Annotated in this window: 43 protein-coding genes and 1 pseudogene; 20 read left to right on the top strand and 24 right to left on the bottom strand. The window is 67.4% G+C overall.

What is annotated here, in order from left to right:
- A partial coding sequence (locus A5711_RS04115) for a type I polyketide synthase (protein WP_067944279.1) occupies positions 1 to 7882 on the bottom strand: 7882 nt, incomplete at its 3' end.
- Positions 7883 to 8212: 330 nt separating this feature from the next.
- Between A5711_RS04115 and A5711_RS04110 the strand changes: the two genes are divergently transcribed.
- The 6 genes from A5711_RS04110 (at position 8213) to A5711_RS04085 (ending at position 18553) form a co-directional block, all read left to right on the top strand.
- Complete coding sequence (locus A5711_RS04110; protein WP_067944278.1) at positions 8213 to 9634, top strand: condensation domain-containing protein; 1422 nt, start codon at positions 8213 to 8215, stop codon at positions 9632 to 9634.
- Positions 9635 to 9710: 76 nt separating this feature from the next.
- Entirely contained in the window at positions 9711 to 12710 is a 3000-nt protein-coding gene (locus A5711_RS04105) for an RND family transporter (RefSeq protein WP_067944276.1), read from the top strand.
- A gap of 72 nt (positions 12711 to 12782) precedes the next feature.
- Positions 12783 to 13883, top strand: a complete 1101-nt coding sequence (pe, locus tag A5711_RS04100; RefSeq protein ID WP_067944290.1) for an acyltransferase PE — start codon at positions 12783 to 12785, stop codon at positions 13881 to 13883.
- 75 nt (positions 13884 to 13958) lie between these two features.
- The gene (locus tag A5711_RS04095; RefSeq protein ID WP_067944274.1) at positions 13959 to 15017 is read left to right on the top strand and encodes a dihydrodipicolinate reductase; all 1059 of its coding nucleotides are present in this window, start codon (positions 13959 to 13961) and stop codon (positions 15015 to 15017) included.
- A gap of 171 nt (positions 15018 to 15188) precedes the next feature.
- Entirely contained in the window at positions 15189 to 15656 is a 468-nt protein-coding gene (locus A5711_RS04090; protein WP_197501034.1) for an MmpS family transport accessory protein, read from the top strand.
- The gene (locus tag A5711_RS04085) at positions 15653 to 18553 is read left to right on the top strand and encodes an RND family transporter (protein WP_067944272.1); all 2901 of its coding nucleotides are present in this window, start codon (positions 15653 to 15655) and stop codon (positions 18551 to 18553) included. The genes A5711_RS04090 and A5711_RS04085 overlap by 4 nt, the downstream gene beginning before the upstream one ends.
- On the opposite strand, the gene A5711_RS04080 is transcribed toward A5711_RS04085, so the two are convergent.
- The 10 genes from A5711_RS04080 to A5711_RS04035 all read right to left on the bottom strand — a co-directional run bounded on the left by A5711_RS04080 (position 18550) and on the right by A5711_RS04035 (position 29381).
- Positions 18550 to 19380, bottom strand: coding sequence for a DegV family protein (locus A5711_RS04080; protein WP_067944270.1), 831 nt, complete (start codon positions 19378 to 19380; stop codon positions 18550 to 18552). The two genes, A5711_RS04085 and A5711_RS04080, sit on opposite strands and share 4 nt — an antisense overlap.
- Positions 19377 to 20114, bottom strand: coding sequence for a diglucosylglycerate octanoyltransferase (gene octT / locus A5711_RS04075; RefSeq protein WP_067944267.1), 738 nt, complete (start codon positions 20112 to 20114; stop codon positions 19377 to 19379). Before octT ends, A5711_RS04080 begins: the two co-directional genes overlap by 4 nt.
- Entirely contained in the window at positions 20104 to 20778 is a 675-nt protein-coding gene (gpgP, locus tag A5711_RS04070) for a glucosyl-3-phosphoglycerate phosphatase (RefSeq protein ID WP_067944265.1), read from the bottom strand. The genes octT and gpgP overlap by 11 nt, the downstream gene beginning before the upstream one ends.
- Positions 20775 to 21164 (bottom strand): ribosome silencing factor, encoded by a 390-nt coding sequence (gene rsfS / locus A5711_RS04065; RefSeq protein ID WP_067944263.1) that lies wholly within the window; start codon positions 21162 to 21164, stop codon positions 20775 to 20777. The genes gpgP and rsfS overlap by 4 nt, the downstream gene beginning before the upstream one ends.
- Positions 21161 to 21814 carry a nicotinate-nucleotide adenylyltransferase gene (nadD, locus tag A5711_RS04060; protein WP_255395923.1) on the bottom strand — a complete coding sequence of 218 codons (654 nt, stop codon included), beginning with the start codon at positions 21812 to 21814 and terminating at the stop codon, positions 21161 to 21163. The genes rsfS and nadD overlap by 4 nt, the downstream gene beginning before the upstream one ends.
- A gap of 138 nt (positions 21815 to 21952) precedes the next feature.
- A complete protein-coding gene (locus A5711_RS04055) occupies positions 21953 to 23398 on the bottom strand; it encodes a VWA domain-containing protein (RefSeq protein ID WP_067944260.1) in 1446 nt (481 codons plus the stop codon).
- A gap of 10 nt (positions 23399 to 23408) precedes the next feature.
- Positions 23409 to 24284 (bottom strand): MoxR family ATPase, encoded by an 876-nt coding sequence (locus tag A5711_RS04050; RefSeq protein ID WP_067203379.1) that lies wholly within the window; start codon positions 24282 to 24284, stop codon positions 23409 to 23411.
- Positions 24285 to 24318: 34 nt separating this feature from the next.
- Positions 24319 to 25602, bottom strand: coding sequence for a glutamate-5-semialdehyde dehydrogenase (locus A5711_RS04045; RefSeq protein WP_067944259.1), 1284 nt, complete (start codon positions 25600 to 25602; stop codon positions 24319 to 24321).
- Between the two features lie 105 nt (positions 25603 to 25707).
- Entirely contained in the window at positions 25708 to 27153 is a 1446-nt protein-coding gene (locus A5711_RS04040; protein ID WP_067944258.1) for a mechanosensitive ion channel domain-containing protein, read from the bottom strand.
- Positions 27150 to 29381 (bottom strand): adenylate/guanylate cyclase domain-containing protein, encoded by a 2232-nt coding sequence (locus A5711_RS04035; protein ID WP_067944256.1) that lies wholly within the window; start codon positions 29379 to 29381, stop codon positions 27150 to 27152. The genes A5711_RS04040 and A5711_RS04035 overlap by 4 nt, the downstream gene beginning before the upstream one ends.
- A 149-nt stretch (positions 29382 to 29530) precedes the next feature.
- Here A5711_RS04035 and A5711_RS04030 point away from each other — a divergent pair, with 149 nt between their 5' ends.
- Together A5711_RS04030 and A5711_RS04025 are read left to right on the top strand one after the other, a co-directional pair.
- Positions 29531 to 30208, top strand: coding sequence for a cation transporter (locus A5711_RS04030; RefSeq protein WP_082973761.1), 678 nt, complete (start codon positions 29531 to 29533; stop codon positions 30206 to 30208).
- 64 nt (positions 30209 to 30272) lie between these two features.
- A complete protein-coding gene (locus A5711_RS04025; protein ID WP_067944254.1) occupies positions 30273 to 31151 on the top strand; it encodes a PfkB family carbohydrate kinase in 879 nt (292 codons plus the stop codon).
- Here A5711_RS04025 and A5711_RS04020 read toward each other — a convergent pair.
- Positions 31148 to 31957 carry a GntR family transcriptional regulator gene (locus tag A5711_RS04020; RefSeq protein ID WP_067944283.1) on the bottom strand — a complete coding sequence of 270 codons (810 nt, stop codon included), beginning with the start codon at positions 31955 to 31957 and terminating at the stop codon, positions 31148 to 31150. The genes A5711_RS04025 and A5711_RS04020 overlap by 4 nt on opposite strands.
- Before the next feature lie 89 nt (positions 31958 to 32046).
- Here A5711_RS04020 and A5711_RS04015 point away from each other — a divergent pair, with 89 nt between their 5' ends.
- The 6 genes from A5711_RS04015 (at position 32047) to A5711_RS03990 (ending at position 37238) form a co-directional block, all read left to right on the top strand.
- Entirely contained in the window at positions 32047 to 33468 is a 1422-nt protein-coding gene (locus tag A5711_RS04015; RefSeq protein WP_067944252.1) for an MmgE/PrpD family protein, read from the top strand.
- 11 nt (positions 33469 to 33479) lie between these two features.
- Positions 33480 to 34364, top strand: coding sequence for an oxaloacetate decarboxylase (locus A5711_RS04010; RefSeq protein ID WP_067944250.1), 885 nt, complete (start codon positions 33480 to 33482; stop codon positions 34362 to 34364).
- Positions 34355 to 35602, top strand: coding sequence for an aconitase/3-isopropylmalate dehydratase large subunit family protein (locus tag A5711_RS04005; RefSeq protein ID WP_067944248.1), 1248 nt, complete (start codon positions 34355 to 34357; stop codon positions 35600 to 35602). Before A5711_RS04010 ends, A5711_RS04005 begins: the two co-directional genes overlap by 10 nt.
- Entirely contained in the window at positions 35599 to 36159 is a 561-nt protein-coding gene (locus A5711_RS04000) for a 3-isopropylmalate dehydratase (protein ID WP_067944246.1), read from the top strand. The genes A5711_RS04005 and A5711_RS04000 overlap by 4 nt, the downstream gene beginning before the upstream one ends.
- Positions 36156 to 36704 (top strand): YbhB/YbcL family Raf kinase inhibitor-like protein, encoded by a 549-nt coding sequence (locus A5711_RS03995; protein ID WP_067944244.1) that lies wholly within the window; start codon positions 36156 to 36158, stop codon positions 36702 to 36704. The genes A5711_RS04000 and A5711_RS03995 overlap by 4 nt, the downstream gene beginning before the upstream one ends.
- A 126-nt stretch (positions 36705 to 36830) precedes the next feature.
- Entirely contained in the window at positions 36831 to 37238 is a 408-nt protein-coding gene (locus A5711_RS03990; protein WP_067944242.1) for a hypothetical protein, read from the top strand.
- Positions 37239 to 37286: 48 nt separating this feature from the next.
- On the opposite strand, the gene A5711_RS03985 is transcribed toward A5711_RS03990, so the two are convergent.
- Positions 37287 to 39329, bottom strand: a complete 2043-nt coding sequence (locus A5711_RS03985; protein ID WP_067944240.1) for an NAD(+) synthase — start codon at positions 39327 to 39329, stop codon at positions 37287 to 37289.
- A 59-nt stretch (positions 39330 to 39388) separates the two neighbouring features.
- Here A5711_RS03985 and A5711_RS03980 point away from each other — a divergent pair, with 59 nt between their 5' ends.
- Together A5711_RS03980 and A5711_RS03975 are read left to right on the top strand one after the other, a co-directional pair.
- A complete protein-coding gene (locus A5711_RS03980; protein WP_067944238.1) occupies positions 39389 to 39928 on the top strand; it encodes a cysteine hydrolase family protein in 540 nt (179 codons plus the stop codon).
- Positions 39929 to 39955: 27 nt separating this feature from the next.
- On the top strand, positions 39956 to 40804 hold the full coding sequence (locus A5711_RS03975) for an NAD-dependent protein deacetylase (protein WP_067944236.1): 849 nt from the start codon (positions 39956 to 39958) through the stop codon (positions 40802 to 40804).
- Here A5711_RS03975 and A5711_RS03970 read toward each other — a convergent pair.
- Positions 40801 to 42078 carry a cytochrome P450 gene (locus A5711_RS03970; RefSeq protein WP_067944234.1) on the bottom strand — a complete coding sequence of 426 codons (1278 nt, stop codon included), beginning with the start codon at positions 42076 to 42078 and terminating at the stop codon, positions 40801 to 40803. The genes A5711_RS03975 and A5711_RS03970 overlap by 4 nt on opposite strands.
- 105 nt (positions 42079 to 42183) lie before the next feature.
- Between A5711_RS03970 and A5711_RS03965 the strand changes: the two genes are divergently transcribed.
- The 3 genes from A5711_RS03965 (at position 42184) to A5711_RS03955 (ending at position 43848) form a co-directional block, all read left to right on the top strand.
- Entirely contained in the window at positions 42184 to 42834 is a 651-nt protein-coding gene (locus A5711_RS03965) for a TetR/AcrR family transcriptional regulator (RefSeq protein ID WP_067944231.1), read from the top strand.
- Between the two features lie 67 nt (positions 42835 to 42901).
- Positions 42902 to 43393, top strand: a complete 492-nt coding sequence (locus tag A5711_RS03960) for a MarR family winged helix-turn-helix transcriptional regulator (RefSeq protein ID WP_067944229.1) — start codon at positions 42902 to 42904, stop codon at positions 43391 to 43393.
- A gap of 23 nt (positions 43394 to 43416) precedes the next feature.
- Positions 43417 to 43848, top strand: a complete 432-nt coding sequence (locus tag A5711_RS03955) for a DUF5313 domain-containing protein (RefSeq protein ID WP_067944227.1) — start codon at positions 43417 to 43419, stop codon at positions 43846 to 43848.
- Between the two features lie 5 nt (positions 43849 to 43853).
- Here the strand turns inward: A5711_RS03955 and proB are convergent, their stop codons facing one another.
- The 10 genes from proB to A5711_RS03905 all read right to left on the bottom strand — a co-directional run bounded on the left by proB (position 43854) and on the right by A5711_RS03905 (position 56780).
- A complete protein-coding gene (gene proB / locus A5711_RS03950) occupies positions 43854 to 44957 on the bottom strand; it encodes a glutamate 5-kinase (protein WP_067944225.1) in 1104 nt (367 codons plus the stop codon).
- A gap of 71 nt (positions 44958 to 45028) precedes the next feature.
- The gene (gene obgE, locus A5711_RS03945) at positions 45029 to 46483 is read right to left on the bottom strand and encodes a GTPase ObgE (RefSeq protein ID WP_067944223.1); all 1455 of its coding nucleotides are present in this window, start codon (positions 46481 to 46483) and stop codon (positions 45029 to 45031) included.
- A gap of 97 nt (positions 46484 to 46580) precedes the next feature.
- Complete coding sequence (rpmA, locus tag A5711_RS03940) at positions 46581 to 46835, bottom strand: 50S ribosomal protein L27 (RefSeq protein ID WP_046186480.1); 255 nt, start codon at positions 46833 to 46835, stop codon at positions 46581 to 46583.
- A gap of 15 nt (positions 46836 to 46850) precedes the next feature.
- Positions 46851 to 47162, bottom strand: a complete 312-nt coding sequence (rplU, locus tag A5711_RS03935) for a 50S ribosomal protein L21 (RefSeq protein ID WP_007169506.1) — start codon at positions 47160 to 47162, stop codon at positions 46851 to 46853.
- A gap of 213 nt (positions 47163 to 47375) precedes the next feature.
- Complete coding sequence (locus A5711_RS03930; RefSeq protein ID WP_067944222.1) at positions 47376 to 50198, bottom strand: Rne/Rng family ribonuclease; 2823 nt, start codon at positions 50196 to 50198, stop codon at positions 47376 to 47378.
- A gap of 331 nt (positions 50199 to 50529) precedes the next feature.
- Complete coding sequence (gene ndk, locus A5711_RS03925; RefSeq protein ID WP_067944220.1) at positions 50530 to 50940, bottom strand: nucleoside-diphosphate kinase; 411 nt, start codon at positions 50938 to 50940, stop codon at positions 50530 to 50532.
- A gap of 71 nt (positions 50941 to 51011) precedes the next feature.
- Positions 51012 to 51362 carry a DUF4233 domain-containing protein gene (locus A5711_RS03920; RefSeq protein ID WP_067944218.1) on the bottom strand — a complete coding sequence of 117 codons (351 nt, stop codon included), beginning with the start codon at positions 51360 to 51362 and terminating at the stop codon, positions 51012 to 51014.
- Positions 51359 to 52804, bottom strand: a complete 1446-nt coding sequence (locus A5711_RS03915; protein ID WP_067944216.1) for a folylpolyglutamate synthase/dihydrofolate synthase family protein — start codon at positions 52802 to 52804, stop codon at positions 51359 to 51361. Before A5711_RS03915 ends, A5711_RS03920 begins: the two co-directional genes overlap by 4 nt.
- Positions 52801 to 55458, bottom strand: a complete 2658-nt coding sequence (locus A5711_RS03910; protein WP_067944215.1) for a valine--tRNA ligase — start codon at positions 55456 to 55458, stop codon at positions 52801 to 52803. Before A5711_RS03910 ends, A5711_RS03915 begins: the two co-directional genes overlap by 4 nt.
- Before the next feature lie 65 nt (positions 55459 to 55523).
- Positions 55524 to 56780: a trans-acting enoyl reductase family protein gene (locus tag A5711_RS03905; RefSeq protein ID WP_067944214.1), complete on the bottom strand. Its 1257-nt coding sequence runs from the start codon at positions 56778 to 56780 to the stop codon at positions 55524 to 55526.
- Between the two features lie 6 nt (positions 56781 to 56786).
- On the opposite strand from A5711_RS03905, the pseudogene A5711_RS03900 reads away from it, so the two are divergent.
- A pseudogene (locus A5711_RS03900) lies at positions 56787 to 57107 on the top strand (transglycosylase family protein); the annotation flags it as partial.
- Between the last annotated feature and the right edge of the window lie 138 nt (positions 57108 to 57245).

Here is a 57245-nt window from a genome sequence, read left to right as displayed (position 1 = left end):
CCTCACCTTCGCCCACCCAAAGCGATTTCAGGGATGTCGACCAGGTGGGTCCCCACGCCAGCTCCATGTCGGCGAAGGTGTCGAACAGCTGCTGCGGACGGGTGCGGTTCAACCGCTCGATCGCCGCCTCGACAGGTTCCGCCGAGTCAACGTCCGGCTCTTCGCCGACACCGGGGAGGACGGCGCCGTCGGCGTTCAGCGCCCACTCGGCATCGCGGACGCCGAAGGGGCGACTGTGCACTTGGAAGGTCCAGCCACCGCGGTCCTCGGAGGGATGCAATGTCAGCTGCACCTCACGAGATTGCTTGTCGGGCAGAATGATCGGCTCGTAGAAGAAGACGTCTCGCACGTGAGCCGGGGTTCCAACCGCCGCGAGGGCCATCGCCGCATACGTCGCGCCCGGAACGACGACGGTGCCATAAATGACGTGATGGGACAGCCACGGCTGCGACTTGACGGACAACCGGCTGGTATAGACGACGTCACCCGAGGCGAGGTCCTTTTCCGCGCCCAAGATGGCGGATACCGCGCCGCCCTGAGCCTCGTTGCCCGCCACCCCGGACACTTTGGGCCAGAAGTGACGGCGCTGGAACGGATAGGTGGGCAGGTCGAGCCTGCGGCGTGGGAGTCGGTCCAGGGCGGCGAACTCGGGCCGATGCCCGGCGACATACGCGGCGGCGAGCGCTTCGGCCATCTGGCGCCGGGCGTCAGCGCCCTTACGGAGGGAAACGATCGCCCGCGGTGCCGGCATGTGTTCCGGCCAGACCTGCACCGCGGCTGCGGTCAGAATCGGCTGCGGTCCGATCTCCATCAACACCGAGCATCCCAGCGCCGCCAGCGTGCGGACGCTTTCCGTGAACTGCACCGGTTGGCGAGAATGCCGCCGCCAGTATTGCGCGTCCAGCGCGGTTTCCGCCGTGAGCACGGCGCCGGTGCGGTTGCAAACCAGCGGCCGTGTCGGGATGGCGAACTGCAGCCGCGCCGCATACGACTCGAATTCGTCGAGCGCCGGCTCCAGCAGCTCCGAGTGGAATGCGTGGCTGGTGTCCAGCCAGGTGCAGCGGATCCCGTCATCGCTGAAGACCGCGACGATCCTTTCCAGATCGGCGCCCGGGCCCGACAGCACGGTGTTGCGGCCGTTGTAGGCGGCGACCGAAACGCCGGCGGACTGCTTGGCGGCGCTCTCCACCTCCTCGGCGTCGGCAAACACCGCCACCATTCGGCCGCCCTCGGGCAGACTGCCGAAGAGCCGGCCGCGTTCGGCCATCAACCGTGCCCCGTCCTCGAGACTGAACACCTCGGCCACGCACGCCGCCGCGTACTGGCCGACGCTGTGCCCAAGCACCACATCGGGTTCGATGCCCCACGACTGCCACAACCGGGCCAGGCCCATCTCGACGGCGAAGAGCGCCGGCTGAGCAAAGGAGGTGTGCCGCAACGCGTCTCCCCCGCTGCCCCGGTCGGCATCGAACACCACCTCCAGCAGCGGGCGCGGCAGTAGACCGTCGACCGCCTCCGCGCACCTCGTCACCGTTTCGGCGAATACCGGCTCCGCGTCGAACAATTCGCGAGCCATCCCCGGGTACTGGCTGCCCTGCCCCGTGAAGAGCCACGCCGACTTCGGCGGGTCGGCACACTCGCCGCGCAGCACACCCGGTCGCACCCGGCTCTCGGCCAATTCGGCCAATACGTCACGGGCTCCCTTGACGGAATCGACGACCAGCGCGGCGCGGTGTTCGAAATGCGAACGGCCCACCCCGGCCGTGAAGCACACGTCGGCGATGTCGACCTCGGGATGTGCGTCCAGCCACGTGCCGTAGCGCTGCGCCAACGCCGCCAACGCCTGCGGCGAGCGTGCCGACAAGGGAAGCACGCCGATCCGGTCATCCGAGGCGCCCGGCTCCGCCATCGCATCACCGTCCGGCGGGTCGCCGGCCACCGCTTGCGCAGGTGCCTCCTCGATCAGCACATGGGCGTTCGTGCCGGTGAACCCGAACGAGCTCACTCCCGCCCGGCGGGGCCTGCCGTTGGCCTGCCAGGGGATCGCCCTGTCGACGACCCGCACCGGCAAGGAGTCCCACGGAATATGCGGCGACGGATTCTGGAAATGCAGGTTCTGCGGCAATAGCTCGTGCTGCAGAGACAACACCACCTTGATCAAACCCGCGACCCCCGCGGCCGACTCGAGGTGACCGAGGTTCGTCTTCGCCGATCCAATGAGCAAGGGCCGGTTCGGGTCACGGCCGTCGCCGTAGACGGCCGCGGCGGCCTGCACCTCGATCGGGTCACCCAGCGAGGTACCCGTCCCGTGCGCCTCGAGGTAGTCGATGTCTTTACCGGCAACACCGGCACGACTGAGGGCCGCGGCGATAAGCCGTTGCTGCGCACCCCCGTTCGGTACCGTCAAACCGCTGGAGGCGCCGTCCTGATTGACCGCGCTGCCCCGGATGACCGCGCAGATGCGGTCGCCGCTGCGCTGCGCATCGCTCAGCCTCTTGAGCACCAGAACGCCGCAACCTTCACTGCGCACATAGCCGTCGGCGGCGGCGTCGAAGGTCTTGCACCTTCCGTCCGGTGACAGCATCCGGGCGCGGGAGGCGGCGACGATCGAGGCGGGGCTCAGCAAGACGTTCACCCCGCCGGCCAGCGCGAGATCGCAGTCACCGGAGTGCAACGCCTGGCAGGCCTGATGGACGGCCACCAGCGAGGAGCTGCACGCGGTGTCCACCGCCACGGCCGGTCCTTCCAGCCCGAGCACGAAGGCCACCCGACCCGCGATGGCATTGAGCGCGTTGCCGGTAATGAAGTGAGCTTCGATGCTCTCGACGGAGTCCCGCGACAGCAGGTGGGAATATTCGTTGGCGGCCACGCCCACGAAGATGCCGCTTCGGCTACCACGCAGGGCGGCAGGGGAATACCCCGCGCGTTCGAGGCCTTCCCAAGCGATCTCGAGCATCAACCGTTGCTGCGGGTCCATCCACAACGCCTCGCGCGGCGAGATACCGAAGAACTCCGGATCGAATTCGCCGATCCCGTCCAGGAATCCGCCGTTGCGGCTGTAGATCTTGCCCGGTGTCTCAGGATCCGGGTCGTAGTACTCGTCGATCTCGAAGCGGTCATCCGGGATCTCCCGGATCGCATCGACGGCACCGGACAGGACGTCCCAATACGTTTCGGGATCGGGCGAGGCCGGAAAGCGGCACGCCACCGCGACGATCGCGATCGGCTCGTCCGCGGACCCGGTCGACACCGCCGGCGGCTGGGCGGCCGCCTTGGCGGCCGCCTGCGCGGTGAGGCCGAGGACATCGGCGAGCAGATATTCCGCCACGTCGCTGACGCGCGGATAGTCCATCGCCAGGGTTGCCGGCAGTTCCTTGCCCACCGCATGTTCCACGCGGCGCCGCAATTCGACCGCCATCAGCGAATCCATGCCGAGGTCGAAGAATCCGGCCTCCTCGCGAATCTCCGCCGCGTCGATCCGCGTCACCTCGGCGACCACCTCGCGCAGGTAATCGACCAGAAGCTTCTTCCGCTGCTGCGCGGGGGCAACGGTGAGCTGCTCCACGAACCGCGTGGGCCCTGACGAAGGTTCCGGTGCCGTCACCGACTCGGGCACTTCGCGTCCGAGCTCCTCGAGGAAGGACCGCTTGCCCGCCTGCTGATAGAGCGGCAGGAAACGGGACCAGTCGATGCGAGCCACCACCCCTTGTGTCGCAGAAGCGACCATGAGCTCGGCCATTCCGGCCAGAGCGTCCGCGGGCGGCAATGTGCGGACCCCGCGTTGCTCGAGTCGCGCACGCGCGTCTTCGTCGGCCATGCCGGCCGTCCACGGACCGAAGTTGACGCTCACCGCAGCGACACCCTGCTCGCGGAGCCGCCACGACAATCCGTCCAGGAAGGCGTTGGCCGCGCCATAGGCGGTCTGGCCGAAGCTGCCCCACACCGAGGCGATCGAGGACGTGCTGAGGAAGAAGTCGAGCGGCAGGTCCGCAGCGGCTTCGCTCAAATGCCAAGCGCCCCAGACCTTTCCCGCGAACACGCGATCCACTTCGGCATCGTCCAACTGGCGCAGCGGCGTGTTTCCGATCTCCCCGGCGGCATGGACGATCCCGGCGAGCGGCGGTAGTTCTGCCTCCACGGTGGCCAGCAGGCGGGCAACGTCGTGCGGATCGGCGACATCGGCTGTGATGACCCGCGTTTGGCATCCGTACAGTTCGCGCACGGCATCGATGCGCCGTTGCACTGCATCGCTGGGCGAGCGCCGGCCCGTCAATACCAGATGCCCGGCACCGTGCGCGGCCAGGTATCCGGCGATTTCGAGTCCCACCGCGCCCAATCCACCGGTGACCAAATAGGTGGCGTCGGCACGCAACTCGAGCGGGGCCGCGATCGGCCGCCCTTCGCGCCGGCTCAGCCGGGCAACAAAGACACCTTCGCCCCGCAGCGCGACTTGGTCTTCGCCCCGCGGCGCCGCGGCCACCTGGGCGATCAACCGGGTCCACTCATCGGCAGTACCTTCGGACAGATCAGCCAGGCCGCCCCACAACTGCGGATGCTCCAGGGAAGCGGCGCGGCCGAACCCCCACAGACAGGACTGCGCGGGCCGTACGCTGTCGGCCGCGGTGACGCGTTGCGCGCCACGGGTTATCAGCCAGATGGGTGCGCGGATTTCGGCGGCGGCCGCGGCGCGGAAGAGGCGCCGCGTTCCACCCAGAACATGGTGTTGCATCCGCAACAAGGAGCGCATCGATGGCGCATTGCCCCGATCGAGGCCTGCGCAGTGCAGGATGCGTAGCGCCGATTGCTCTGCCGCAGCGGCGCGCAGCGTCGATTCGAGCCGTTCCTCGTCGGCGTCGGATACCGGGAGCCCGACGATCCGGAACGGCTGACCCTGCGCGGTCAGCGAGTCGACCAGCGGTGCGACCGCTTCGGCGTCATCGCCGATCAACAGCCAGGAGACGGTGCCGGCGCGCGCGGCCACGGCAACCGACTTCTCCCAACGGATCTCGTACCGAGCGTCCCCGATGGACTCGGTTTCCCGCTGTTGATTGTGTTGTTGCGCAAGCCTGGTCAACACCTCGGTGGTCTGCCGGCTGGCGTTCGCACCGTCGATCAGCGCGGCAAGTTCCTCGATCCGGCCGTCCTCGAGGAGCTGGACGGCTTCGGTGCGCGTGGCATCGGTTTTCCCGGACGCCTGGCTGGGCGCAACGTCGGTGTCCCGGAACCAGTACCGGCGATGCTGGAACGGATACGTGGGCAGATCGAGCTTGCGCGTCGGCCCCTGCTGCAGAGCGCCGAAGTCGGGCAGGTGACCGCCGGTGTAGGCGGTGGCGAGGGCCTCGATGATCTGGCGGTGGTCGCCGCCGTTTCGGCGCAATGACGCGATCGCCCGCGGCGCCGCCGCCGGGTCGGGCCACGCCCGCACCGCCGCGGCGGTGAGCACCGGTTGCGGACCCACCTCCAGCAGCATGGCGCAGCTGAGATCGGCCAGGGTGGCCACACTCTTGGCGAATTCGATCGGCTGGCGCGCATGGCGGCGCCAATACGGGCCATCGAGTTTCGCGTTCCGGCCGAGGGCGGCGCCCGTGCGGTTGCACACCAGAGTCCGTTGTGGTGAGCGGAATTCGAATCGGCCGGCATACGACTCGAATTCATCGAGGGCCGGGTCCAGCAGCGCCGAATGGAACGCGTGGCTGGTGTCCAGCACCTCGCAGCGAACATTATCGGCGGTCAAGGTGGCCACCGCCCGGTCCAGATCCTCCGCGGGTCCCGACAGCACGGTATTGGCACCGTTGTAGGCGGCCACCGAGAGCCGCGGGAACTCGTCGGTGAAGCCCTCGACACGCTCCGCGTCGGCGAAAACCGCGACCATCCGACCGCCCGGCGGCAAACCGCCGAAGAGGCGGCCGCGTTCGGCGAGCAACAACGCTCCGTCCTCGAGGCTGAACACGCCGGCGACGCATGCGGCGGCATACTGGCCGACGCTGTGACCAAGCACCACGTCGGGTTCCAGGCCCCACGACTGCCAGAGCCTCGCCAGGCCCATCTCCACGGCGAACAACGCGGGCTGGGCGTAGTTCGTCTGCCGGAGATCTTCCGAACCGGAGTCGAAAATGACGTCCAGCATTGGCTTTTCGAGCACGCTATCGACAACCTGCGCGCATCGGTTCATCGTTTCGGCGAACACCGGCTCGGTCTCGAACAACTCCCGGGCCATGCCGGCGAACTGGCTGCCCTGACCCGGGAACAACCACGCCGTCTTCGGCCTGTCATCGGACGTTCCCCGCACCAAGCCCGGCGCGGGACGGTCGTCGGCGAGCGCCCCGAGCAGTTCGGCGGCGGACTCCGTCGAATTGACCACCAACGCGGCGCGGTGCTCGAAGTGGGCTCGTCCGACGCCCGCGGTGAAGCACAGTTCCGACAGGCTGGTTTCCGGGTGCGCGCTCAACCAACTGCGGTATCGCTCGGCGAGCTGCGCCAAGGCCGCGGGCGTGCGCGCCGACAGCGGCAGCACGCCGAACCTTCGGTCCTCGGTCGCGACGGGTCCCGCGGACACAGCGAGCTGGGGCGCTTCCTCGAGGATGACGTGCGCGTTGGTCCCGGAGAATCCGAACGAACTGACCCCCGCAACGCGGGGCCGCCCGTTGCGCTCCCAGCTGGTGGCCTCGTCCACCACCCGCACCGCAAGCCGATCCCACGGAATGTAGGGCGATGGATTCTCGAAGTTGAGGTGCTTCGGCAAGACCTGGTGCTCGAGCGACAGGACGACCTTGATGATCCCGGCGATCCCCGCGGCGGCTTCCAGATGCCCGATATTGGTTTTCACCGATCCGATCAGCAGCGGGCGAGCCGCATCGCGGCCCTCGCCGAGTACCGCGGCCGCGGCCTGGACTTCGATCGGGTCGCCCAGCGACGTCCCGGTGCCGTGCGCCTCCAGATATCCGACGTCGCAGGCTGAGACGCCGGACCGCTTCAACGCCTCGGCGATGACGCGCTGCTGGGCCACACCGTTCGGGACGGTCAATCCGCCCGACGCGCCGTCCTGATTCACCGCGCTGCCGCGGATCACGGCCCGAATCCGGTCACCGTCGCGGATCGCGTCGTCGAGCCGTTTCAGGACGACGACACCGCAACCCTCACCGCGCACGTAGCCGTCCGCGGCCGCGTCGAATGTCTTGCAGCGGCCATCCGGCGCGAGCATGTGCGCCCGCGAAAAGGTCATCATGGTGGCCGGGCTGAGCAGGACATTCGCACCGCCGGCCAGTGCGAGGTCACATTCCCCCAGCCGCAGCGCTTGGCAAGCCTGATGGACCGCCACCAACGACGAACTGCACGCGGTGTCGACCGTGACGGCCGGGCCCTGCAGCCCCAACCGGTAACTGATCCGGCCGGCCGCCGCGGCAGCCGCCGTCCCGATCGCCATGTAAGCGTCGATCGCGTCGTAGTTCAGCTCGTCCGAGACCATCGCCAGGTAGTCATGGGTGGATAGACCGATGAAAACCCCGGTGTTGGTATTCGCCAAAGCCGTTGGGGCCGTGCCCGAATGCTCCACCGCCTGCCAAGCCGTCTCCAGCAACAGCCGATGCTGCGGGTCCATTAGCATGACCTCACGCGCCGACACCCCGAAGAACGGCGCGTCGAACCCCACTACGTCGTCGACGAAGCCCGCCCGGCGGCTCACAATCTTTCCGGGCGCGTCGGCATCGGGGTCGAAGAATTCCTCGACACCCCAGCGGTCCCTGGGCACCTCTGACACCGCATCACGCCCGTGCCGCAGCACGTCCCAGAATTCCGACGCGTCGGCAGCACCCGGAACACGTGCTGCGTAGCCGACTATTGCGAAACCCGATGCCTTCTCTGCTGAAGCTTCGGCGGTTCCCATGCATCTGTCCTCTCGCATCGACCCGCGTAGGTAGATCCCCGGGGCCGGCCTCCGGCGACGGGTCCGTAGCTCCGGACCAAACCGAGTGACCCGACCACTGCACCACATGCCGACCCGATACGCAGGAGAATCGTTCCCCCCGCGGCGAGTAGTGTCGCCGGATGCCAGACTGCGTCCCACGCCGGGCCGCCCAACACCCTAGTCGGTAGCCCCACCCGTCGCTGAGCACCTCCGGCCCGGCATGTCGGGGACGGTGGGTGCCAGAGAAGCTATCTTGGTCTCGCCACCGGCCGGCCGGAACTGCAGGCCCTCCGGAACGAGGAGAAAACATTGCGCATCGGGAAAATCACCATCGGCTCAATCCGTGATTGGAGGCCGAGCCCAGGCGTTGTCATCTCCTGGCACCCGACGCCCGCCGCCCGCGAAAGGGCCCGGCTAGCGCCGGTCAGCCCGGTGCCCGTCAGCTACATGCAGAGCCAGCATCTTCGGGGTTATCACCGGCAAACGACCTCGGGTCTGGACTATTCACGGCAAATCATCGCGACCTGCGAAGTCCCCGGGCGGTGCGACATCTCCGCCATGAATGACGCGCTCAACGCTTATTTGCGCCGGCATGACACGTACCGCAGCTGGTTTGAACACACCGACGCCGGAGACATCATTCGGCATACCATCGACGATCCCGCCGATATCGAATTCGCGCCCACCGACCACGGCGAAATGGCCGTTGACGACTTGCACGACCATGTGGTGGCCACGCCCGATCCGCTGCAATGGGAGTGCTTCAGCTTCGGGATTATCCAAAACGAGAATCACTTCACCTTCTACGCGAGCATCGACCACGTCCACGGGGACGCGGCGCTGATCGGCATCACGATGGTGGAGTCGCACGCGATGTACATGGCGTTGACGGGTGGCGCCGGGCCCCTTGCGCTGCCCGCCGCCGGCAGCTTTGACGATTTCTGCGCCGAAGAGCGCCGGTACACGTCAGAATTGACCCTGGATTCCCCGCAGGTACGCGCGTGGATCGACTTCGCCGAGAATAACGATGGAAGCCTGCCGGAGTTCCCTTTGCCACTGGGTAATCCGTTGGAGCCCACCAAGAGTGAGATGATCACGGACACCCTGATGGACGCGCAACAAACCGCGAGATTCGAAGCGGCGTGCTCGGCGGCGGGTGCGCGCTTCGTCGGCGGCTTGTTCGCCTGCCTCGCCCAGGTGGAGCACGAATTCACGGGTGCTACCACGTATTACGGACTCACCCCCAGAGATACACGAAAGACTTCAGACAACTTCATGACCCAGGGTTGGTTTACCGGCCTGGTTCCGATCACCGTGCCGATTGCCGCCGCGTCCTTTAGTGACGCCGCCTGGGCGGCGCAGAGTTCTTTTGACTCGGGACTGAACATGGCGAAAGTCCCGTACTACCGCGTGCTGGAATTGGCACCGTGGCTCAGCAGGCCCCGCCCTAACTTTCCCGTGACAAATTTCTTGCATGGGGATGCCGCTCCGATGAACGCAGTGCTCGCGGCAGCGGAGATGGGCTACACCAACAACATTGGGATCTACTCCGACGGAAGATATTCGTATCAGCTAACGATCTATACCTTCCGCTACGAGGAAGGCACCGTCATGGCGATAATGTTTCCAGACAACGCGGTTGCCCGAAAATCAGTCGCCCGGTATGTCGCAGCGATGAAGTCCGTATGCATGCGGGTCGCCGATAGCGGGCATTGGGGGCGCGTTGCCTAGCCGGGAGCAGTACGGTGGCTACTGATTTTCTCCGGGCTCGGCCTGCGCACGCGGCCGGGTGCGCAGAGAGGTCGATGTGCGACGGCTAGCTGATCTTGTGGTGCGTTGGCCCGGGGTCGTCATAGGGCTCTGGGTCCTGATCGCGGTCGCACTACCGCTGACGTTCCCGCCCCTGAACCAGATGGCGCAGAAGCACCCGCTCGCGATGCTGCCGAGCGGCGCGCCCTCGAGCGTGGCCGCCCGGAAGATGACCGAGGCGTTTCACGAGTCGGGCGCCGAAAACCTGCTGCTGGTGGTCCTCGCCGATGAAAAAGGTCTTGGGCCGGCCGACGAAGCCACCTACCACAGGCTGGTGACCGCCCTGCACGACGACCGGCGAGACGTGCTGATGTTGCAGGATTTCGTCAGCACGCCGCCCCTGCGTCCGGTGTTGACCAGTAAGGACCGCAAATCCTGGGTGCTGCCGGTCGGCCTCGCGGGCGAATTGGGCACGCCAAAGTCCTATGCCGCTTACCTCCGCGTTGCGGACATCGTCAAACACAATGTGGCCGGATCCCCGTTGACCGCGAATCTGACCGGACCCGCGGCCACCGTCAGCGACCTCACCGTTGCGGGCGAGCGGGATCGCCTTCCGATCGAACTTGCGATCGCCGCCCTGGTGCTGGTCGTCCTGCTGGTGGTCTACCGCAACCCACTCACCATGCTGCTGCCGCTCCTCGCCATCGGGGCGTCGATGGTGATCGCGCAGGCCGTCGTCGCCGGCATCTCGGAAATCGGCGGCCTGGGCGTTTCGAACCAGTCCATCGTCTTCTTGAGCGCGATCATCGCCGGCGCGGGAACCGACTACGCGGTCTTCCTCATCAGCCGCTACCACGACTATCTGCGGCGTGGGGCGGACTTCGACGAAGCCGTGCGGCGAGCGCTCAGCTCGATCGGAAAAGTGATCGCCGCATCCGCGGCCACGGTCGGAATCACCTTTCTCGGAATAAGTTTCGCCCGGATGGGCGTGTTCTCCACGGTGGGTGTCTCGTCGGCCATCGGGATCGGTGTCGCCTTCCTCGCGGCGATGACCTTGCTGCCCGCCATCCTGGTGGTGGCCGGGCCACGCGGCTGGGTCAAGCCCCCACGCGAACTGACCGCCCGGTTCTGGCGACGTTCGGGGATACGCATCGTGCGCCGGCCCAGGGTTCATCTGGTGGCCAGCGTGCTGGTGCTGATCATCCTCGCCAGCTGTGCGGGCCTGGTGCGCTACAACTACGACGACCGCAAGGCCCTGCCATCGTCGGCACCGAGTTCGATCGGATATGCCGCGCTGGATCGCCACTTCCCGGTCAATCAGTCCATTCCCGAATACATCCTTATCCAGTCACCGCATGACCTGCGCACGCCGCGGGCGCTTGCGGATCTGGAGCAGATGGCCGACCGAGTTAGCCAACTGCCGAACATCGCCGCGGTCAGCGGCGTGACCCGCCCGGCGGGCACGGTGCCGGAGCAGTTCAGGGCCACCTACCAGGCCGGCGCTATCGGCGCTCGCCTGGGTGCCGGTTCGGCTCTGATCAGCGATCACGCCGATGATCTCAACCGACTGCTCGCCGGGGCCAACACGCTGGCCGACAACCTCGGCGATGTGCGAGGCCAGGTCAACCAGATGGTCGCCGGGATGCAAGGCCTGACAGAGGCTTTCACTTCGATGAGGAGCCAATACGGCGGCGACAAGTTGGTCAAGGAGGTCGTCACCGCCGCCAAGCTCGTCAGCAGCATCAATTCCCTCGGCCATACCATCGGCGTCAACTTCGCCGCCGTCAAGGACATGTTCGCCTGGGTGGCTCCGGTGCTGGCGGCGCTCGAGGGCAATCAGGTTTGCGATGCCGATCCCTCCTGCAGCGCCACCCGAGCCCAATTCGAGCGCGTGGTCAATGCGCGTGGCGACGGAAGCCTCGACCAGATCAATGATCTGGCGGGACAACTCCAGGCGTTCCAAGACCGGCAGACCCTCAACGCGTCGGTGGATCACCTTCGCGGCGCGCTCGCCAACTTCGTCAAGGCGCTGCATGCCATGGGTCTGGACCAGCCCGGTGGCCTGCAGGCCGACCTGAACCACCTGCAACAAGGCGCTGACCGGTTCGCCAGCGGAAGCCGGCAAGTGGCTGACGGGGTGGACCATCTCGTCGACCAGATCAAACAGATGGGCACGGGGCTAGGCGAGGCGTCGGCGTTCCTCCTCACGCTGAAACGCGACGCGGCCGAACCGTCGATGGCGGGGTTCAACGTTCCGGCGCAGCTGCTGCACATGGAAGAGTTCAAGAAGGCCGCCAAGGCGTTCATTTCGCCCGACGGGCATTCGGTGCGGTATTTGGTGCAGACCAAACTCAACCCGTTCAGCGCCGAGGCGATGGATCAGGTCAGTGCGATCAGCGATACCGCCCGCGGAGCCCAACCGAATACGTCATTGGCGGATGCGTCGATATCGATGGCCGGATATCCGGTCACGCTGCGGGACACCCGAGACTTTTATGAACACGACATCAAGTTCATCATTGTCGTCACCATCATCGTCGTGCTGATGACGCTGGTCGCGCTGCTGCGTGCGGTCGTCGCGCCGCTGTATCTGGTCGCTTCCGTCGTTATTTCTTACTTGTCGGCGGTGGGTATCGGCGTCCTGACGTTTCAATTCCTACTGGGCCAGCAATTGCATTGGAGCGTCCCGCCATTGGCCTTCGTGGTATTGGTCGCCGTCGGAGCCGATTACAATATGCTTTTCGTCTCGCGAATGCGTGACGAATCCCCGCACAGCATGCGTTACGGCGTCATTCGCGCGTTGAGTTCGACCGGCGGCGTGATCACCGCGGCGGGTTTGATCTTCGCCGCCTCGATGTGGGGCCTGGTGTTTTCCAGCATCGGCACCGTCGTCCAAGGTGGCTTCGTGATCGGGATCGGAATCTTGCTCGACACCTTTCTGGTCCGCACCATAACGGTTCCCGCGTTGGCTACGCTGGTCGGGCGGGCCAGCTGGTGGCCGTCACGACCGGGAGCGCAGCGGTCGCGATCCCGCTCACCGGCCGGAAGCGCGGACTAATACCCGTCAGCCGCGAGGCCGACGAGCGATATGCGACACTACGAGACCAAGTCGGGCAGGCGGGACGTGGCGATGCAGAAACTACTCGCAGGGGCTACCGCTGTGGTAACCCTCGGCGTCACAGGATATTTCGGCCTCGGGATGGCGGCGGCCGATGACGCGCCAGGCGACCGTACGCCCGGTGACGGCACCGCGTACGCCCTGGGCGGCGCTCACGTTCCGGGCATTCCCTACGACGAGTACGGCAGGCGCCTGGGTGCCGGCTGGTTTCCCAGCCTGAAGCGAGAAATCGTGGCCTACCCGGCCGGGCAGGTCCAGGGCCACGTGCTCGAACGGCTCTTTCCGGGGATTGGCCGGCTGGATGAAGCCTTCCCGGGGCTAGGCGTGGACGGCCCCAGCGTCGGCGAGTCGGTCGCCGTCGGGACCGAAAACCTGGATGCGGCGATCCGCAGGGGTGGGCCCGGAGCCGCCATCGGCCTGTCCGAGGGTTCGCTCGTGGTTGACGCCGAGCAGGCCAGGCTCGCGAACGATCCGACCGCTCCCCCACCAAACCAATTGGTGTTCAGCACATTTGGCAACCCGGTCGGGCATCACGCCTTCGGCGAGAGCTTCCTGACCTCCTTCTTTCCGGTCGGCGCCGTCGTTCCCGCAATGGACTACCGCATACCGCCCCCCGTGGAAAGCCAATACGACACCAAGGCCTTCGTCGCCGCATACGACATGATCGCCGACTTTCCGGACCGGCCGGACAACCTGTTAGCGCTGGCCAACACGCTGGTGGGCGAAGCAACCGGTCATACCGCCGTCGCGTTCACCGACCCGAGCATGGTGCCGCCGCAGAACATCAGGACGACCGTCAACTCCAGGGGCGCGAAGACAACGACGTATCTGATCCCCGAAAGGCACCTCCCGCTGGTACTGCCCCTGGGCTACCTGGGCGTGCCGGAAGACGTGCTGAACCAACTCGACGCGGAGTTGACCCCGATGGTGAACGCGGGCTACTCGCGCAACGACGACCCGCTCACCGCTCCGCTTCAAGTGGATCCGGTGCGGGGCTTCGACCCCGCGGCCGTGATCGCACCGGCCAGTCAGGCCACCTTCGGCGGGGGCGGCGATCCCTTTTCGCAGCTGATGTCCAGCGCCATGGCCGCGCTGAACCCCGGCAACCGCTGACCTTCAAGGGTGTAGACACGCCCGGGCGCACGGCGGCGATAATGACCCAAATCCGCCCACGTCAAAGGAGACGCGATGAGCAAGCCCCCGACGGACCGCCCCCTGCGCGTCATCCAGTGGACGACCGGAAACATCGGGCGGCGTTCGCTGCATGCCATCATCGGCAGGCCGGACATGGAATTGGTCGGGGTGTACGCGCACGGGGCGGACAAGGTCGGCGTGGATGCCGCCGAACTGGCCGGGTGGCCGGAACCGACCGGCGTGCGCGCGACGAACGACATCGACGCGCTCCTCGCCCTGGGCGCCGACGCGTGCTGCTATAACCCGTTGTGGCCCAACATCGATGAGCTGGTGCGCTTGCTGGAAGCGGGCGTCAACGTGTGTTCCAGCGCGGCCTGGATTACCGGCGGCAAGCAGACGCCCGCGGACCGCGAACGCATCGCGGATGCGTGCAAACGAGGCGGTTCGACGATCTTCGGCAGCGGCGCGCACCCGGGCATGACGAACATGGTGGGCATGGTGCTCAGCGGCGCGTGCGAACGCGTCGACGAAATCCGGATCACCGAGTCGGTGGATTGCTCCACCTACGAATCAGCGGAAACGCAGACGGCGATGGGCTTCTCGCAGGATCCCGAAACTCCGGGGCTGGCGGAAAGCGTGCGGCGCGAAAGCGAGGTCTTCGCCGAATCGGCCGCCATGATGGCCGACGCGATCGGGGCGAAGCTGGACCGGATGACCTTCGACGTGACCTTCACCGCGGCCACCGGGGATTCGGATCTGGGCTTCATGACAATCCCCGCGGGAACGGTCGGCGGTGTCTATGGATACCACCGCGGCTGGCAGGGCGACCGCAACGTGGTCAGCGTGGGGTTCAACTGGACCATGGGCAATCATGTGGTGCCGCCCAAGCCGCTGGAGCACGGCCACGTCATCCAGGTGTACGGGCTGCCCAACATGCGGACCGTGCTGCACTGCCTGCCGCCGAAGGATTGGACGGAACCCGGCTTCATGGGGTTGGGAATGATCTACACGGCGATGCCGGTGACCAATGCGGTCCCGGCTGTGGTCGCGGCCGAGCCCGGGATCGTGACGCTTGCCGATTTGCCGCCGGTCACCGGCCGGGTGGCCCGGTAAGGGCCCGAACCATATGCGGTTCGCCACATCGGAGGCACCCGGAGGAACGCTTGCGTGCACTAAGGTTTAGAGTGCTTAGCTGAGCAAATTGTCGAGGGACATCGGTGTCGTCGGCGACGTAGGTGAGCTTTGCGGCAGCGCCGGGGTGGCGGTAATGCGGAAGGCGGTCAGGTGGTGGCTAGTCCAGAATCGGGTCCACGTACCGGCACCGTAACCCGCGTCCTGAAACGGGTGTGGATACCGCTGCTTTTGGTGGTGGTCTTGGCCCTTTCGGCGTTGATCGTGTCGCGGCTCCACAAGATTTTCGGCTCGCAGGATCTCAACGCGAACGCCGGCAAGGGGATCGAAATCGTGCAGTTCAACCCGAAGGTCGTGGTGTACGACATCACGGGGCCGCCCGGGGCCACCGCCAACATCAACTACTGGGACGAGAACGCCAACACCCATCAGGTCAACGCGGCGCCGCTGCCGTGGTCGACCACCATCTCGACCACCTTGCCCTCGGTGAGCGCCAACATCATGGCGCAGAGCGACAGCGGTGAGATCAGCTGCAAGATCACCGTCGACGGCGTCGTGCGCGAACAGCGGAGTTCCGACGGCCACAACGCGCAGACCTTCTGCCTGGTGAAGTCCGCATGAGCAACGCGAGCAACGAGACCCAGCGCGACGTGAGCGCGGCCGACACCGGCCCCATCAACGTCAAGGGCCTGTCCAAGGCCGAGCGGGGCCACCGCCCGTACCTGCCGCATGCGATCCGGATCTTTGCGGTGCCGATCATTTTGGTTTGGTTGTTCGTCACGGTCCTGGTGAATGTCATCGTTCCGACACTGGAAAAAGTTGGTGAGGCTCACTCGGCGCCGATGACCCCGCTGGATGCGCCGTCGATGAAGGCGATGATGCGCCTGGGCCACAACTTCCACGAATTCGATTCCAACAGCACGGTAATGATCGTGCTGGAGGGCCAGCAACCGCTCGGCCCCGACGCGCACCAGTACTACGACAAGCTGATTCGGCAACTCCGCCAGGATCCCAAGCACATTCAGCACATTCAGGACTTCTGGGGCGACCGGCTGACGGCCGCGGGCGCGCAGAGCGCCGACGCCAAGAGCGCCTACGTGCAGGTGAACCTCGCCGGTAACCAGGGCACGACGCTGGCCAACGAATCGGTGGACTCGGTGCGCAAGGTGATCGAGGAGAACAAGGCGCCACCCGGCGTGAAGGCCTACGTCACGGGCCCCGCCGCGCTGTCCGACGATATGCACATCATCGGTAACGCCAGCCTGGCCAAGATCACGCTGTTCACCCTGGGCGCCATCGCGATCATGTTGCTGCTGGTCTACCGGTCGATCGTCACCACGCTGGTCCAGCTGTTCATGACCTTTGTCGCCCTGGCGTGTTCGCGGGGGGTGGTCGCGGTTCTCGCGTACCACAACGCATTCGGGCTCACCACCTTCGCCGCCAACATCCTCACCATGTTGGCGATCGCCGCGGGGACGGACTACGGCATCTTCCTGATCGGCCGCTATCAGGAGGCGCTGGCCGCGGGCGAGGACCGAGAAACCGCGTACTACACCACATTCAAGGGCGTCGCCCCGGTCGTGTTGGGGTCGGGCCTGACGATCGCGGGCGCGACCTATTGCCTCAGTTTCTCGCGGCTACCGTGGTTCAACACCATGGGGGCGCCCGTGGCGATCGGCATGATTGTCGTGGTGCTGGCCGGCGTCACGCTGGGGCCCGCGGTGGTCTTCGTCGGCAGCCGCTTCCACCTGTTCGAGCGGCAGGCCAAGCGTGGCCGGCTGTGGCGCCGGGTGGGTACCGCCGTAGTACGTTGGCCGGCAGCGGTTTTGGCCGTGAGCGCCGCGGTCGTGCTGGTCGGCATGATCGCCCTGCCGAGCTTCCACACGAGCTACAACGACCGCCATTACCTGCCGTTGTCGGCCCCGTCCAACCAAGGACAAGAGGCCGCGAACCGGCATTTCTCCGAGGCACGGATGAACCCCGACCTGTTGATGGTCGAATCCGACCACGACATGCGAAACCCGGCCGACATGCTGGTGCTGGACCGGGTGGCGAAAAACGAGATGCGCACGCTGGGCATCGCCATGGTCCAGGACATCACCCGGCCGCTGGGCATTCCGATCCAGCACAGCTCGATACCGTTTCAGAACAGCGTCCAGAGTCAGACGACGATGCAGAACATGAGCTTCCTCAAGGAGCGCATCGCCGACATCCTCCGGATGGCCGACGATCTGCAGACCCAGATCGACACCACGCAACGCCAATACGAGGTGTCACAGGACCTGGCCAACGCCGCGGACGACAGCGCGAAGACCACGGCGGTGACGTCGCAGATCACCGATTCCCTGCGTGATCACATCGCGGATTTCGACGACACCTTCCGGCCGGTACGCTCCTACTTCTACTGGGAGCGGCACTGCTACGACATTCCCGTGTGCATCGGGTTGCGGTCCCTGTTCGACACGTTCGACGGGTTCGACCAGCTCGCCGAGCAGTTCCATTACCTGACGACCGATATCGCCCACACCGCCAAAGCCTCACGCGACCTGACCGCGCTCTTTCCCACGCTGATCACCACGCTGAAGACCACCAGGGGCATCACGCTCACCCTGTATCAGACGTTCAAGGCGATGATCGACCAGATGGAGGCGATGAGCAACACCGCGATCGTGATGGGTCAAAGCTTCGACGCATCGAAGAACGACGACTTCTTCTACCTGCCGCCCGAGGCCTTCGACAACCCGGATTTCCAGACCGGCCTTCGGATGTTCTTGTCGCCGGATGGAAAGTCGGCGCGGTTCTTCATCACGCATCAAGGCGATCCGATGTCGCCGGAGGGCATCGCGCAAGTCGACGCCGAACGCACCGCCGCGCAGGAGGGTCTCAAGCAATCGTCGCTGTCCGACGCCCGGGTCTACCTGGGCGGAACCGCCGCGACGTTCAAGGACATGGCCGACGGCGAGAAATACGACTTGATGATCGCCGTGGTGTCCGCCCTGACGTTGATCTTCATGATCATGCTGATACTTACCCGCAGCGTGGTGGCCGCGCTGGTGATCGTGGGCACCGCGGCCAGCTCGATCGCGGCGTCGTTCGGCCTCTCGGTGCTGATTTGGCAGGACCTGTTCGGCATCAGGATCCACTGGATCGTGATGGCGCTGTCGGTCATCATCCTGCTGGCCGTCGGGTCCGACTACAACCTGTTGCTGGTCTCCCGGTTCAAAGAAGAGATCCATGCCGGCCTCAAGACGGGAATCATCCGGTCGATGGCGGGTACCGGCGGCGTCGTGACGGCGGCGGGTCTGGTGTTCGCGTTCACCATGGCGGCCATGTTGGGCAGCGACTTGCGGGTGCTGGGTCAGTTCGGTTCGACGGTGTGCATCGGTCTGCTGCTCGACACGCTGGTGGTGCGCACGTTGCTGATGCCGTCCATCGCGACGCTGCTGGGACGGTGGTTCTGGTGGCCGCAGGTGGTACACCCTCGCGGCGACAACGCCCGGCGCCCGGTGCCCGCTTAAGTCGGCAGCTGCACGACGACCGCGACGGCTCCGGCACCGACGTGCAACGCCAGCACCGGCCCCAGCGGGGTGATGATCGCCGGCTCGCAGGCCGGTAGTCTGCGCGCCAGCTCGGCCGCCACTTCCTTGGCGCCGTCCGGGTTGGCGACGTGATGCACCGCCAGCGCGGCCGGACTGTCGCCGACGACCCCGCAGACCCGGTCGATCATCGCCTCCGTCGCGTGGGTGACGGTGCGTACCCGTTGGGCCAGAACGAGTTTGCCGTCGTCGATGCGCAGCAGCGGCTTGAGTGCCAGCGCGGTGCCCAGCCATGCCTTGGCGCCGCCGATCCGCCCACTGCGGCGCAGGTTGTCCAGCCGGTGCACCACCATGAACGCGTGGCTTTGTCGTACGGCCGCGGTCGCCGCGGCGGCGACGGCGTCGAGGTCACCGCCGGCGGCAGCGGCCCGCGCGGCGGCCAACGCGATGAAGCCCGTGCCCATGGCGGTCGACTTCGAGTCGACGACCCGTACGTGGGCGTCCAGGTCGGCCGCGGTCCGCTCCGCCGCGCCGCAGGTGCCCGACAGTGCGGACGAAATGTGCACCGCCACCACGCCGTCCCCGCCGCTGTCGGCCAGCGCCTGCTGGTAGGCGTCGGCCAGTTCGGCCGGCGTGGCCGCCGCGGTGGTCGCGTGACGCTTGTAGATGTCTTCGGGGATCTGGTCCACACCGTCGCGCAAATCGACGCCGTCGAGCAGAATGTGCAGCGGCACAACCCGCATCGCCCACTGCTCCAGCAAATCGGCCGGCAAGCGCGCCGACGCGTCGGTCACCACCATGACGGTCACGGGCGTGGCTTCTCTGTCACTACGCCGGCTTCGGCGAGCGCCTTCAGCATCAGCTCGGCAACCGCCTGGTGCGCTTCGAAATTCCAGTGAATGCCGTCGGGATTTCCTCGTCCACTCATGATGTGCTCGGCGACAGCCGCTTTGAGGTCGACTAGGGGAACGTCATGGGTTTGCGCCCACTCGGTGATCGCCGCGGCGGTCGCCGGGCGGCCATGGTGGGCCCTGCCGTAGGTGTCGGCGATGTGCACCGACGGCAGCGAGGCCACGACCGGGATGCCCGGGCGGTTGAAATCGATTGCGCTGCGAGTCTGTTCGAGATAGTCGGCGCTCAGGCGCGCAGGCAGCGCGGACCGGGCCACCGGCGAGAGCCTGGGCTGCAGCCAGCCGTATCCGTCACGTACCCAGCGCCGCACTCGCGGCGGGCGGACGTAGCGGATCAGTTCGCGCAGCGCGGTCGGCAGCACCGACGGCAGCGAATCCATGCCGCCGGTCGCGAAAATGACGGCGCCGGCCCTGGGCAGCGCTGCCCAGGCACGCGGGTCTTGGGTCGCCGCCCACCAGATGTCGCGGCAGGTCCAGCCGATGCGACCAATGAGTTCCACATCCCAACCCAATTGCGCGGCAACGATATTGGGCCAGATGCGCGGATCGTCGGCGGGCAGGCCGCCGGTCGGCCCGTAGTAGGCCAGCGAGTCGGCGAAGATCAGCAGGGTGGGCCGTGCATCAGAGGACATCGTTGGACACCTGCGCCGAAGCGTTCCACACATCGAGGCGCCAGCGGATGCTCTCGAAAGCCGCCCCCGAGTCGTCCGAATGGCCGGAAAGCTGCACCCAGCTGGCATTGCCCATGCCGCCCAGCGTCGGCCAGTTGGCGACCGGAAGCCTCAGCAGCGCGGCAGACAGCGCGGCGATCAGCCCGCCGTGGGCCACCAGCACCACCGGCCGATCGGCGTGCTGGGGTCCACCCCATTCCGGCTCACCGCAGACCAGTTCGGTAACCAACGGCACGCTGCGGGCGGCGACGTCGACCCGGCTTTCGCCACCATGGGGCGCCCAGGTGGCGTCTTCGCGCCAGGCCAGCCGGGCACCAGGGGCCTGCATGTCGACCTCGGTGTGCGTCAATCCCTGCCAGTCGCCGAGGTGGGTTTCCCTCAACCGCGGATCCACCCGGATCGGCAGGCCGGTCCGCTCCCCGAGCCGGATCGCCGTGTCGTACGCGCGATGCAGATCCGACGACACGATAAGCAATGGCTGTAGCTTGCCGAGCACCTCGGCGGCGGCGATCGCTTGCGCCCGACCGAGCTCACTGAGTTGGGAATCCAGTTGCCCCTGCATGCGGCTGCCTGCGTTGAACTCAGTTTGCCCGTGCCGCAACATGATCAGGCGGCGAATCGTCATTGCGTGCCCGCCGAGTCGTCGGGAACCGCGGCCAGATCCACCGGCACGACCGGGCAGTCACCCCACAACCGGTCCAGGGCATAGAAGTCGCGGTCGTCCTGGTGCTGGATGTGCACGACGATGTCGCGGTAGTCCAGCAGCGTCCAGCGGCCCTCCCGGGTGCCCTCCCGGCGCGCCGGCTTGTAGCCCGCCCTGCGCATCTTCTCCTCGACCTCGTCGACGATGGCATTGACCTGCCGCTCGTTGGACGCCGAGGCGATGACGAAGCAGTCGGTGATCACCAGTTGGCCGGACACGTCGATCACGACGACATCGTCGGCCAGTTTCGAGGCGGCCGCGCCGGCGGCCACGGTCGCCATGTCGATCGCCTCCTGCGTGGCGGTCATGTGTTCTTCCCGGCGGGCAGGGTCGATCGGCTCACGGTGTCCTTCGATTGTTCGCCGCGATAGAGCCGGCGCTTGGAGACGTACTGCACGACGCCGTCGGGCATCAGGTACCACAGGGGCCGATGTTGTTCGGCGCGCAAACGGCAGTCGGTCGACGAGATCGCCAGCGCCGGGATCTCAACGAGCGTCAGCACGTCCTCCGCCAGCTCGCCCAGCACGCCGGTGATGTGTTCGCGGCGCAGCTCGTAGCCGGGCCGGCTGACGCCGACGAACCGCGCCAGCTCGAAGAGCTCCTCCCAGCCCTGCCAGGACAGGATCGAAGCGAGCGCGTCGGCCCCGGTGATGAAGTACAGCTGCGAATCGGGGTTGAGGGCGTGCAGGTCCCGCAGCGTGTCCTTGGTGTAGGTGGGCCCGGCACGGTCGACGTCGACCCGGCTCACCGAGAAGCGCGGGTTGGACGCGGTGGCGATCACCGTCATCAGGTATCGGTCCTCGGCAGCGGAGACGTGGCGGTCCTTCTGCCAGGGCTGACCGCTGGGCACGAACACCACTTCGTCGAGGTCGAACAGGTCGGCGACCTCACTCGCGGCAACCAGGTGTCCGTAATGGATGGGATCAAACGTCCCGCCCATCACTCCCAGCCTGCGCAGCTGCTTTTGCACGATTTGCCAGCTTACTTGAGGCGGCGATCCGGCCTGATTCCTCAGTCCGCGGGCCGGCCCGCATCCCGGGACCTCCGGCGAGCGTCACACCGGCGCCCGAGCGTGACGCAGGGACGAAGAACGTCCTCAGACCGGCAGCAGCTGGTCGATCACGGCGGCGAGCTGCTTGGCCGACCGGCATTCATGCATCGTGATGACTTCTTGGTAGCGCGGCACCGCCGAGTCGCCGCTGCCCCACAGGTGCTTGGGCTCGGGATTCAGCCAGTGCGCGTGCCGGCTGGCGGTCACCATGTGGGCCAGCAGCTCGGTCTCCGGATTGCGGTAGTTGGTGCGGCCGTCACCGAGCACCAGCAGCGAGCTGCGCGGGGAAAGGACGTTGGGGAACGCCTGCACGAACGACGCGAAGGCGTTGCCGTAGTCGGAATGTCCGTCGCGGCTGTACACGCCGGCCTCCCGCGTGATCCGCTGGATCGCCACGGCCAGGTCGGCTTCGGGCCCGAACATGTGGGTCACCTCGTCGGTGGTGTCGATGAACGCGAACACCCTGACCCGCGAGAACTGTTGGCGCAGCGCGTGTACCAGCAGCAGGGTGAAGTGGCTGAACCCGGCGACGGAACCGGACACGTCACACAGCACCACCAGCTCCGGTCGCGCCGGACGGGGTTTGGCCAGCACCACGTCGATCGGCACGCCGCCGGTGGACATCGACTTGCGCAGCGTCTTGCGCAGGTCGATCACGCCGGCGCGGCTGCGCCGCCGCCGGGCCGCGAGCCGGGTGGCCAGGGTCCGGGCCAGCGGCGCCACCACCCGTTGCATCTGGCGCAGCTGTTCGCCGGAGGCGCGCAGAAACTCGACGTTCTCGGAAAGCTGTGGGATGCCGTACATCTGGACGTGGTCACGGCCCAGCTGCTCGGCGGTCCGTCGCTTGGTCTCGGCGTCGACCATCTTGCGCAGTTGCGTGATCCGCTGCGCCGCCATGGCTTTGGCGATCTGTTCCTGGGTGGGCGTGGGTTCGTCGCCGTACGGGGCGAGTAGCCCTGCCAGCAGCTTGCCCTCCAATTCGTCCAGGGCCATCGCCTTGAGCGCCTGGTACGACGAGAACGACGGGCCGCGGCTGGAACTGTATTTGCCGTAGGCCTCCACGATGCGCGCGATCATCGCGACCAGCCGCTCGTCCATGCCGGCAAGGTCGGGGTTCTCGGTGAGCAGATCCAGCAGCATCTGGCGCATCGCCTCGACGTCGTCGGGCGGCAAGGAGTCGCCCGACGTCGCGTCGGCCTCCTCGTCGGTCACCACCGCGCGTGTGCCCAGCGCCGCGGGGAACCACAGGTCGAACATGGCGTCGTAGGTCTCGCGGTGTTCGGGACGCCGCAGCACGGCGCAGGCGATGCCCTCGCGTAACACCTCACGGTCGCCCAAACCCAGCGTGGCCATCACCCGGCCGGCGTCCACCGTCTCGGATGGGCCAACCGAAATGCCAACTCCGCGAAGTGCTTCCACGAAACCCACCAGGTGCCCGGGCAGCCCGTGCGGGGCGAGCGGCCGGGTGGGGCGGATGCGGCGGGGGGCCATCGGTGCGTCCCTAGTTCAACCGGAGCTCGCCGGTTGCGCGCTGCTGGTCGGACTGATGCTTGAGGACCACGCCCAGGGTGGCGGCGACGACGGAGTCGTCGATGGTGTCCAGGCCCAGCGCGAGCAGCGTGCGTCCCCAGTCAATCGTCTCGGCGACTGACGGAAGCTTCTTGAGTTGCATGCCGCGCAGCACGCCGATGATGCGCACCAACTCATCGGCGAGATGCTGCGGCAGCTCCGGCACCCGCGACAACAGGATGCGGCGCTCCAATTCGGGACTGGGAAAGTCGATGTGCAGGAACAGGCACCGACGCTTGAGGGCCTCCGACAGTTCGCGGGTGGCGTTGGAGGTCAACACCACGAACGGCGTCCGCTCCGCGGTGATCGTGCCCAGTTCCGGGACGGTCACGGCGAAGTCGGACAACACCTCGAGCAGCAGGCCCTCGATTTCGATGTCGGCCTTGTCGGTTTCGTCGATCAACAGAACCGTGGGCTCGGTGCGCCGGATGGCGGTCAGCAGCGGGCGCTGCAGCAGGAACTCCTCGCTGAACACGTCGTCCTTCGTCTGGTCCCAGTCACCGGAGCCCGCCTGGATGCGCAGGATCTGCTTGGCGTGGTTCCATTCGTAGAGCGCGCGCGCCTCGTCCACGCCCTCGTAGCACTGCAACCGGACGAGTCCGGAACCGGTCGCCTGGGCGACGGCGCGGGCCAGCTCGGTCTTGCCCACCCCGGCGGGGCCCTCCACCAGCAGCGGCTTGCCCAGCCGGTCGGCCAGGAACACCGCGGTCGCGGTGGCGGTGTCGGGCAGGTAACCGGTCTCGGCCAACCGTCGCGAGACGTCGTCGATGTCGGCGAACAGCGGCTTGGGCCGGGCGGGCACGCTCACTATGTCGGTTCTCCTAAAGCACTTTTCGTCGCGGTCAGGCTGGACGGATCTGCCCGTCGCCCCACGCGATCCACTTGGTCGAGGTCAGTTCCGGCAGCCCCATGGGGCCCCGCGCATGCAATTTCTGGGTGGAGATGCCGATTTCGGCGCCGAAACCGAACTGCTCACCGTCGGTGAACGCCGTCGACGCGTTGATCATCACTGCGGCGGCGTCGACGCCGTCGCTAAACCGTTGCGCCGCAGCCATATTGCTGGTGACGATGGCCTCGGTATGCCCGGTGCCGTACTCGTTGATGTGGGCGATCGCGGCATCGATGCCGTCCACCACCGCGACCGCGATGTCCATCGACAGGTACTCGCGGCGCAGGTCGTCCTCCCCCGCATCCGCCGAGGATCCGCCGTGCACGGTCACGCCAGCGTCCTCCAGGGCGGCCACCAACCGGGGCAGCGCCTTCTTGGCGATGGTGGCATCGACCAACAGCGTCTCGGCGGCGTTGCAGACGCTGGGCCGACGGGTCTTGGAGTTCAGCAGGATCCGTTCCGCGACGTCCAGGTCGGCGCCTTCGTGGACGTAGACGTGGCAGTTGCCCACGCCGGTTTCGATGGTGGGCACCTGCGCGTCGCGAACCACCGCGTTGATCAGACTGGCTCCCCCGCGCGGAATCACCACGTCGACCAGGCCGCGGGCCTGGATCAGGTGCGTAACCGTGGCGCGATCGGCGGCCGAAAGCAGTTGCACCGCATCGGCGGGGAGGTCCTCGCTGACCAGCGAAGCGCGCAGCACCTGCACCAGCGCCTGGTTGGACCGCGCGGCGGAGGAACTTCCGCGCAGCAACACGGCGTTGCCCGACTTGAGCGCCAGACCGAAGGCGTCGACGGTGACGTTGGGCCGGCCTTCGTAGATCATGCCGACGACGCCGAGCGGCACGCGCTGCTGGCGCAGATGCAATCCGTTCGGCAGCGTGTAGCCGCGCAGCACCTCGCCGACCGGGTCGGGCAACCCGGCGACCTGACGCAGGCCGGCGGCGATTCCCTCGACCCGTTTGGGGTCCAGCGCCAGCCGGTCGAGCATGGCGGTCGGGGTGCCGGCAGCCTCGGCGGCGCGGAGGTCTTCGGCATTGGCCGACAGGATCAAGTCGGTGTGGGACGCTACCGCGTCGGCGGCCGACCGCAGCGCCTGGTCCTTGGCGACCGTCGGGAGCAACGCCAGGACGCGGGAGGCGACGCGGGCGCGGCGAGCGGCATTGTGCACCTCCCGGCGCAAGTCAGACTCCCGCTGTTGAGCCCCACCGCTGAGGAATGGTGCTTGCAGACTCATTGAACCAGGGTATCGGGCCTTAACCGGCCAGGTGAGGCGGCCCGGGTATTACGGCTTCCGTCCCGCGCGTAACGCGCCGACTATCAAGTCGCGGTCTCCGGCGGGTCAGCGGAGCGTTTTTGCCGCCGCCGGCGCCCCGATGCGGGTCAGGCTGATCCGTTCACGGTGCGTCACCTGTCGCACCTTGGCTTGTCGCTCCTCGATGAGTCGTCCTAAGTCTTGGAGCAGCAACGGCTTACGCATCACCAGATGCTCGAGGTGCTCGCGATCGATCTGCAGCGCCGTCACCTCGTCCAGCGCGTACGCGCCGGCGAGGTTGGGCTGGCGGGTCAGCGCGGTCAGGCCCAGGAACGATCCCTCGTCCAGGGTGGTGACCGGCACCACCGAGCCGTCGTCGGTCGTCGCCGTCAAGCGCACCCGGCCGGCCACCAGGAAGGTCATGCCGGGCGAGACCTGGCCTGCGGATTCGAGGATTTCGTCGGCGCCGTAGCGGACGAGCTTCGCGTACGGGACGAGCGATTGCTGATCGGTATGGCTCAGCCGCAACGCCGGCGCGACGACCGTGCGTAAGGCTTTTTCCACGCGTTGTTTGGTGGAGTAGTTGTCGTCGGCACCGTCGAGATGCAGGCGCGCCCGCCGCGCCGCATACCAAACCCAGCGCAGGAAGGTCGCTTCGGTGGCTTCGGCGTCGGCGGGGGACGCCAACCGGATGGTCGTGCGGTACTGGGCGCCGCCCAAGGAGACTGCGGTGGGCAAGATTCCGGGTCTGCGGGCCGGCAACGCCGCAGCGACCCGCGTGAGCATCTCGCACACCTTGTCCGGGGAATCGCCGGGCGCGAACTTGGTTGTGATCGCGCAGTCGTACGCGCGCGACGGGCGACTGAGGTTGGTGAACGAGGTGCTGGCGAGCATCGAGTTGGGCATGATGCGGATGCCGCTGCCCGTGTCGATGTGCACGGACCGCCAGTTCACTTCGACGACACGCCCTCGCGCGGTCCCGGTGTCCAGCCACTCATCGATCCGGAATGGCTGCTCGAACAGCACGAACAACCCGGACACCACCTGGCCGACGGAGTTCTGCAGCATCAGGCCGATGACAACCGAGGTGACGCCGAGCGCGGTGAACAGGCCACCGATCCGGACGCCCCAGATCATTGACAGCATGACCGCCAGGCCGACGCCGATGACTCCGAAGCGGGCGACATCGATGAATATGGCGGGCAGCCGTTTGCGCCAGCTCTTGTCGGGCGCGCCCTCGAACACGGTGGCGTTCAGCGCGGACAAGACCAGCACGAGCACCAGCAGGCCGAAGAGCGTGGTGAGGATCCGCACCGAGCCGTCTTTGGCGGGCACCTGCGAAGCCTCGACGAGCAGCAGCAACAACGCGCCCAGCGGCAGCAGGTAGTTGCGCAGCAGGCTGACCTGCCGGGCCAGCTGGCTGTCTCGGCGGACCAGCGTGCGGTGCAGCTCGGTAAGCAGGATCAAGGCAATCGGGAATCCGACCGCTACGCCGATGGCCCAGTAGAACCACGATGAGTCGAACAGGTTCATGATCGCTCCGACAACCGGTAGATCTCCTGGTCGGTTCCGCTGACCGAAATGGTGCCGGCCGGCGTGAACTGCCGCACGTCCCGCATCGCCTCGTACACCTGGGAGGTGACGTAGATGCCCGATTGGTTTGCGCCGCTTTGCATCCGGTAGGCAAGGCTGACCGCGGCGCCCCACATGTCGTAGACGAGCCCCGAGCGACCCACCAGTCCGCTGATGACGTCACCGGTGCTGATGCCCACTCGAAGGCGCAGCTGGTGGCCGGTCTGGCCGTTGAACCTATCGATGATTTGGCGCATTTCGATGGCAAAGTCGACGCTGCGGTGGATGCTGTCCAGGCGCCGCGTGACCACACCGCAGCTGGCGAGATAGCCGTTGTGGAAGGTGCGAATCCGCTCGACGCCCAGAGATTCGGCCGCCGAATCGAACTGCCGGAACAGTTCGTCGACCATCCCGACGAGCTCGTCGCCGGATACATCCACGGAAACTTCGTCGAGCCCGACGATTTCGGCGAAGATGACGGCCACGCCCTGGTGTTCCAGCGCGATGGTCTCCTGCCCCTCGCGATATCGCTGAACAACGGACTCGGGCATCAGCGCCAGCAACAGGCGGTCGTTCTCCCGGCGCTGCTCGTTGAGAAGTTCCTCCTTGATTGCCAGGCTGCGACTCATTTCGTTGAAAGCCGCGGTCAGGTCGCCGATCTCGTCGCGGGTGGTGACCGGGATGTTGACCTCGTAGTTGCCGGAGCTGATCTTCTGCGTGCCGGCCTGCAGCCGACGGATCGGCCGCAACATCAGCTGGGCCAGCACCATCGACGCGACGCAGATGGCGAAGATCATGATCGCCACCGCCAGCACCACCGTCCTGCTGAACCTGCCCAGGCGCGCGAAAGCGTCGGAGTTGTCCCGTGTCGCCAGGATCGACCAGTGCAGATCGGAGTTCGGCACGATCAGCGGCGCGTAGGCCTCCAGCTCCCGGTTGCCCAGATAGTCGGTGGCGCTGATTACTCCGGTCTGCCCACGTTGGGCAGCGCGAAGACCCGCGGTGGGCACCGGCTGGACGAGGGTCGTGCCACCCAGCCGGATCGCTTCGTCGACAACGTCGGGCGGGGTGCCCGATGCCACCGCCTCGCGCCGGTATTCAGCCGGATCCTCCAGGAAAAGCCTTGAGTCGGAACGCATCAGGTTGTCGGCTCCGGCGAGGTAAGTCTCGGTCGACGGGCCCATTCCCGCGGCATCCCAGTGTTTGTCGGCGGTCATGATCCTGTTGATCTTCGAGATCGGCAGTGGCAGGGCCATGACGCCGTTGAATTTTCCGTTCATTCCCACCAGCGACACCGCCCAGGCCGTGGGGGTGTCGAGCTCCGGCTGGTACGGCTGGAAGTCGGTGATCCAGACGAAGCTGAGATCGTTTGAGCGCAAAGCCTTTTGGTAGGCATCGCGCAACTTGGATTCCCGGTAAGGCCCGGTCAGAATGTTGGTGCCCAAGTCCGGGCCCTTGTTCACCGAATAGACGACGTTGCCCTGCATGTCCAGCAACAGCGCATCGGGGTACTCGAAGCGGGTGACGATCTCGCGCATGTAGAAGCCGTAGCGAGCGTTGGCCGCCGACCACGCGCTGCCGTCGCCGGCGTCGTCAACCTTCCTCGCCTCGGAGATCGAATGGTAAGGCGCGGTGTAGTAGGCCTGAAGGTACTTCTGCGCGTTGGAACTCGGCAGGATCGCGTTGCGATCGAGATCTTCACCGGTGATCCGTTTGATCGGCTTGATCATGTTGTCGTCGTAGTAGTTGAAGATCGCCTGCTGCTGCGCCGGGTTGATCGTCGCATTGGACAATTGGGCGAATCCATCGGTGAACGCCGTCGTCGCTTCGACGATGCTGAAGCCGCCGCTGTAGACGATCAGGGAGTTGGTCACCTCCCTGAAGAGCGACTGCACCTGCCGCGCCTGGGACTCGCGCAGTTCGGTGAGTCGCTCGGATTCGACTTGGCGCAGGGCGTTGCGGCCCGACGACGCCCCGATGAAGCCGATCACCCCGATAGAGAGGATGCTGCAGAGGAGCAGCGTCAGCAAGAGCTTGGATTGCAGGCCGATCCGGAAAAGCCGACGGCGGCGAAACTTACGGGTCTTGCGAGGCTCGCCTTCCTCAATGGCGGCCGCAGCCTGGTCCGAAGCGTGTTCGGGTGCGGTCTTGGAAGCCGGCTCAGCGTTTTGCAGCTCGCTCGATGTCACTCGACTTCGCCCTTCCTCGGACACGCAGCATCGCTCACGCAGCACATTAGCGCGCGTGTCTCAAGATATGGGCGATTGCGCCAAAGCGTTCGAGGCTGACGCTGCCCGCGCCTTTATTCAGCTAATGGAGTCAACTTATTCTTGGCGTCATGAGCGATGGGTACGCGGAGGGTTGCGGTTGCGGGGCGACCGACGTGACAACCATCCAACGCTCGGAGCGCGACGCGCGATGGGTACGGGCTGCGCGCTTGGCGCGATGGCTCGCGTGGGCGAGCCTGGCGTGGATGTGCGCGGAGGGCGCGCTCGGCCTGTGGCAAGGGTTTGCCGCCGGATCCGTCTCCCTGATCGGATGGGCGCTGGGTAGCGCGGTCGAGGGCCTGGCGAGCGTGATGGTCGTGTGGCGGTTCACGGGTTCACGCACGCTCTCGGAGACCTCGGAGCGCCGGGCGCAACGCGGGGTGGCCATCTCGTTCTGGCTCATCGCGCCCTACATCGCCTTTGAATCGGTCCGTAGCTTGCTCGCGGGGGCCCGCCCCGAGACGACATGGATCGGCATGGCCCTGACCGCCGCGGCGCTGGTTTTGATGCCGCTTCTCGGCTGGGCCAAGCAGAGGCTCGGCAGACGCCTGGACTCGCGCGCCACGGCCGGGGAGGGCACACAAAACTATTTGTGCGCCGCGCAATCCGCGGCGGTGCTACTCACACTGGCCGTCATCGCCGTGTGGCCGAGCGGCTGGTGGCTGGACTCGGCGGTCGGACTCGTCATCGCCGGCTTTGCGGTCCGGGAGGGTCTCACGGCGTGGCGTGGCGAGGAATGCGCATGCTGACGCGAGTGCCAAACCCAGGTCACGGCACACGATTTGGCCCTGGTTACCGACTAACGTCAACGTAATGGCCCGAGTCTGTGTGGTCGGCAGCGTGAACATGGACCTGTCGCTCCGCGTCGATGCCCTCCCCTCTCCCGGCGAGACGGTGCTGGCGTCGTCGCTGACCTACGCGCCGGGCGGTAAGGGCGGTAACCAGGCGGTGGCGGCGGCGCGCGCGGGCGCACGCGTGCAATTCGTCGGCGCGATCGGCGATGACCCGGCCGCCGCGGAATTGCGCGCCCACCTGCTGGGCAACGGCGTGAGCCTGGACGCCACCGCCGAAACGCCCGGACCGAGCGGCACGGCGATCGTGGTCGTCGACGCCCACGCCGAGAACACCATCGTGGTCGCGCCGGGCGCCAACGGCCGGCTGGCGCTGGATGCCGCCGCCGCGCGAAGCGTCATCGCAGGCTGTGACGTGTTATTGACGCAGTTGGAAATTCCGGTGCAGGCCGCGGTGGTTGCGGCGCAGCAGGCCCGTTCGGTCGGGGCGGTCGTCATCGTCAACGCCTCGCCGGCCGGCGGAGACCAGGGCTCGCTGGCCGACCTGGCGGCCGCGGCCGACGTGGTGATTGCCAACGAAGCCGAGTCCGACGAATGGCCTTGGCGCCCAACACACTTGGTGACCACACTGGGTGCGCGCGGCGTCCGGTACGTGGGCGTCGACGGCGACTTTCTGGTGCCCGCCCCCGCGGTAGCCGCGGTGGACACCACCGGGGCCGGCGACGTGTTCGCGGGGGTGCTGGCCGGCAGCTGGCCGCCCCATCCCGGATCGCCCGCCCAGCGGCTGCGCGCGTTGCAGCGCGCCTGTGCCGCGGGCGCGCTGGCGACGCTGCTGCCGGGCGCAGGTAAGTGCGCACCGGACGCCGAAGCGATCGACGCGGCGCTGCGCGACGCCCGCTAGCCGATGCGTCCGCCCACGTCGTGGGCGATCCTCAGGCCGTCGCCGGTCTCCATCTCCTCGGCCGTCTGGCTGAGCAGGACGCGGCTACGGCTCGGCGACAGCACGGTCGAAACGTAGTGATGCGGCGCCTCGGCCACGAACGCCAAGCGGTTGACGCGCAGCAGCGCGGCGCCGATGGCCGTGCCGAGCAGGTGCGCGTGGCGCGGTCCGGCGATCTCGGCCGTGATCTCGTGCAGCACACGGTCCACGACGACGCCCTCGTCGGATAGCAGCTCGTAAAGCGGCCTGCGCCGCAACTCCCGTTCGGTCAGTACGTCGGCCCATTCCGGCGGCAGCCAGGCTTCGGTCACCATCAACGGCTCATCAGTGCGGCGTTGGCGCCGCACCCGCACGATCTGCAGCAGCTCGCCGGAACTTTCCAACGCCTCCCCGATGGCCCTCGGTGGACGGCGTTTTCCCAGCTCGACGACGTCGACCTTGGTTTCGAATTGCGTCTGTCGCAACCCCTGCATGAAGGAACGCCCGGCCGCCAAAACACCCGAGACGTCCGCTCGTCCGTGCGGCCGTACGAACGACCCGACGCCGTGCCTGCGCTCGATGTACCCCTGCTCGGCCAGGTCCGCCAGCGCCCGGCGCACGGTGATGCGCGATACGCCGAACTGATCGCACAGGGTCTGCTCGGTGGGCAATGCGTCGCCCGCGGCGATGACGCCACGGTCGATCTCGTCGTGCAGCACCAAGAACAGCTGCCGGTGCAGCGGCACCCCGGCCGCCGCCGAGACCGGCCCACCCTCGCCTTGCTGCATGGTGGTCAATGCTTCCACACGGCCTCCCTTGCGTAGCCCGATCAGTTGTTATATGTATATAACAACTACTCATTGGCCAGGGAGATTCGATGAACACGCCGGCCGCCACCGACCCGGACGGGCCGACGGGGCGGCTCGCCACCTGGGTCGCCGGCCTCACGCTCGACGACGTCCCGCGTCCCGTCCTCGACCGTGCGAAACACCTGCTCCTCGATGGCATCGGCTGCGCGCTGGTAGGGGCGCAACTACCGTGGTCACGCACCGCGACCGACGCCGTCCTCACGCTGGAAGGCGCCGGCGACACCGTCGTCATCGGCACCGGACGCACCACGGGGGCGCCTGCCGCGGCGATACTCAACGGCACCTTCATCCAGGGCTTCGAGCTCGACGACTTTCACCCGCTTGCCCCGCTGCACAGCTGCTCGTTGTTGATTCCCGCCCTGCTGTCGACGGCGTCCACGCGGCCGCACCCCTCGACGGGCGCCGACCTGTTGCTGGCCGCGGTCGCCGGCTTCGAGGTGGGTCCGCGCGTCGGCTACACGCTGCACGGCACCCAGATGCTCGACCGCGGCTGGCACTCGGGCTCGGTTTTCGGCACGCATGCCGCGGCGATGGCGTCCGGAAAGTTACGCGGGCTGCCGCCGGCGCAATTGGAGGACGCCCTCGGTCTGGCCGGCACGCAGTCGGCGGGTCTGATGGCCGCCCAGTACGAGGCCATGAGCAAGCGCATGCACCACGGCTTGGCGGCGCGCAACGGCTTCTACGCGGCGGGGCTGGCGGCGGCCGGTTACACCGGCATCAAGCGGGTTTTCGAGCGCGAATACGGCGGGTTTCTCAGTGTTTTCGGCGAGGGCCACGACCCCGACGCCGCGCCGCTGACCGGCGAACTCGGCCAGCGATGGGAGACCACCATGATCATGGTCAAGTCCTACGCCGCGATGGGTGGGGTGCACGCCGCGATCGACGCCGCCCGTCGGGTGCGTGAATCCGTTGTATCCCAGGGCATTTCGAAGATCGACATCACCGTCGGCGAGACCATCTACAAGCACGGTTGGTGGCAACCGGAGAGACCGCTGACCGCGATCGGCGCCCAGATGAACATCGGCTATGCGACCGCCGCGGCACTGCTCGACGGCAACGTGCTGCCCGAACAGTTCACCGCCGCCCGCCTCGATTCCGACGACATCTGGTCGCTCATCGCGGCGACGACGGTGCACCTGGACGAATCGCTCACCCACGCCGATTTCACCGAAAAGTTTCGTACCGACGTCGCGGTGACCACCCTGGACGGCGCGGTCCATCGCGCCCGCGTGGCCTTGCCGCACGGCGCGCCCAACGACCCCGTCACCAACGACGAACTCGTCGACAAGTTCCACTCGCTCGCCGACCGGGTCACCAGCCGGTCGCGCGCCGAAGCCATCGAGCGGGCGGTGGTCAATCTCGACGGCCTCGACGACGTCGAGCGACTGACGGATCTGCTCGCGGCCTCGGTCGCGGGCGCCCTGGACTAAAGGAGAGAGTCATGCCCACTACCGCGGCGCGGCAACGGCTGAAGGACTTGCTCGGTGCCCGCGAACTCATCGTCGCGCCAGGCGTTTTCGACGGAATCTCCGCGCACCTGACGAAACGCACCGGCCACACCGCGGCCTACATGACCGGCGCAGGCGTGGCGGCCTCGGGCTTCGGCTTACCCGACATCGGGCTGGTCACCGCGACCGAGATGGCCGGCCGGGTCGCGATGATCACCGAAGCGTTGGGTGACATCCCCCTGATCGCCGACGCCGACACCGGCTACGGCGCGCCCATGAACGTGGTACGCACCGTTCGCTCGTACGACGCGGCGGGAGTGGCCGCGATTCAGTTGGAGGACCAGGTCTTTCCGAAACGTTGCGGCCACCTGCCCGACAAGCAGGTGGTGGATGTGGCGGTGTTCGAACAGACTCTGGCCGCCGCGCTGGACGCCCGCTCCGATGACAACCTGCTGGTGGTGGCGCGCACCGACGCGCGGGCGCCCCTAGGCCTGGACGCTGCCATCGAACGCGCCAACCGGTACGCACAGGCAGGCGCGGACATCGTCTTCGTCGAGGCGCCGCAGGACGACGGCGAGATCGAGCGCATCGCGCGCGAGGTCGACGCTCCCCTGCTGATCAATTTGGTGCTGGGTGGCCTCACGCCGCTGCAGTCGGCCTCGCGGCTGCAAGAGCTGGGCTACGCCATCGCGATCCATCCGAGCACCCTGTTGATGCAGGCGACTTTTGGTATGTTGCAGAGCCTTTGCGAACTGAACGGCACCGACATCGCCGGCCACCTGCCCAGCACACCCGCCGATTTCTTCAACATGGTGGGAATGGCCGACTGGCTGGAGCGCGACGCCCGCTACGCCCGCAAGGACCCCTCATGGGCATGACGATCATCGAGAAGATCTTCGCCCGCAAGGCCGGTCTGGATGTGGTGTCCGCGGGTGACACGGTCGTGGTCGACGTCGATATGACCGTGCTCATCGATTTGCAGTTCGCCACGATGTGGATTACGCCCAACCGGATCCATGACCCCGACAAGCTGGCGGTCGTCATGGACCACGCAGTGCCCGCACCGACAATCAAAGATGCCGCGGGCGGTCCGCGGGCCCGCGAATTCGTCGCCGATTTCGGCATCCAACGGTTCTATGACGTCGGCCGGCACGGCATCTGCCACCAGGTGATCGCCGAGAACGGGCTGGCGCGACCCGGAGAAGTCTTGGCCTGCACCGACTCTCACACCTGCGCGGCGGGCGCCTACAACACCGCCGCGCGGGGCCTCGGGCCCGCGGAGATCTATTCGATCATGTGCACCGGCACGACATGGTTTCAGGTCGCGCCCACGATCCGATATGAGCTCGAGGGGGCCAAGCCGGAGACCGTCAGCGGAAAAGACATCTTCTTGCATATCGCCAACGAGTACGGCGATGCGCCGAACCGCAACCTGGAATTCGGCGGCACGGGCCTGGCCGGCATCCCGATGCATGACCGGCGCACCGTGGCGACCCAGTGCGCCGAGGTTTCCGCCGACTTCGCCACGTTCGAGCCCGACGAGGTATTGACCTCGTTTCTCGAGGACCGTGGCGTCACCGAATACCGTGCCGTTACGCCGGATTCCGATGCCGCATACCAAGAGATCCGCCGCGTCGATTTGGCGACGCTGGAGCCCTACGTGGCGCGGCCGGGAACGGTCAGCCGCAATGGTCTGCCCGTCTCCCAGCTGGACCGCCGCAAGGTCGACCAGGCCTTCATCGGCTCGTGCGCGAACGGACAGCTCGAAGACCTCGCGATCGCCGCACGGGTGGTGCGCGGCAAGACCGTCGCGCCCGGGGTGCGCCTGTTGGTCACGCCCGCCTCTCAGGCGGTGTACCGGGACGCCATGCGGCTGGGGTACCTGCAGGATCTGGCCGACGCGGGTGCGGTCATCACCAACTCCACCTGCGGCGCCTGTTTCGGCTACCACATGGGCGTGGTCGGTCCCGGGGAGGTATGCATCACCTCGAGCACACGTAACTTCACCGGACGCATGGGCAGCACCGAGGCCGAGATCTTCATGGCATCACCGGCGACCGTCGCCGCGTCGGCAATCACCGGCTACATCACCGACCCGAGGAGTGTGACGGCATGACCGTGCAGTTTCGCGGCAAGGTCTGGCTGTTCGGAGACAACCTCAACACCGACGCCATGTACCCGGCCTTCGCGATGAAGATGGATCCGTCGGAGGCGGCCAGGCACATTTTCTACGAGGTTCGCCCGGGTTGGACCGACGAGGTGTCCCCGGGTGACATCGTGGTGGCGGGCAAGAACTTCGGTCTCGGATCCTCGCGGCCGGTGGCGGCCCTCTTCGTCGAGCTCGGCGTCGCGGGACTGGTCGCCGAGGAATTCAACTCCTTGTTCTTTCGCAATGCCGTCAACGCCGGCCTTCCGGCCATGACCGTGCCCGATGCCACCAGCGTTTTCCACGAAGGCGACACGGCCACCTTCGACCTGACCGGGGGCACCTGGCGCAACGACACCACGGGTGCGTCCGGACGCGTTCCCAAACTCCCCGGGCTCATCCTGGACATCATCGAAAGCGGCGGCGTGCTGCCGCGGTTGGTGGAGCAGGGTTATCTTCCCAGCGAATTGGGCGATCTCCTGCGGTCGCCCACCGTCGCGATTCGCGGCGCGGGCAGCGGCGCATGACGGCGCTGCCGGGCCGGCTGCTGCGCCGCGTCCGCGCCGGCGCGCACCGAAGTCCCCTTGCCGGGCCGGCGTTCGATGCGCCCGCCGCCATCAGCCTCAGCAGCACCGCTTTCACCGATGGCGGCGGGATGCCGACCTCCAGCGCGGGCAAGGGCGTCGGGGACAATGTCTCGCCACCCTTGCGGTGGAGCGCGCCGCCGCCGGGGACCCGGCAGCTGGTGCTCATCGTCGACGACGTCGACGTGCCGCTGCCCCGCCCGCTGTTGCACACCGTCGCCGTGATCGAGCCGACGCTGGACGGCCTCGAGGCCGGCGGCTTGCAACCGCATGCGGCAGGCGTCCGGTGCCTGCGGGCGGATCTGGGCCATCGCGGCTACGCCGGGCCGCGTCCGATCCCCGGCCACGGCCCGCACCACTACCGATTCCACGTGTTCGCGATCGACCGGGCCGTGCCGGACAGCATCGCCACGGCCAAGGCGCTGCTGGCCGCGATCCGTGGGCACGTGCTGGCCCGCGGCGCGCTGACCGGAACCTACGAACGCTGAGGCGGCGGGCCGACGCGACCCTCCTGGCCTGCGCTTGGCAGTGATTGGCAGCGTCTGGCGTCGATCTGGCAGTGGTCTGCGAGCAGCGTGAGTGGCGACCGTTCAGCCACCACGAAAGGAACATCAATGTCCGCCACCACCATTGACCGCACGGGCACCCGCGACGGGCTGCTCCGCCTCGCCATGCGCGCCGACGCCGCCATCAGCGGGCTGGTCGGCCTGGCCGGTATCCCGCTGGTCGGCCGGCTCGCCGAGCTTTCGGGAACCACGAAGGCGTTCGAATACAGCATGGCCGCGTTCTTGATCGGCTACGGCGTGCTCGTGTTCGGGCTCGCCAGGATGCGATCGGTGCTGCGCGCCGGTATGGCCGTCATCATCGCCAATGTGGCCTACACGGTGGCCGCCGTGGTGCTGGTGCTCGCGGATGTCTTCCCGCTGACCTCGGCCGGCGTCGCGTTGAATCTGGCGGCGGGCGCCTACACGCTGGTGTTCGCGGAGCTGCAGTACCAGGGCTGGCGCCGCGCGAGGGCGTGAGCGGACGTTCCGGGCCCGTCCGGCGATGCCGGGCGGGCCCCGAGCGTGCTACTCCTCGGGTATTTGCCGCTCGATCTCGTCGAGCCAGATGCGCGCCGACATGTCCGACGGGGCACGCCAATCACCGCGCGGTGACAGCGCACCGCCGTGCGACACCTTGGGGCCATTGGGCAAGGCCGAGCGCTTGAACTGGCTGAACGAGTAGAACCGCTGCACGAAGATCCCGAGCCAATGCCGAATCTCCTTGAGCGAGTAGACCGGTCGCTTGTCGGCGGGAAATCCCGGTGGCCAGTTCCCGCGCTCGGGATCGCTCCACGCGTGCCACGCCAGAAACGCGATCTTCGACGGCCTGAACCCGTAGCGCAGCACGTGGAACAGCGAGAAGTCCTGCAGGGCATACGGTCCGACCTTGTCCTCGCTGCTCTGCAGCTCTTCCTCCTCGCCTTTCGGCACGAGCTCCGGGGAGATCTCGGTATCCAGCACCGACTGCAGCACGTCGGTCACGTCGGACTCGAACTGGCCCGACGAGATGACCCAACGGATCAGGTGCTGAATGAGCGTCTTCGGGACGCCGCCATTGACGTTGTAGTGCGACATCTGGTCGCCCACCCCGTAAGTCGACCAGCCCAGCCCGATTTCAGAGAGGTCGCCGGTGCCGAGCACGATGCCGCCGCGCTGGTTGGCCAGCCGGAACAGGTAGTCGGTGCGCAGGCCCGCCTGCACGTTCTCGAAGGTGACGTCGTAAACCTTCTCCCCGCGCCCAAACGGATGGTCGATCTCCTTGAACATGACCATTGCCGTCTCGGTGATATCGATTTCGGAAAAGGTGACCCCGAGTGCGCGGCACAGCTCGATCGCGTTGCGTTTGGTGCGATCGCCCGTCGCGAACCCCGGCAGGGTGAACGCCAAAATGTCACTGCGCGGCCGTTCCTCGCGGTCCATCGCCCGTGCGGCGACGATCAACGCGTGGGTCGAGTCCAGGCCGCCGGAAATGCCGATGACGATCTTCGGATAGTTCAGCGCGCGCAGCCGCTGCTCGAGTCCGGACACCTGGATGTTGTAGGCCTCGTAGCAATCCTGTTCCAGGCGTTGCGGATCGGCGGGGACGAAGGGGAAGCGCTCGATGTCGCGGTGCAATCCGATATCGCCGTCGGGCGGGTCCAGCCGAAACTCGATGCGCCGGAACGACTCGGCCGACCCGCGGTGGTGGCGCCGGTTGTCGTCGAAGGTCCCCATGCGCAACCGTTCCGAACGCAGCAGGTCGATGTCGACGTCGGCGATGCTGCGCCGCTCCCCCTTCGGAAAGCGCTCGGATGAGGCCAGCAGTTCACCGTTCTCCCACACCATGGTCTGACCGTCCCAGGCCAGGTCCGTGGTCGACTCGCCCTCGCCCGCCGCGGCATACACATAGGCGGCCAGGCAGCGCGCCGACGCCGAACGCGCCAACAGGCAGCGGTCCTCGGCGCGGCCGATCGTGATCGGGCTGCCGGACAGGTTCGCCAGCACCGTCGCGCCCGCCAGCGCGGCTTCCGCGCTGGGCGGGATCGGCACGAACATGTCCTCGCAGATTTCGACGTGCAGCACGCAATCGGGCACATCCGAAGCGGCGAACAACAGGTCGGGGCCGAAGGGGACGTCGGCGTCACAGATCCGGATGGTGCCGCGCTCGTCGTCTCCTGCCGCGATCTGCCGGCGCTCGTAGAACTCTCGGTAGGTGGGCAGGTACGACTTCGGCACCACCCCGAGCACCGCGCCCCGATGGATGACCACCGCGGTGTTGTAGATGCGATGGCGGTACCGCAGTGGGGCACCGACGACCAGAACCGGCAGCAGATCGGTCGAGGACCCGACGATGGTCTCGATGGCGGCTGCGACGTCGTCGAGCAACAAGTCCTGCATCACGATGTCCTCGATGGAGTACCCGGACAACGTCAGCTCCGGGAACACGGCCAGCGCGACGCCGTCGTCGTGACAAGCCTGCGCCAATCGCAACACCGACTCCGCGTTGGCCGCCGGATCGCCGAGCGTGGTGTGGTGCGTGCACGCGGCGACCCGGACAAAGCCCTGGCTGTAAGCGTTGTAAAAGTCCATCGCCCTTCCATTGTCGCCTGACCTGTGTCAACCCGCGGCCGCCGGGTATCCCTTCCATCATGAGCGATACTGCCGTGGTCGTGGTCGACATGATGAACACCTACCAGCATCCCGATGCTGAAGAACTAATACCCAATGTCGCCACCATCATCGACCCGCTGGCCGATTTGGTCCGGCGCGCACGCGAATCCGACGACGTGGACCTGGTCTACGTCAACGACAACTACGGCGATTTCGCGGCCCAGTTCTCCGACATCGTCGGCTCCGCGCTCGACGGCGCGCGCCCCGATCTGGTGAAGCCGATTGTGCCGGCCGGGGACTTGCGCGTGATGACCAAGGTCCGGCACAGCGCCTTTTATGCGACCGCGCTGGCCTACCTGCTGAACCGGCTGGAGACCAAGCGGTTGGTCATCGCCGGCCAGGTCACCGAGCAGTGCATCCTCTACACCGCGCTCGACGCCTACGTGCGGCACTTTCCCGTCGTGATACCGACCGACGCGGTCGCGGGCATCGACGCCGAGTTGGCCGCGGCGGCGCTCAAGATGATGGAGAAGAACATGTCGGCGGAGCTCACCACCGCCGCGGAGTGCCTCGGTTAACCACGTCATGGCCGTACGCTGGACGGGGTGACCGCCCGCCGCGCAGAATCGCCGGAGTTGGTCGCGTTGCTGGCCGGCCGCCGGATTGCGGTGCTGACGGGCGCGGGGCTGTCCACCGACTCCGGCATCCCCGACTACCGGGGTCCTGATTCCCCGCCCAGCAATCCGATGACCATCCGCCAGTTCACCTCGGATCCTGCGTTCCGGCAGCGGTACTGGGCGCGCAACCACGTCGGCTGGCGGCACATGGATGACACCATGCCCAACGCCGGCCACCGAGCGTTGGCCGCCCTCGAGCGCGCGTCGGTGGTGACCGGGGTGATCACCCAGAACGTCGACCTGCTGCACACCAAGGCCGGCAGCGAGAATGTCGTCAATCTGCACGGCACCTACGCGCGGGTGATCTGCCTGGGCTGCGGGTACACCATGAGCCGCGCCGCGCTGGCCGAACAACTGGAAGCGCTCAACCCGGGATTCGCCGAGCGCGCCGAAGCGGTCGGCGGCCTCGCGGTGGCCCCCGACGCCGACGCCGTCGTCGCCGATACCACGTCGTTCCGCTATCTGGACTGTCCGCGCTGTGGCGGAATGCTCAAGCCGGACATCGTCTACTTCGGTGAAAGCGTCGCCAAAGAGGTTGTCGACCAGGCATATTCACTGGTGGACGAGGCCGACGCACTACTGGTCGCCGGCTCGTCGCTGACGGTGTTCTCCGGCTACCGGTTCGTGCGTCACGCCGCCGCGCTGGGCAGGCCCATCGCCATCATCAACCGGGGCCGCACCCGCGGGGATGACCTGGCCACCGTCAAGGTCGACGGCGGCTGCTCGGAGCTGCTGGCGCTGCTGGCTGACGAGTTATCGCCGATAGCAGCGGGTTAGAACGTGCACGGCATGCGGCGCACGGCGTGAATGAAGTTGCCCGCCACGTATGCGGGCTCACCCGCCTGGATGTCCGGCAGCTGCCGCAGCAACTCGCCGAAGATGGCTCGCAGCTGCGCCCGGGCCACGTGCGCGCCGAGGCAGAAGTGCACCCCCCCGCCGCCGAAGCCGACGTGCGGGTTGGGGTCGCGGGCCAGGTCGAAACGTTCCGGATGGTCGAAAGCCTCGGTGTCCCAGTTTCCGGACGGGTAGAACATCACCACCTTCTCCCCCGCGCGGATGGTCTGGCCGCCCAGCTCGACATCCGTTGCCGCCGTGCGCCGGAAGGTCATCACCGGTGAGGCCCACCGGATGAACTCCTCGACCGCCATGGGAATCCGGTTGTCGAAATCCTCGAGCAGCCAGGCGCGCTGATCGGGAAAGTCCGTGAGCGCCTTCATCGCATGGCTGGTGGTCTGGCGGGTGGTGTCGTTGGCGGCCACGGCGAGCAACACGAAGAACGCGGCCACGTCGGCGTCGGACAACCGGTCGCCGTCCACCTCCGCGTTCACCAGACCGCTGAACAGGTCGTCACCCGGCCGCTCGCGGCGCTCGGCGGCCAGCGCGCCGGCGACCTGGTGCAGATACATCTGATTCTCGACCAGGACCTCCAGCGGATTGCGCCCGTCGAGGTAGACGGGGTCCGCCCATGACACCAGCGCATCGGCGGCCCGCGCCACGTGCTCACGCTCGGATTCTTCGATCCCGACCATGTCCGAGAGTGTGCGAATGGGCAGCTGTTTCGAACACTGCTCGACGAAATCTACGCCGCTGCCCGCGGCCCGCAGCTCTTCGACGATGGTCTTGGCGTTCGCCTTGATCGAGTCCTCGATGCGGCGGACCTGCCGCGGGGTGAACGCCGCGCTGACCAGCTTGCGCAGCTTGGTGTGCCGCGGTGGGTCCATCGCCAGGAAGGACTGCGAGGCCTCGAGCAGTTCCACGGGGACGTTCTCGAAAATCACCCCCTTGCCGGACAGGAACACCTCGTTGTTGCGGCTGACCGAGACGATGTCCGCGCGCCGGGTGACCGCCCAGTAGCCGGGATCCTCGGGATCGGACATCAGGGCGTCTTCAACCGGAGGGTGCCAGCTCACCGGGCGTTCGGCCCGTAGCACCGCGAACGAACGCTCCCGGTCGGCCGCGGTGGTCGACCAAAACGCGCGCGAGGACAGGTCGATGGGGTCGTAGGCACGCCCGGGCTTCTCGGTGCCCGACGTCCCGGTCATCACGGTCATTGGCGATCCCTCCGTTGCGTATGACCTCGGTCACAGACTGCCTGCGACACTATTCCTAGACATAGTGTCTAGTCAAGCCGTCACAAGACGCTCTATGCTGGGCATATGCCATCGGTCACCCGGAAGCCGCAGGCCAACCGCGAACAGGAACGTCAGCAGCGGCGAGAGCAGATCGAACGCCGGCTGCTGGACGCCACCGAGCGGCTGATGCGCGACGGCGCCAGTTTCACCGAGCTCAGCGTGGACCGGCTGTCCAGCGCGGCCGGCATCTCCCGCGCGAGCTTCTACATCTACTTCGAGGACAAAGGGCACCTGCTGCGCCGCCTGGCCAACCAGGTGTTCGCCGACCTCGCCGAGAGCGCGGATCGCTGGTGGAGCGTGGCCGGCCGGCACGATCCGGCCGACGTGCGCGCCGCGATGGACGGCATCATCGCCAGCTATCGGCGGCACCAACCGGTGTTGGTCGCGCTGAACGAAATGGCCGGCTATGACCCGCTGGTCGCGGCGACCTACCGCAACCTGTTGACCGCGGTCACCGGGCGGATGACCCGGGTCATCGAGGAAGGGCAGGCCGACGGCTCGATCCGACCGGAATTGCCCGCGGCCACCACCGCCAACGCCCTGACCTGGATGGTCGAGCGATCCTGCCAGCAGAACCTCCCGGTGAACCCGCGCGACTATGACGCGGAGCTGGCCGCCACGCTGACCGAGATCGTCTGGGGCGCTCTGTATCTCAAATCCACTTCGGTGCACTAATGCACGGGCCGTGGCTGTGACGAGGACGACATAGTTAGCGCGTTAACTATTGGGATACCATGTAATTATGTCGCCGCTGACCGCACCGGAGCTCGACCCGCTTTCCCTCGAACAGCAGGTGTGCTTCGCGCTGAGCGTGACCAACCGCGCCGTTTTGGCCGTCTACCGGCCGCTGTTGGAGCCGTTGGGGCTGACCCACCCCCAGTACCTGGTGATGCTGACGCTCTGGGATCACCAGCGGGCCGGAACGGGGCAGCGAAAAGCTTTGTCGGTCAAGGAAATTGCGGTTACGTTGCAGATGGATCCGGCCACATTGTCGCCGATGCTCAAGCGCTTGGAGGCACTCGGCCTGATCACCCGTACGCGAAGCACCGTCGACGAGCGCTCCACTGACGTCAAACTCACCGACAGCGGCACAGCCTTGCGGCGCCGTGCGCTCAAGATTCCACCCGCCGTGGTCGCGCGTCTGGGCGTCGACATCGGCGAACTTCAGCACCTGCACCAGGTGTTGACCCGCATCAACGCGGCCGCCCTGGCGGCGGGCGCATTGCAGTCCTGAAACCGCCCGCCATAGGAGCCACCGTGACCGAATCCAAGACCCGCACCAAACCCAACGTCTGGCAGTACATCGCCTACTCGTACGGTCGGTGCCTGCCCAGCTCGATGCGCGACTGGGTCGCCAACGATCTGGCCGGCAAGGGGGCCGTGCGCCGGCACATGATCCGGTGGGCCATCCCGCCCCTGTTGGTTCTCGCACCATTCTGGTTGCTGCCCGCTTCGCTGTATGTGCACACCGAGATGACCGTGCCGCTCTATACCTGGGCCCTGCTGATTTCGCTCGCATTGAACAAGGTCTGGCGCCGGCACCGGCTGGCGCAGCACGGCCTGAACCCGAACCTCGTCGACGTGCTCAAGAACAAGAAGCAAGCGAAGATGCACGAGGACTACGCCCTGCGTTACGGGCCGCGTCCCGAATCGGCGGCGTGGCAGGACAACAGCAACCCCTTCAGCTAGCCGCCCTAAACCGCCACCAGATCGTCGGCATGCACCGCGGGCCTGCGCAACTCCCCCGGCAGCTCGGAGGTTGACCGGCCGATCATGGTCGCCAGTTCGGTCGCGTCGTAGGCCACCACGCCGCGGGCGACCATGGCCGCGTCCGCGCCGCGCAGTTCGACGACGTCTCCGGCATAGAACCGGCCCGACACCGCGGTGACGCCGGCGGCCAGCAACGAGCGGCGCTGGGATACCACCGCACGCACCGCGCCCTCGTCCAGGGTCAGCGCGCCGGCCGCTTCGGCGGCATACCGCACCCAGAACCTGCGCGCCGACATTCGAACGGGCCGGGCGGCAAACACCGTGCCGACCGAAGCATCGGTCAGGGCGGTCGCGGCGTCGGCCGCGGCGGCGAGCAGGACCGGCACTCCCGCGTCGGCGGCCAGCAATGCCGACGACATCTTGGACACCATCCCCCCGGTGCCCAAGTCGCTGCCCGGTCCGGCAACCACACCGGTCAGGTCCGCCGAGCCGGAGACCTCCGCAATGAATCGGGCGCCCTTGGTTTTTCGGGGATCCGAGTCGTACAGACCGTCGATGTCGGAGAGCAGCACCAGGGCCTCGGCTCCGACCAGGTGAGCCACCAGCGCCGAAAGTCGATCATTGTCGCCGAACCGAATCTCGTTGGTGGCCACCGTGTCGTTCTCGTTGACGATCGCCACCGCGTGCAGAGCCCGCAGCCGGTCCAGGGTGCGCTGGGCGTTCGTGTGCTGGGCCCGCATGGAGATATCGTGCGCGGTCAGCAGCACCTGCCCCACCGTGCGGCCATACCTCGCGAACGCCGCGCTCCACGCGTTCACCAGCGCGACCTGCCCGACGCTGGCCGCGGCCTGCTTGGTCGCCAAATCCTTGGGGCGACGGGCTAATCCGAGTGGCTCGATGCCGGCGGCGATGGCACCCGAAGAGACGATGACGACGTCAGTGCCCGACTTCATGCGTGTTTCGATGGCGTCGGACAGCCCGGCCAGCCGGCCCGCGTCGAACACCCCGGACGGTGTGGTCAGCGCGTTGGTCCCGACCTTGACCACCAGGCTGCGCGCGGCCCGGATGGCGTCGCGCTGAGCTATCACGATGCGCCGCTCCTGCTCATCGCTTCGTCCCCCGCAAGCGGGCGGTGCCCCCACTGCATCGTCGCCGGCGCTCACGACTCGTCACCGCGTTCGCGGCGCTGACGGCGGGCCGCCTTGCGCTCCGCCGCCCCGGTGCGCTCGCTGCGTTCCAGCCGCACGTCGGTGCCTCTCCCAGACATCGGGGCGTTCATCGCAACCTGTTGTCCCGCAGGTGTTTGCGGCTCCCAGTCGAATGTCATGTCCCCGATGGTCACGGCGCACCCGGGTTGCGCGCCGAGGCGCAACAGTTCGTCCTCGACACCCAACCGGGCCAGGCGGTCGGCGAGATAGCCCACGGCTTCGTCATTGTCGAAGTTGGTCTGCCGGACCCAACGCTGGGGGCGGGCGCCGGTGACCACAAAGCCACCCTCACCGTCCGGCTCGACGGTGAAGCCGCTCTCGTCGACCGGAACCGGCCGGATGACCGGCCGCCGCGGCACGACCTGCGGGCGGGTGGCGTTGTATTCCGAGATCATCCGCCACAGCCCGAAGATCAACGGTTGCAAGCCTTCCCGCGATACCGTCGACACCAGGAACACCGGCCAGCCGCGTTCGGCGATGTCGTCGCGGACGAATTCGGCGAGTTCCCGCGCCTCGGGCACGTCGATCTTGTTGAGCACCACCGCCCGTGGCCGCTCGGCGAGGTCGCCCAGGGTCGAATCGCCTTGCAGGGTGGGCGTATACGCGGCGAGTTCGGCTTCCAACGCATCGATGTCGGACATCGGGTCGCGGCCCGGCTCGGCGGTAGCACAGTCGACGACGTGCACCAGCACGGCGCAGCGCTCGATGTGCCGGAGGAAATCCAGGCCGAGACCGCGGCCCTGCGACGCGCCGGGAATCAGGCCCGGCACATCGGCGACGGTGAAGGTGTGCTCGCCGGCCGACACCACACCGAGGTTGGGCACCAGGGTGGTGAACGGGTAGTCCGCGATCTTCGGCTTGGCCGCCGAGATCGCCGACACCAGCGACGATTTCCCGGCCGAGGGGAAACCGATGAGGCCGGCGTCGGCGACGGTCTTGAGTTCGAGCGTCAGGTCCCGCGCTTCGCCCTGCTCACCGAGTAGCGCGAAGCCGGGGGCCTTGCGGGCACGCGATGCGAGTGCGGCGTTGCCCAGGCCGCCACGGCCTCCCGCCGCGGCTTCGAAGCGGGTGCCCGCACCCACGAGATCGGCTAGCAGCCGGCCGTTTTCGTCCAAGACCACGGTGCCGTCGGGAACTTTGACTTCCAAGTCGGCGCCGGCCGCGCCGTCGCGGTTGTTGCCCATCCCCTGCTTGCCCGAGGGCGCGGTGACGTGCGGATGGAAGTGGAAGTCCAGCAAGGTGTGGACCTGCGGGTCGACGACGAACACGATGCTGCCGCCGCGGCCGCCGTTGCCGCCGTCGGGACCGCCCAGCGGCTTGAATTTCTCCCGATGGACGGACGCGCAGCCGTTACCGCCGGAACCCGCTCGCGCGTGGATGACGACCCGATCGACAAATCGAGGCATCGAATACCAGCCCTTCGAATGTCACGCCAGGGCGAAATACCTCGCAACGCCGCCGCAGCGTTCCCCGCACGGGGGCGCTGCCCCCGGCTCGTGAGGCTTAGACCTGGGGCGTGATGCTGACGGTTTTGCGGCCGCGCTTGATGCCGAACTCGACGGCTCCGGCGGCCTTGGCGAACAACGTGTCGTCACCGCCACGCCCGACGTTGAGGCCGGGGTGGAACTTGGTGCCACGTTGACGAACGATGATTTCGCCCGCCTTGACGATCTGGCCGCCGAACCGCTTCACGCCCAGCCGCTGAGCGGCGGAATCCCGGCCGTTGCGCGAGCTGGAAGCGCCCTTCTTGTGTGCCATGTCTGTCGCCTCCCGCTACTTGATCCCGGTGACCTTCAGGACCGTCAGCTGCTGACGGTGCCCCTGACGCTTGTGATAGCCGGTCTTGTTCCTGAACTTGTGGATACGGATCTTGGGGCCCTTGGTGTGCTCGAGCACCTCGCCGGTCACCGCCACCTTGGCCAGCGCGGCCGCGTCGGTGGTCACCTTCGCGCCGTCCACGACCAGCGTGACGGGAAGCGACACATTCGCGCCCGGGTCGGAGTCGAGCTTCTCGACCTTGACCACGTCCCCGACGGCGACCTTGTACTGCTTGCCGCCTGTCTTGACGATTGCGTAGGTCGCCATCGTTGCTCCTGCCTTCTTTCCTCTGCTCAGCCGTTCTTCGGCTCTTCGCGCGCGAGCCACCGGCGGTGCGCTCGGACAAAGCTAAGTGGGTCTGGGGTGCGGGTCTGCGCCGGCTGCCCGGGAGTCCCGCTGCCGCCGGCCAAAGTCCACCCGGCCTGACGACAACTGTCCTAGGGTACTTGACCAGCGGCTACAGGGTCAAACTGGTCCAGGTCAGTCCGCGTGGATCGGCGGCCCCGCCGGTCTGCCTGCCGCTCGACGCCGCCGCGGACGCCCGAAGCCCGATCCGCCGTTGACGGAACCGTCGGAATCCTCGTCGGAATCGGAGTCATCGGAGTCTGAGTCGTCCTCGACGTCCAGGTCGTCGTCGTCCATCTCGAGGTCCTCGTCGTCCTCGCCCAGGTCTTCCTCGTCGTCGAGATCCTCGTCGTCGTCGTCGAGATCGTCCTCAGAGTCGTCGTCAGAGTCGTCGGTGTCTTCGTCGGTGTCTTCGAAGTCCTCTTGGTCGGTGTCCGCCCCGTCGGCCACGTCCCGTTGCTTCCGCTCGTCGAGCTCGCCGGTCGCTTCCTCGGCGGACTCGTCGGACTCGTCGTCGTCACGGTCGGCGTGCCCGGACCCGCCGGCGGCCATCGCCTTGAACATCGGGTGCTCGCCGGGAGCGTGCGCGGGCACCTTGGCCACCACCGGCTCCTCGGCCCCCTTCTTCTTGGACCGCCTGCCGCGGCGACCACCGGACTCCGATTTGCGACCGTTCGAGGGGGCCGAGTCCACCGGGTCGGTGTGCAGCACGATCCCCCGGCCGCCGCAGTGGGTGCACGACGTCGAGAAGGCCTCGATCAGCCCCGTGCCCAACCGCTTGCGGGTCAGCTGAACCAAGCCCAGCGACGTCACCTCGGACACCTGATGGCGGGTGCGGTCGCGGGCCAGCGCCTCGGTGAGCCGCCGCAACACCAAGTCACGGTTGGACTCGAGGACCATGTCGATGAAGTCGATGACCACGATGCCGCCGATGTCACGCAGCCGGAGCTGCCGGACGATCTCCTCGGCGGCCTCCAGGTTGTTCTTGGTCACCGTCTGTTCGAGGTTGCCGCCGGACCCGGTGAACTTGCCGGTGTTGACGTCGACCACCGTCATGGCCTCGGTCCGGTCGATCACCAGCGTGCCGCCCGAAGGCAGCCACACCTTGCGCTCCATCGCCTTGGCGAGTTGCTCGTCGATGCGATGCACCGCGAAGACGTCGGGTCCCGGCTGACCGTCGGCGCCGCCGGGCGGTTCGTACTTGTTCAGCTTTGAAACCAGGTCGGGCGCAACGGAATTCACATAGTCGGTGATCGTCGTCCACGCCTCGTCACCGGAGACGATGAGGCCCGCGAAGTCCTCGTTGAACAGGTCACGGATGACCTTGACCAGCACGTCGGGCTCTTCATAGAGCGCGACCGCCGCGCCGGCGGCCTTCTCGGTGATCTCGGCCGCCTTGGCCTCGATTTGTTTCCAGCGCTCCTGCAGTCGGGTGACATCGTTGCGGATGTCGTCCTCTTTGACGCCCTCGGAGGCGGTGCGGATGATCACCCCGGCGTCCGACGGCACCACTTCGCGCAGGATTTCTTTGAGCCGCTGCCGTTCGGTGTCGGGCAGCTTGCGGCTGATCCCGGTCGACGACGCGCCCGGCACGTACACGAGGTACCGGCCGGCCAGCGACACCTGGGTGGTCAGCCGGGCGCCCTTGTGCCCGACCGGGTCCTTGCTGACCTGGACGACGACGTAATCTCCCGGTTTGAGCGCCTGTTCGATCTTGCGGTCGGACCCGCCCAGGCCGGCGGCTTCCCAGTTGACCTCGCCGGCGTAGAGCACGCCGTTGCGGCCGCGGCCGATGTCGACGAACGCCGCCTCCATCGACGGCAGGACGTTCTGCACGATCCCGAGGTAGATGTTGCCCACCAGCGAGGCGGACGCGGCCGAGGTCACGAAGTGCTCGACGACGATGCCGTCCTCGAGCACGGCGATCTGGGTGTAGCGCGCCCCTTGATGCGGCGGTTCGGTGCGGACCCTGTCGCGCACGACCATGATCCGTTCGACGGCCTCGCGGCGCGCCAAGAACTCCGCCTCGCTCAATACCGGCGGACGACGCCGTCCGGCGTCGCGGCCGTCACGGCGCCGTTGGCGCTTGGCCTCCAGCCGGGTGGAGCCGTCGATGCCCTTGATCTCGGCGTTCGACGAGCCGTTTCCGCCATTGCCGCCGTTCTTCCCGCTGCGGGGCGGCCTCTCGTGCACCACCGTGTTCGGCGGGTCGTCGGGCGACGCGTTTTCATCGCCGTCGTCGCCCGAACCCGACTTGCGGCGCCGGCGCCTGCGGCGACGTCGATTGCCGCCCTCCGCCGAACCGTCGTCGCCGCTGTCGGAGTCATCGGATTCGTCGTCTTCGCCGTCGTCGTCCTCGGCGCCGGAGGAGTCGGCCTCTCCCGCCTTCTGGCCCCGCTGTTGCGGCTCGTCGTCGTCGCCCGAGTCGTTCTGGTTGTCGGGTCCGCCCTGCTCACCGCGGCCGCGCCCGCGCCCGCGACGGCCCCGGCGACGGCGCCGGTTGGCCGGTCGATCGGTCTGCTCGTCGTCTTCGTCGTCGACGTCGGGATCGTCGGCGTCGGTGTCCTCGTCGGCGTTGCCGTCGTCTTCCTCCGCCTGTACCGGCTGCGGCGCAACGAACAGCGGCATGTAGTGCGGTCGCTCGACCGCCGTCTCGAGCATCAGCCGGGATTCGGGTTCCCCGGCCTCGGCGTGGGGGCTTTCGCCGACGGCGCCGGCGTCCTCGGCGCCCTCATCGGGCTGGGCGGCCAGCAGATCGCGTACCCGAACCGCGTCATCACGGTCAACGGTGGAGTGCGCGCTGCGTATCCGTCCGTCGAGTGCGCTGAGCGCATCCAGCACCCGCTTACTGGTCGTTCCCAGCGTTCGGGCCAGCGAATGGACTCTCAGGCGGTCCGGCAGTTCGTCGTGCCGGGTCGGCTCTTCGGATGACTCTGCGGATGGTGCACCGTCTACCACGTATTCTCCTCAAGCCCCCGGGCGCGTCCTTGCGACGCGGCCACGCGAGGGCTTCGCTATGGGCCCGGCTAACTTCCCCCGGGCTTGTGATGGTCTCGCCCCGAGCGGTTCGCGGGGAATGCGCTCGGCGCCGTGCTGAATGATGGCCTGACATGCCGCGCACCAATGCCGGGTGGCGATTGATCGCGCTTGTCTAAGTCTTCATTCGGGTGTCCGAAGCCGGTCCGGCGACGTTCACCCTCCGTCAGTATCCCACATCACTCGGCGGGCCCCACCCACCCGTGAGCAAACGGGCCGTCAGCGGCGCGGCGCGGCCCCGTTCGCCGGGGCGCTACGCGTCGGGAAACCAGAGCGCGATTTCGCGCTTTGCGGACTCGGTCGAATCGGACCCATGCACGAGGTTGAACTGCGTCTCCAGCCCGAAATCGCCCCGGATCGTGCCGGGTGTGGCCTTCTCCACCGGGTCGGTTCCACCCGCGAGCTGCCGAAACGCGGCGATCGCCCGCGGTCCCTCGACGATCGCCGCCACCACCGGGCCCGAGGTGATGAACTCCAGCAGCGAGTCGAAGAACGGCTTGCCTTCGTGCTCGGCGTAATGCGCGGCGGCCAGGTCCTCGCTGACGCGCCGGAGCTCCAGCGCAGCGATGATCAGGCCCTTTCGCTCGATGCGGCTGATGATTTCCCCTACCAGCTGCCGCTCGACGCCGTCCGGCTTGATCAGTACCAGGGTCCGTTCGGTCACGGCGCACAGCGTACAGAACCGGGCGGCGATCGGCCGGGCGGCGAGTGCGGCGGATGCCGCTGGAGCCGCCCCTACCGCTGGCGGCGCCGCACCTCGGCCCGGAAGTACGCGATCAAGGCCCACAATCCCGTGAACAGCAGCCCGATGATCCCGACGCCCGGATACACCGCGAAGCCGGCGAGCAGGAGGGCTTGCACACCGAGATTCACCCAAATGGCCCAGGGTTTGCGCTGCACCCCGCCCAGCAGGATGAGCAGCGCGGCCACTCCGATCAGATAGCCCAGCGACACCGGCGTCAGTCCGCCGCCGACGGCGCTCACCACCGGGATCGCCAGCAACACCACGATCGCTTCCAGGAGCAGCGTGGCGGCCATCACCGCGCCGAAGCTCTTCCAGGGGTCTGCCCGGTTCTGGTCGGTCATTCCGGATCCCGGCCGAACAAGGTCCGTGCCGCCCCGGCGGTGACGACCGAGCCGGTGATGACGATTCCGGCGCCGGAGAACGCTTCGGGTTCCCCGTCCAGCGTCGCGTCATCGACCAGGGCGGTCGCGGCGTCGATGGCGTCGCGCAGGTTCTCGGCGGAAAACACCCGCTCGGGTCCGAATCGCTCCGCCGCCGCCAGCGCCAGCGACTCGACGTCCAGCGCCCGCGGCGACCCGTTGTGGGTTACGACGACGGCATCCAGAACCGGTTCGAGCGCGGCGAGGATGCCGTTCACGTCCTTGTCGGCCAGCACGCTGAGCACGCCGACCAGGTAGCGGAAGTCGAATTCGTCGCTCAGGGTTTGCGCCAGCGCGGCCGCGCCGGCCGGGTTGTGCGCGGCGTCGATGAAGACGGTGGGCGCGCTGCGCATGCGTTCCAGCCGGCCGGGGCTGGTGACGGCGGCGAACCCGGCCCGCACCGCCTCGACGTCGAGTTGCCGCTGCGCCCCCGCGCCGAAGAACGCTTCGACGGCCGCGAGTGCCACCGCCGCGTTGTGCGCCTGGTGTTCGCCGTGTAGCGGCAGGTAGATGTCGGAATACACCCCGCCGAGGCCCTGCAGTTGCAGCACCTGGCCGCCGATCGCGACCTGACGCTCCAAAACCGCGAACTCCGAATCCTCGCGGGCCACCGCGGCGTCGGCCCGCACGGTCTGGGCCAGCAGCACCTCCATCGCTTCGGGCGCCTGGCGCGCGATGATGGCGACGGTGTCGGGTGCGCCGTCGGGGGCCTTCGTGATGATGCCGGCCTTCTCGGCGGCGATGCCGGCGAGGTCGTCACCGAGGTATTCGACGTGGTCGATGCCGATCGGCGTGATGACCGCCACCGGGGCGTTGACGACGTTGGTGGCGTCCCATCGCCCGCCCATGCCGACCTCGATGACCCCGACGTCGACGGGCGCGTCGGCGAACGCGGCGAACGCCATGGCCGTCAGCACCTCGAACTTGCTCATCGCAGGCCCGCCCGCGGCTTGCGACTGCGCGTCGATCATCTGCACGAAGGGCTCGATCTCCCGATACGTGGCGACGTACTGCGCCGGGGTGATCGGCCGGCCGTCGATCGCGATCCGCTCAACCGCCGACTGCAGGTGCGGGCTGGTGGTTCGACCGGTGCGACCGTGCAGGGCGGTCACCAGCGCGTCGACCATGCGCGCCACCGAGGTCTTGCCGTTGGTGCCGGCGATGTGGATCGACGGATAGGCCAGTTGCGGGGAGCCCAGCAAGTCCATCAGAGCGCTGATCCGGGTCAGGCTCGGCTCGATCTTCGTCTCCGGCCAGCGTTGGTCCAGCAGGTGTTCGACCTGCAGCAAGGCAGCGATCTCATCCGGGGTCGGGGCCAGGGTGGTGGCCTCGCCGGGCTCGGACCAGTCGGAGTGCTCGCTCACCGCAGCCCGGCCAGCCGCGTGTTGATCCGGTCGGTCTCCTCCTGGGCCACGCGCTGGCGGTCGCGGATCTTGTCGACGACCTTCTGCGGCGCCTTGGCCAGAAAGTCCTCGTTGGCCAATTTGGCGGTGGTCGACGCCAGTTCCTTTTGCGCGGCGGCGAGGTCTTTCTCCAGGCGGCGGCGCTCGGCGGCGACATCGATGGTGCCCGAGGTGTCGAGCTCGACGACGACCGTGCTGTTCATGCCGGGACCGAGCCGCACCTCCAACGACACCGACGGCTCGAACGCATCGCCCGGCGCGGTGAGCCAGGCCAGCGATGTCACCGCGGCCACCTGGGTGCTCAAATCGGCGCCGTCCATGCCGCCCAGCCGGGCCGGCACTTTCTGCCGGTCGGCCAGGCCTTGGTCGCTGCGGAACCGGCGGACCTCGGTGACCAGCCTCTGCATGTCGCTGATCCGTTGCGTGGCAACGGGGTCCGGCTCGAAGCCCGACGGTTCCGGCCAGTCGGCGATCACCAGCGACTCCTGGTTGGTCAGGGCTTGCCACAACGCCTCGGTGAGGAACGGGATGACGGGGTGCAGCAACCGCAGCAGCGTGTCCAGCACGGCGGCCAGCACGGTGGTGGTGTGTGCGTTCCCCTCGGCCAGCTGCGTTTTGGCCAATTCGACGTACCAGTCGCAGAATTCGTCCCACGCGAAGTGGTAGAGCGCCTCACAGGCGCGGCTGAACTCGTAACCGTCGAGCGCCGAATCGACTTCGGCGCGAACCTCTTCCAACCGTCCCAGAATCCAGCGGTCGGCATCGGTCAGCTCGTTGTGCGCGGGCAACGGTGCGACGTGCGCACCGTTGAGCAACGCGTACCGGGTGGCGTTGAACAGCTTGGTACAGAAATTTCGTGACGCCCGGACGGCGTCCTCGCCGACGGCGAGGTCGCCACCGGGGCTGGCACCGCGGGCCAGCGTGAACCTCAGCGCGTCGGCTCCGAACATGTCCAGCCAGTCCAGCGGGTCGATGACGTTGCCCTTGGACTTGCTCATCTTGCGGCCGAATTCGTCACGGATCAGCCCATGCAGGAACACATCGGTGAACGGCACCTGCGGGCCGCGCCTACCGTCGAGCGTGATGGTGTCGTCACCGCCGACGAAGGTGCCGAACATCATCATGCGGGCCACCCAGAAGAACAGGATGTCGTATCCGGTGACCAAGACGCTTGTCGGATAAAACTTTTCCAGCTCGGGGGTCTTCTCCGGCCAGCCCAGCGTGGAGAACGGCCACAGGGCCGAGGAGAACCAGGTGTCTAGCACATCGGGGTCTTGCTCCCAGCCCTCCGGCGGCGTCTCGTCGGGGCCGACACACACCTGTTCGCCGCCCGGCCCGTACCAGATGGGGATGCGATGGCCCCACCACAGCTGCCGCGAGATGCACCAGTCGTGCATGTCGTCGACCCAGCCGAACCAGCGTGGCTCCAGGCTGGCCGGGTGAATCACGGTGTCCCCGTTGCGAACCGCGTCACCGGCGGCCTTGGCCAGCGATTCCACCCGGACCCACCATTGCAGCGACAGCCGGGGCTCGATCGGCTCACCGCTTCGTTCGGAATGCCCGACGCTGTGCAGGTAGGGGCGCTTCTCCGCGACGACGCGGCCCTGGGCGGCCAGCGCCTCACGCACCGCCACCCGGGCTTCGAATCTGTCCATGCCGTCGAATTGTGTTCCGGTGTCGGCGATCCGGCCCTTGGTGTCCATGATCGATAGCATCGGCAGTTGGTGCCGCAGGCCGATTTCGAAGTCGTTCGGATCGTGGGCGGGCGTGACTTTGACCGCGCCCGTGCCGAATTCGGGGTCGACGTGTTCGTCGGCGACGATGAGGAGCTGCCGGTCGACGAAGGGGTGCGCCACGGTGGTGCCGACCAGGTGGCGGTACCGCTCGTCCTCGGGATGGACCGCGATGGCGGTGTCGCCGAGCATCGTCTCGACCCGCGTGGTGGCGACCACGATGTGGGGTTGCGAGTCGTCGAGGGAGCCGTAGCGGAACGACACCAGCTCGCCCTCGACCTCTTCGTAGTTGACTTCGATGTCGGAGAGCGCGGTTTCGAGCACGGGTGACCAGTTGACCAGGCGCTCGGCGCGGTAGATCAGGCCGGCGTCATAGAGCCGCTTGAAGATGGTGCGCACCGCCCGTGACAGGCCCTCGTCCATGGTGAAGCGGTCGCGGCTCCAGGCCACCCCGTCCCCGAGCCGGCGCATCTGGCCGCTGATCGCACCGCCGGACTCGCGCTTCCAGTCCCAGACCTTGTCGACGAACAGTTCCCGGCCGAAGTCCTCTTTGGTCTTGCCGTCGATCGCAAGTTGCTTTTCCACCACGCTCTGGGTCGCGATCCCGGCGTGGTCCATGCCCGGCTGCCACAGCACCTCATAACCCTGCATCCGTTTGCGACGGGTCAGGGCGTCCATCATGGTGTGTTCCAGCGCGTGCCCCATGTGCAGGCTGCCGGTCACGTTCGGTGGGGGCAGCACGATCGAGTATCCCGGTTTTGCGCTCGTCGGGTCGGCCTCGAAGTAGCCCGCGTCGAGCCACTTCTGATAGATCGCACTTTCGGCGGCAGCGGGATCCCACGACTTGGGCAGGTCGCTGGCGGGGCTGCGGCTGGCGGTCACCCGTCAATTCTAGGGAGCGCCGTTTACCCCGCTGTAAGTGCCCAAATCGCAGGTGAGCCGGGTCACTAGGAGAGCCGGTCGACCTGCAACGTCACACCGGCGGCGGGAAACCTGGCCAGCAGCGCGTCACCCATCGCGGCCGCGGGGGTGAGGACGCCATGCAGGTTCGGCAGCTTGTCGCGGTCGAGCGCGAGCGCGAGGCCGCACTCCCCCAACAGCACCGAAGTCGCCTTGTAGCCGGGGTCTCCGCGCTGCTCCATGCGCGCCACGTATCGGGCGCCGGTGGTCGTGGTGGCGTAGGTCTCGATCTTGTAATAGCCGCGCTCGCGCGCCGCCGCGCTGGGGCCGGTCCCGGGTTTGGGGACGATGCGCTCCACCAGCCGGCGGGGCAGCAGCCGGAAATAGCGGCTACCCAATCCGAATGTGGCGTTCGCGACGCCGCCCACCGCGGCCGACGCCAGCGGCGCAAGCGGCGACGACCCCAGGCTCATGCTCTCGGTGTAGCGGAACCGGCGGCCGTACGCCCAGTCCAGTAATGCGTTGCTGCGCCGCACGATACGGGTGTTGTAGGGGGCCATCACGAACCCCGACGTCCACAGGCCGGTCAGTTCCGGCGCGATCTGGCGACCGCGCCGCCACGGCAGGTCGGGCTGCGGCCCGATCTCGGGTTCGGCGCTGCGGTCGGTGCTGAGCGTGTACGGGTCGGCGAGTTGGCGGCGCGCATCGGGATCGCGGGAAGCCGTGTCCAACACCTCCAGCATCGACGCGACGGTTCCCCCGGATACCCCACCCGAGAAGGACCGGACCACGAGGTCGGTGTCGGCGAGCTCTCCGGCGCCGTCATCCCGCGCCGCCCGGTATAGCGCATAGACACTGAGGTCCGAAGGGACGGAATCGAATCCGCAGGCATGCACGATGCGGGCACCGGTGTCGGTGGCCTGCTTGTGGTACAGGTCGATGCTCTCGCGGACGAACATGGCCTCCCCGGTCAGGTCGGCGTAGTCGGTGCCCGCCGTCGCGCACGCGGCGACCAACGGCAGCCCGTAACGGGTATATGGGCCGACCGTGGTGATGACGACCTGGGTGCGGGCCGCCATATCGTTGAGCGTCGACGGCGAGGATGCGTCGGCGGCGACAAGCGGCCAGGCCTGAGCGGACTCACCCAGCGTGTCGCGGACGGCTCGCAAGCGGTCGGTGGATCTGCCGGCCAGCGCCACGCGCGTGCCAGGCGAGGACCGGGCCAGGTATTCGGCGGTCAACTTCCCGACGAAGCCGGTCGCCCCGTACAACACGATGTCGAATTCGCGCGGCGTTGCGGTCACTGGCCCGACGCTCCGCCGCCGGCACCCGCGGGCTTCGACCCGAACCTGCCGCCGCCTCCGGGCCCGGAGGCCCCGCCGCCTCCGCCGGTCCACGCGTACAGCGTGAACTGGGATGCCATCGCGCAGTGCGAGTCGGGTGGCAACTGGTCGATCAGTACCGGTAACGGTTTCGCCGGCGGCCTCCAGTTCACCCCGAGCACCTGGCGCGCCAACGGCGGGTCGGGTTCGCCCTCCGGCGCGAGCCGTGAGGAGCAGATCCGGGTGGCCGAGAACGTGCTGCACTCGCAGGGCATCGGCGCCTGGCCGGTCTGCGGGCGACGCGGCTGACCATCTACAACGCAGTAGGAAGTAGTGCCGGGGCCCCCCGCCCCGCCCAACGAAAATTCGTATATTGGGGGGGGGGGGGGTGGGGGGCGGGCCCGGCCCCCCCCCCCCCTAAGCCAAACAGTTGTAATGGGGGCCCGG

This window comes from Mycobacterium sp. E2238, assembly GCF_001672665.1.
Classification (GTDB): Bacteria; Actinomycetota; Actinomycetes; order Mycobacteriales; family Mycobacteriaceae; genus Mycobacterium.
This window is presented reverse-complemented; position numbering and strand designations above follow the sequence as displayed.

Excerpts from the sequence above, each read along its gene's own strand:
- A5711_RS04030 (WP_082973761.1), top strand. The coding sequence starts at position 29,531 with ATGAGCGATGGGTACGCGGAGGGTTGCGGTTGCGGGGCGACCGACGTG.
- A5711_RS03960 (WP_067944229.1), top strand. The coding sequence starts at position 42,902 with ATGTCGCCGCTGACCGCACCGGAGCTCGACCCGCTTTCCCTCGAACAG.
- A5711_RS04085 (WP_067944272.1), top strand. The coding sequence starts at position 15,653 with ATGAGCAACGCGAGCAACGAGACCCAGCGCGACGTGAGCGCGGCCGAC.
- A5711_RS04010 (WP_067944250.1), top strand. The coding sequence starts at position 33,480 with ATGCCCACTACCGCGGCGCGGCAACGGCTGAAGGACTTGCTCGGTGCC.
- A5711_RS04020 (WP_067944283.1), bottom strand. The coding sequence starts at position 31,957 with ATGCAGCAAGGCGAGGGTGGGCCGGTCTCGGCGGCGGCCGGGGTGCCG.
- A5711_RS04000 (WP_067944246.1), top strand. The coding sequence starts at position 35,599 with ATGACCGTGCAGTTTCGCGGCAAGGTCTGGCTGTTCGGAGACAACCTC.
- A5711_RS03965 (WP_067944231.1), top strand. The coding sequence starts at position 42,184 with ATGCCATCGGTCACCCGGAAGCCGCAGGCCAACCGCGAACAGGAACGT.
- A5711_RS03920 (WP_067944218.1), bottom strand. The coding sequence starts at position 51,362 with ATGACCGACCAGAACCGGGCAGACCCCTGGAAGAGCTTCGGCGCGGTG.
- A5711_RS03980 (WP_067944238.1), top strand. The coding sequence starts at position 39,389 with ATGAGCGATACTGCCGTGGTCGTGGTCGACATGATGAACACCTACCAG.
- A5711_RS03990 (WP_067944242.1), top strand. The coding sequence starts at position 36,831 with ATGTCCGCCACCACCATTGACCGCACGGGCACCCGCGACGGGCTGCTC.
- A5711_RS04095 (WP_067944274.1), top strand. The coding sequence starts at position 13,959 with ATGAGCAAGCCCCCGACGGACCGCCCCCTGCGCGTCATCCAGTGGACG.
- obgE (WP_067944223.1), bottom strand. The coding sequence starts at position 46,483 with ATGCCTCGATTTGTCGATCGGGTCGTCATCCACGCGCGAGCGGGTTCC.
- rplU (WP_007169506.1), bottom strand. The coding sequence starts at position 47,162 with ATGGCGACCTACGCAATCGTCAAGACAGGCGGCAAGCAGTACAAGGTC.
- A5711_RS03970 (WP_067944234.1), bottom strand. The coding sequence starts at position 42,078 with ATGACCGTGATGACCGGGACGTCGGGCACCGAGAAGCCCGGGCGTGCC.
- A5711_RS04040 (WP_067944258.1), bottom strand. The coding sequence starts at position 27,153 with ATGAACCTGTTCGACTCATCGTGGTTCTACTGGGCCATCGGCGTAGCG.
- octT (WP_067944267.1), bottom strand. The coding sequence starts at position 20,114 with ATGTCCTCTGATGCACGGCCCACCCTGCTGATCTTCGCCGACTCGCTG.
- pe (WP_067944290.1), top strand. The coding sequence starts at position 12,783 with ATGCAGAAACTACTCGCAGGGGCTACCGCTGTGGTAACCCTCGGCGTC.
- rpmA (WP_046186480.1), bottom strand. The coding sequence starts at position 46,835 with ATGGCACACAAGAAGGGCGCTTCCAGCTCGCGCAACGGCCGGGATTCC.
- rsfS (WP_067944263.1), bottom strand. The coding sequence starts at position 21,164 with ATGACCGCCACGCAGGAGGCGATCGACATGGCGACCGTGGCCGCCGGC.
- A5711_RS04015 (WP_067944252.1), top strand. The coding sequence starts at position 32,047 with ATGAACACGCCGGCCGCCACCGACCCGGACGGGCCGACGGGGCGGCTC.
- gpgP (WP_067944265.1), bottom strand. The coding sequence starts at position 20,778 with ATGACGATTCGCCGCCTGATCATGTTGCGGCACGGGCAAACTGAGTTC.
- A5711_RS04055 (WP_067944260.1), bottom strand. The coding sequence starts at position 23,398 with ATGGCCCCCCGCCGCATCCGCCCCACCCGGCCGCTCGCCCCGCACGGG.
- A5711_RS04025 (WP_067944254.1), top strand. The coding sequence starts at position 30,273 with ATGGCCCGAGTCTGTGTGGTCGGCAGCGTGAACATGGACCTGTCGCTC.
- A5711_RS03985 (WP_067944240.1), bottom strand. The coding sequence starts at position 39,329 with ATGGACTTTTACAACGCTTACAGCCAGGGCTTTGTCCGGGTCGCCGCG.
- A5711_RS03995 (WP_067944244.1), top strand. The coding sequence starts at position 36,156 with ATGACGGCGCTGCCGGGCCGGCTGCTGCGCCGCGTCCGCGCCGGCGCG.
- A5711_RS04045 (WP_067944259.1), bottom strand. The coding sequence starts at position 25,602 with ATGAGTCTGCAAGCACCATTCCTCAGCGGTGGGGCTCAACAGCGGGAG.
- A5711_RS04005 (WP_067944248.1), top strand. The coding sequence starts at position 34,355 with ATGGGCATGACGATCATCGAGAAGATCTTCGCCCGCAAGGCCGGTCTG.